This is a genomic window from Nonomuraea sp. 3-1Str, from assembly GCF_031570565.1.
Lineage (GTDB): Bacteria > Actinomycetota > Actinomycetes > Streptosporangiales > Streptosporangiaceae > Nonomuraea.
In genome coordinates this window covers 1-57,274 of sequence record NZ_JALHBK010000005.1, presented here as the reverse complement: position 1 = coordinate 57,274, position 57,274 = coordinate 1, and the positions used below count along the sequence as shown (strand labels likewise).

Sequence of the window (57,274 nt, the reverse complement as noted above, 5' to 3'; positions counted from 1 at the left end):
ACAGGGCAGGTGTCCCGCGCGGGGACCTGCCCCGGGACGGCCCCGCACGACCGTCGCTCAGGACAGCAGCGGGTCGATCGCGACGGCGAGGAAGAGCAGCGCCAGGTAGGCGTTGGACCAGTGGAAGAAGCGCATGGGCCGCAGCGCCACCCCCGTCTTGCCGGCGTTGAGCCGGGCCAGCAGGCGGTGCACCTCCCACAGGCACATGACGCCCAGGACGGCGGCCACGACGGGGTAGAACAGCGTGGTGCCGGCCACCGGCCACAGCGCCAGCGAGCACAGCACGGTCGCCCAGGTGTAGGCGATCGACTCCAGGATCACCCGGCGCTCGGTGGCCACGACGGGCAGCATGGGCACCTCGGCCGCCGCGTAGTCCTCCTTGTAGCGCATGGCCAGCGTCCAGGTGTGCGGCGGCGTCCAGAAGAACACCACGCCGAACAGCACCAGCGGCGCCCAGTCGAGCCGGTCGGTGATGCCGGCCCAGCCGATCAGCACGGGCATGCAGCCGGCGATGCCGCCCCACACGATGTTCTGGGCGGTGCGCCGCTTGAGGATCATCGAGTAGACGAGCACGTAGAACAGGATCGCGCCCGTGTTCAGTGCGGCGGCCAGCACGTTGGTCGACAGCCACAGTCCCAGCGTGGACAGGATGCCGAGCACGATGCCGAAGATCAGGGCGCCCCGTGGGGAGACCTGGTGACGGGCCAGCGGGCGGCGCCGGGTGCGGCGCATCTTCTGGTCGATGTCACGGTCGACGTAGCAGTTCAGGGCGTTGGCGCTGCCCGCCGACAGGGTGCCGAACACCATCACCGCGACCGACGTCCACAGCGGCGGCAGCCCTCCGGCGGCCAGGAACATCACCGGCAGCGTGGTGATGAGCAGCAGCTCGATGATCCGCGGCTTGGTCAAGGCGATGTAGGCCTTGACGATCATGCCGATCGAGCGGCCGCTCGGGCGCGGCGCATCCTCCGCCGGAGCGGGGGCCGTCGCCTGCCTGTTCGTCAGCACCGTCAAGGCGCTTCCAGCACGTGCGGAGTCAACGCGTAACCTCTGATTAGAGCGGATCCGTGGACGGGGCGCCGTGGCGGCCCTGCGGACAACAACCAAAACTGTAGTCGCAGGGTCGGCCGGTCCGGCCAATGGGGGGCTCGGGCCACGCGCCGCCGGCGCACGGATCACTGACGGAACATGTACGGAGCATGCATGGGAGGGAGTGGGGAAGCTTCGCCTTCCCCACTCGGTTAGGGTCCGGTGTGGGCGGGATATGCCAGACCGGCACCATCCACCAATGACAACTAGATTCCGGAGATCGAGCACTTGAGCACCGAACTCGTGCCAGCCCTCGAATGGACCGACCTCGACAAGAAGGCGGTCGACGTCGTTCGAGCCCTGGCCATGGACGCAGTGGAGAAGGCGGGCTCGGGACACCCCGGCACCGCCATGAGCCTGGCACCCGCCGCATACCTGCTTTTCCAGCGTACGATGCGCCACGACCCGACGGACCCGACCTGGATCGGTCGTGACCGATTCGTGCTGTCCTGCGGTCATTCGAGCCTGACGCTGTACATCCAGCTCTACCTGTCGGGTTACGGTCTCTCGCTGGGCGACCTGGAGCGGCTGCGCCAGTGGGACAGCCTCACTCCCGGCCACCCGGAGCACGGCCACACGCTCGGCGTGGAGACCACGACGGGCCCGCTGGGCCAGGGCCTCGGCAACGCCGTGGGCATGGCCATGGCCGCCCGCCGCGAGCGCGGCCTGTTCGACCCGGACGCCGCTCCCGGCGCCTCGCCGTTCGACCACCACATCTGGTGCTTCGTCAGCGACGGCGACATCGAGGAGGGCATCAGCCACGAGGTCAGCGCGCTGGCCGGCCACCAGAAGCTGGGCAACCTGACGGTCGTCTACGACGACAACCACATCTCGATCGAGGACGACACCCTCATCGCCAAGTCCGAGGACGTCGTCAAGCGCTACGAGGCGTACGGCTGGCAGACGCTGAGCGTCGACTGGACCGAGACCGGCGACTACGTCGAGGACGTGCAGGCGCTGCACGCGGCGCTGGAGGAGTCCCGCGCCGAGACGGACCGGCCGACGTTCATCCGGCTGCGCACGATCATCGGCTGGCCCGCGCCCAACAAGCAGAACACCGGCAAGATCCACGGCTCCGCGCTCGGCGCCGAGGAGGTCGCCGCCACCAAGCGGGTGCTCGGCATGGATCCCGACAAGAGCTTCGACGTGCCCGCCGAGGTGCTGGAGCACGCCCGCGAGGTGGCCCGGCGCGGTCACGAGGCGCGCGCCGCCTGGCAGAAGTCCTACGACGCCTGGCGCGAGGCCAACCCGGAGCGCGCGGCCGAGCTCGACCGCATCTCCGCCCGCGAGCTGCCCGCCGGCTGGGCGCAGGCGCTGCCGCAGTTCGAGAAGGGCGCCTCGATGGCGACCCGCAAGGCGTCCGGCGAGGTGCTGAGCTCGCTGGCGCCGGTGCTGCCGGAGCTGTGGGGCGGCTCGGCCGACCTGGCCGAGTCCAACCTCACCACGATGAAGGGCGAGCCGTCGTTCATCCCGGAGGAGTACCAGACCAAGGACTTCCCCGGTAACCGCTACGGCCGCACGCTGCACTTCGGCATCCGCGAGCACGGCATGGGCGCCATCCTCAACGGCATCGCCCTGCACGGCGGCACCCGCCCCTACGGCGGCACGTTCCTCGTCTTCTCCGACTACATGCGCCCGTCGGTGCGGCTCGCCGCGCTGATGAAGCTGCCGGTCACGTACGTGTGGACGCACGACTCGATCGGCCTCGGCGAGGACGGCCCGACGCACCAGCCGATCGAGCACCTGTGGGCGCTGCGCGCGATCCCCGGCCTCGACGTGGTCCGTCCCGGCGACGCCAACGAGACGGCCTACGCCTGGAAGGCGGTGCTGGAGCACACCGACCGGCCGGCCGCGCTGGCGCTGACCCGGCAGAACCTCCCCGTCTTCGAGGGCACCAGCTCCGAGGGCGTCGCCCGCGGCGGCTACGTCCTTCGCGAGGCGTCCGACGGGCAGCCGAGGGTGATCCTCATCGCCACCGGCAGCGAGGTCGAGGTGGCCATGGGCGGCCGCGACCTGCTGGAGTCCCAGGGCATCCCGACGCGGGTCGTGTCGATGCCGTGTGTCGAATGGTTCCACGGGCAGGACTCCGCGTACAGGCAGAGCGTGCTGCCGTCGGACGTCAAGGCCCGGGTCGCGGTCGAGGCGGGGGTCGCCCTGGGCTGGCGCGAGTTCGTCGGCGAGGCGGGGGAAGTGGTGAGCCTCGAACACTTCGGCGCCTCCGCGCCGTACAGGACGCTGTACGAGCAGTTCGGGCTGACGGCCGAGCGTGTGGCGGCGGCGGCCAAGTCCAGCCTGGCCAAGCTGGGCCAGGACAAGGGTGAGACGACGGGAAACTGAAGATGAGCGAGATCCTCAACAAGCTGTCGGGCCAGGGCGTGTCCATCTGGCTCGACGACATCAGCCGCGAGCGGCTGCGCACGGGCAACCTCGAGCAGGTGATCCGCGAGAAGAACGTGGTCGGCGTGACCTCCAACCCCACGATCTTCGCCAGCGCCCTCAGCAAGGGCGACGCCTATGACACGCAGATGCACGACCTGGCCGTGCGCGGCGTCGACGTGGGCGAGGCCGTCCGCGCCATCACCACGTACGACATCCGCTGGGCGGCCGACGTGCTGCGCCCCGTCTACGACGCCACGGGCGGCTCCGACGGGCGCGTCTCGCTGGAGGTGGACCCGCGCCTGGCGCGTGACACCGACAAGACCATCGCCGAGGCGCGCGCGCTGTGGTGGCTGGTGGACCGGCCCAACCTGTTCATCAAGATCCCGGCGACGCTGGAGGGCCTGCCCGCGATCACGCAGGCCATCGGCGAGGGCATCAGCGTCAACGTCACGCTGATCTTCTCGCTGGAGCGCTACCGCGCCGTCATGGATGCCTGGCTGGCCGGCCTGGAGGCCGCGCAGGCCAAGGGCCTCAATCTGGCCACGATCGAGTCGGTGGCCTCGTTCTTCGTCAGCCGCGTCGACACCGAGATCGACAAGCGGCTCGACCAGCTCGGCAAGCCGGAGCTCAAGGGCAAGGCCGGCATCGCCAACGCGCGTCTGGCGTACGCGGCGTTCGAGGACGTCATGGCCTCGGAGCGCTGGCAGCGGCTGCGCGCGGCCGGCGCGCGCCCGCAGCGTCCGCTGTGGGCCTCGACCGGCGTCAAGAACCCCGAGTACTCCGACACCATGTACGTCGACCAGCTCGTCGCGCCGGGCACGGTCAACACGATGCCGGAGAAGACGCTCGACGCGACCGCCGACCACGGCCAGGTCTCCGGCGACACCGTCCGCCCGTACTACGAGCAGTCGTGGAACACCATGGCCGCGCTCAAGGAGGCCGGGGTCGACTACGACGACGTCGTGCGGGTGCTCGAGGAGGAGGGCGTCGAGAAGTTCGAGGCGTCCTGGAACGAGCTGCTCGAGAGCGTCACCAAGAACCTGGTCCCCTGATGCCCGGTCCTTCGATGGACGTCAACGACCGCGAGGAGGCGGCCGCGGTGCGCCGCCTCCTCCGGCGGCGCACCGCCCGCGGTAGCACAGGAGGCTTGAGATGACAGATCCGCAGGCGCCCGCGGAGGAGGCGCAGGCTGTGGAGAGCACGGTCGACGGCGTGATCCAGGGAGCCGCCCGGCCGGCGGCCGGCTCGGTCCGGGCCTCGGCCTCGGCCGCGGCGACCTCGGCCGCGGGCACGTCCACCACGATCGAGGCGGCGGCGGCCAACCCGCTGCGCGACCCGCATGACAAGCGGCTGCCGCGGGTGGCGGGGCCGTGCGTCATGGTGCTGTTCGGCGTGACGGGAGACCTGGCCAAGCGCAAGCTGCTGCCGGCGATCTACGACCTGGGCAACCGGGGGCTGCTGCCGCCCGGCTTCTCCCTGGTCGGCTTCGCCCGGCGCGACTGGAAGAACCAGGACTTCGCCCAGCTCACGCACGACGCCGTCAAGGAGCACGCGCGGACGCCGTTCCGCGAGGAGGTCTGGAAGCAGATCCGCGAGGGCATCCACTTCGTGCCCGGCGACTTCTCCGACGACGGCGCCTTCGACGCGCTGGCCATGGCGCTCAAGGAGATCGACGAGACCCGCGGCACGGGCGGCAACTACGCCTTCTACCTGTCGGTGCCGCCGAAGTTCTTCCCCGTGGTGGTGGAGCAGCTCAAGCGGACCGGCCTGTCGGACGCCCCGCCCGGATCGTGGCGGCGCGTGGTCATCGAGAAGCCCTTCGGGCACGACCTGCAGTCGGCCCACGAGCTGAACGAGATCACCACCTCCGCCTTCCCGGAGAGCTCGATCTTCCGGATCGACCACTACCTGGGCAAGGAGACGGTCCAGAACATCATGGCCCTGAGGTTCGCCAACAACCTCTACGAGCCGATCTGGAACCGCAGCTTCGTCGACCACGTGCAGATCACGATGGCCGAGGACATCGGCATCGGCGGCCGGGCCGGCTACTACGACGGCATCGGCGCGGCCCGCGACGTGATCCAGAACCACCTGCTCCAGCTCCTCGCCCTGGTCGCCATGGAGGACCCCACGTCCTTCGAGGCGCAGTCGCTGCGGCGGGAGAAGGAGAAGGTGTTCAAGGCGGTCCGGCTGCCGGCCGACCTGGCGGCCAACACGGCGCGCGGGCAGTACGCCGCCGGCTGGCAGGGCGGCCAGAAGGTCGTCGGCTACCTGGAGGAGGACGGCATCTCGCCCGAGTCCGTCACCGAGACGTACGCCGCCGTCAAGCTGGAGATCGCCAACCGGCGCTGGGCGGGCGTGCCGTTCTACCTGCGGACCGGCAAGCGGCTCGGCCGGCGGGTGACCGAGGTGGCCGTGGTGTTCCAGCGGGCGCCGCACCTGCCCTTCTCCAAGGACGACACCGAGATCCTCGGCCAGAACGCGCTCGTCATCCGGGTGCAGCCGGACGAGGGCATCACGGTACGGTTCGGCTCGAAGGTGCCGGGCACGGCCATGGAGGTGCGCGACGTGTCCATGGACTTCGCCTACGGCGAGTCGTTCATGGAGTCGTCCCCCGAGGCGTACGAGCGGCTGCTGCTGGACGTGATGATCGGCGACCCGCCGCTCTTCCCGCACCAGCGCGAGGTCGAGCTGTCGTGGAAGATCCTCGACCCGATCGAGGAGTTCTGGGCCACGCAGGGCCAGCCGGAGCCGTACCCGTCGGGCTCGTGGGGTCCGCCGGCGGCCGACGAGATGATGGCGCGTGACGGCCGCGTGTGGAGGAGGCTCTGATGACGACGTTCATGCTGAGCGACACGACGGCCGGGAAGATCTCCAACCAGCTCACCATGCTGCGTCACCAGATGGGCGCGCCGGCCATCGGCATGGTGCTGACGCTGGTGGTGGTCTGCGAGGAGCGTGACCAGTACGACTCGCTGCGGGCGGCCACGGAGGCGGCCCGCGAGCACCCGTCGCGCATCCTCGTGGTGATCAACCGGGAGACCGACGAGGCCACCCGCCTCGACGCGGAGCTGCGCATCGGCGAGTCCACGCCGGGCGAGGTGGTCGTGCTGCGCCTGTACGGCGAGCTGACCGACCACGCCGACTCGGTCGTGAGCCCGCTGCTGCTGCCGGACACGCCGGTGGTGGCGTGGTGGCCCGGGACGGCGCCGGACGTGCCGTCCAAGGACCCGATCGGGATGCTCGCCCAGCGGCGCATCACCGACGCCCGCGCCATCGCCGACGGCGGCGTCAGGACGCTGGCGACGCGGGCCAAGGGCTACGCGCCGGGCGACACCGACCTGGCCTGGGCCCGGCTGACGCAGTGGCGGAGCCTGCTGGCGGCCGCCTTCGACCAGCCGGTCGGCAAGGTCCGCAAGGGCGTGGTGGAGGCGGCCGCGGGCAACCCGAGCGCGCCGCTGCTGGCGGCCTGGCTGTCGGAGCGGCTGGGCGCCACGGTGAAGGTCGCGGAGTCGGCCGGTCCCGGCCTGACCTCCGTACGGCTGTCGACGCCCGAGGGCGACCTGTCGGTGGCCCGCGCCGACGCCCGGCTGGCGACGCTGTCGCGGCCGGGGCAGCCGGACCGGAACGTGGCGCTGTCGCGCCGGCAGACCCCCGAGCTGCTGGCCGAGGAGCTGCGGCGGCTCGACTCCGACGAAATCTACGAGGCGGCCGTCAAACGGCTGGCTCGCTCGTACAAGTCCTGACGCCCCGGCGTCAGGAAGTCGGTGCGACGGCCGGGTGCCCTTCACGGGCGCCCGGCCGTTTCGCGCTCCTGGCTCTCGCGCGCCCAGCCGTCGGCTCTTCGGGCGCCCAGCCGTCGGCTCTCCCGGCGCTGACGCGACTCCCAGCCGCCGCGCGGGGACGGCCGTGGCGTGGTCGTGGTCGCGGGGGTGGAAGACTGGTCCCGTGAGCGTTCCAACCGTAGTCGTCCACCGCGACGCCGACATCCTGGCCAAGGCCGTGGCCGCGCGGATCATCACCCGCCTCGTCGACGCCCAGTCCGCCAAGGGCACCGCGTCGCTCGTGCTGACCGGAGGCACGGTCGGCATCGCCACGCTGGCGGCCATCGCGGGCACGCCCGCGCGCGACGCCGTCGACTGGCGCCGCCTCGACATCTGGTGGGGTGACGAGCGTTTCCTGCCCGACGGCGACCCCGAGCGCAACGAGACGGGCGCCCGGCGGGCCCTGCTCGACCACGTCGACGTCGATCCGGAGCGGGTCCACGTCATGCTCGGCCCCGACTCGGGGCTGACGGCGGAGGAGTCGGCCGACGCCTACGCCACCGAGCTGGCCAAGGCGGCCCGGCCGGAGGACCACGGGCCGTCGCCGTCGTTCGACGTGACGCTGCTCGGCATGGGGCCCGACGCGCACGTGGCCTCGCTGTTCCCCGGCATGCCCGCGCTGTACGACACGCGCCCGGCGGTGGCGGTGCACGGCTCCCCCAAGCCGCCGCCCACCCGGATCTCGCTGACGCTGCCGGCGATCCAGGCCTCGCGCGAGGTGTGGGTGATCGCGGCCGGCGCGGAGAAGTCCGCCGCGGTGCGGCTGGCGCTGTCCGACTCCGGCCCGGTGCAGGTGCCGGCGGCGGGGGCCCGGGGGCGGTCGCGCACGCTGTTCCTGCTGGACCGCACGGCCGCCGGCAAGATCCCGCCCGGTCTCGGCCGGCTCGCCTCCCCCTGAGGCTCCCTGATCTCGTCAGGCGGTCCCGGCCGTGACCGGGCCCGCCTGACCGGCCTCCAGCGCGCCGATCTCGGCCAGGAGCTCCCGCTTGCGCTCGGGGGCGAGGTAGGAGGCGGTCACGCCGTTGCGGGCCAGCTCGGCCAGCTCCCCACGGCCGAGGCCGAAGACCCGCGCCGCGGTCCGGTACTCCCCGGCCAGCGTGGTGGCGAACATCGGCGGGTCGTCGCTGTTGAGGGTCACGAACAGCCCCTCCTCCAGCAGCCGCGGCAGCGGGTGGTCCTCGATGCGGGCCACCTGCCCGGTGCACACGTTCGAGGTGGGGCAGACGTCGAGCGGCAGCCGCGTCTCGCGCAGGTGGGCCACGAGCCGCTCGTCCCCGAGGCAGGAGATGCCGTGGCCGACGCGCTCGGCGCCGAGCCCCTCGATGACCTCCCAGATGGTCTCGGGTCCGGTCATCTCGCCGCCGTGCGGGACGCTGTGCAGGCCGGCGTTGCGGGCGGCGGTGAACGCGTCGCGGATCGCGTCGCGATAACGGGCACGCTCCTGCTCGATGCCGCCCAGCCCGAAACCTACCAAAGCAGCGGGAGGTTCTTCCAGCGCGTGGGCGACGGTGATCTCCGCGGCCTCGACGCCGTACTCGCCGGGGATGTCGAAGATGTACGCCATCTCCACGCCGTACTCCTCCGGGGCGCGGCGGGCGGCCAGGTCGAGGGCCTCGGTGACCTCGCGCCGCGGCATGCCGACCATGTGGTGGGCGTACGGGGTGACCTGGAGCTCGGCGTAGCGGGCGCCCTGCGCGGCGAGGTCGCGGGCCAGCCCGAGCACCAGGGTGGCGACGTCCCCGGGCTCGCGCACGAGCGCGTTGACGGCGCGGTAGACGCGCGCGAAGTGCGGGAAGTCGGTGAAGGTGTAGAAGGCGCGCAGCTCCTCCTCGTCCGTCGGCACACCGCTGCCGGGGTGGCGGCGCGCCAGCTCCAGGACCGTGGGGACGGACGCGGAGCCGATGAGGTGGACGTGCAGCTCGACCTTGGGCAGCGCGTCGATGAACGCGTCGAGCGCGGCGTCGCCGGAGGAGCCGGTGACGGGTGCACCCGTGGTGGGGGCGCCCGTGGTGGAGGCGTCCGTGGTGTCGGTGATGGAGGCGTCGGTGGTCATGGCGCCGACCCTAGGACGATCCTTCGCCCCGGAACAGATGTGGCGCTCAAATCTCACACAAACACGTTAGATTTACTCGGCCGGTGCGGCGGCCCAGGCCCGGACCAGCGGCAACAGCACCTCGCGGACCGACTCCTCCACGAACGCCTCATCCAGCGGCGGCCCGACGAAGATCAGGCGATGCCACACCAGGGCCTCGGCGACGCCGGCGAGCCGGGCGGCCTCCACCGCGCGCGGCGGCCCGTCCGCCGGCCCCTTCATCGGCCCGCCCGCCGGCTGCCCGGCCGGCTCACCGCGCTCCCGGGCCCGCTCCAGCAGGGCCTCCACACCGTGGAAGTCCCTGCTCAGCATGTGCGCGCGCAGCGTTCTCGCCAGCTCCTGGTGCGAGACCAGCGTCGAGGACAGGCCCATGATGAGCGTGTGCTTGCGCTCGGCCGTCTCGCACAGTCCCCGCAGGAGCTCCGCCAGGTCCCCCCGGAGCGAGCCCGTGTCGCAGGGGCGCGGCGCGTCCGTGTCGAAGCGGCGGCAGATGACGTCCACCACCAGCTCGGGCTTGCCCGCCCAGCGCCGGTAGATCGTGGCCTTGCTGGCCCTGGCGCGCCTGGCGATCTGGTCGACCGACATCCGGTCGTAGCCGATCTCCGACAGCAGCTCCAGCGTGGCGTCGAGGATGGCCCTCTCGCGCCCGGGGTCGAGTGGGGCCACGTACACGTCCTCCGGTCCTGCCCGGCCGGGTCCTGCCCGGCGGCGTTCGTCAGGTGCTCACGGCGTCACCGAGCGGCGAGCCGATCGAATCGTACGCCGGTGAGTTCGGTGGACACGTCCCAGAGGCGCGCGGCGAGCTCCTCGGAGCCGGCGTCGGCGGACGGGGTGAGGAGGCGCAGCTTCGGGCCGACGAACTCGCCGCCGCGGATGTCCGGCGAGGTGGCGGCGTACAGGGACGGCAGCGCGCCGGTCTCGGGGCTCAGCAGGAACAGCCCCAGGAGAGGCTTGAGCGGCCCCACCTTGACGATGTTCGTCGCTGTGGCACCCGGATGCGTGGCCACGCTCTTGAGGTCCGCCTGGGCCCGCTCAGCGCGCCGCTGGAGCTCCAGGGCGAACAGGAGGTTGGCCAGCTTGGAACGGCCGTAGGCGCTCATCCGGCCGTAGCCACGCTCCAGGGTGAGATCGTCGAAGTCGAGCCGGCCGCGGGTGTGGGCGTCGCTGGAGACGGTCACCACGCGGGCGCCCGGGCGGGCGAGCAGCTTCGGCAGGAGCAGCCCGGTCAGCGCGAAGTGGCCCAGGTGGTTGGTGCCGAACTGCAGCTCGAACCCGTCCTTCGTCAGGCTGCGGGGCGTCATGCCGACGCCGGCATTGTTGATCAGCAGGTCCACTTCGTCCACGCCCTCGGCGAACGCGCGCACCGAGGCCAGATCGGCGAGGTCGAGCAGGGCCCGCTCGACACGGGCGCCGGGCACGGCGCGCCGGACGGCGGCCACGGCCTCCTCCCCCTTCGCCTCGGACCGCGCGGTGGCGATCACGTGGGCGCCGTGGCGGGCGAGCTCCAGCACGGTGGGCAGGCCGATGCCGCTGTTGGCGCCGGTGACGATCGCCGTCCGGCCGTCCAGGGCGGGCATGTCGGCGGGGGTCCAGGGTGTCATCGCCACTCCAGAGAGGTGTACGGAACCGTTTCGTACACCATAGCCCTCCACGTCTGCGCGCGCGATCTTCGGGGACCCGGCGCGGCGCCGCGGCCTCAGCTCTCCAGGCGGTGGCGGGCATGGCGCTCCTCGCGGCGGGCGACCTCCAGCCGCTGCTCGCTCTCCCGCAGCCGCTTCTGCGCCTTGGCCAGCTTGCGCTCCAGCCGCGCCGCCTTCTCCGCGCGCTTGTCGTGCTCCCGTACGGCCTCGGCCAGCGCGTCGCGCCACTCCAGGTAGGCCGCCTCCGTTTCGACCCGCTCCTGCGCCTTGCGCGCCTCCCGCGCGGCCCGCGCCTCGGCCTGCTGCCTGGCCCGCTCCTCGGCCGCCGCCTTACGCTGCGCCCGACTCTCTTCGGGCGCCCTGCGCTCCGCCCGGCTCTCTTCGGGCGCCTCCCGGTCCGCCCGTTCCCCTTCATGGCTCCTGCGGTCCGCGCGGCCCTCGCCGGACGCCTCCGGCGACCCGGCGCCGGCCGCCGGCGCCGGGCGAGCGGCGGGAGCCGGGGCCGGGGCGAAGCCGCTGTACTCCAGGGGCCGGACCAGGCGCCCCCGCCGCACCTCGTCCGCCGCGCCCTCGTCCACCACGGCGGCGTCCAGCGTCCGGTCCACCTCCGCCGCGGCGGCCGCCGACAGCCCGGCGTCCTCCTTGACCAGCCGGGCGACCCGCTCCGAGACCGCGCCGCGCCGCCGGGTGACCTCGGTGAGCGCGCCCGCGTCGTGCGCCTCCCAGGCCCGCCGCAGCTCCTCCCCCACCGCCAGCAGCTCGCGCAGATCGTCCGCGTGCTCGCGGACGGCCCGGTTCACGGCCCAGGCCGAGACCGTGGGCTTGCGCAGGCGCCCGATCGCGCGCGACAGCCGTACGTCGCCCGCGTCCTTGGCCGCCCGGGCCTCGGCGGCGCGCGCGGCGGTGAACTCGGACGGCGGCAGGCCGTAGAGCCGGTCGGCCACCTCGTCAAGATCCACACCAGTGAGATACCCCACATGACCGGGTTTGTAGCGCATAGTGGAGGCAAGGCCAGCCGAACGGAGTCTCCTCGTGTTCGAGCGTTTCACCGATCGCGCGCGCAAGGTGGTCGTCCTCGCCCAGGAAGAGGCGCGGATGCTGAACCACCACTACATCGGCACCGAGCACATCCTGCTCGGCATCCTGCACGAGGGCGACGACGTCGCGGCGCGGGCGCTCGCGAGCTGCGGGGTGGAGCTGGGGCCGGTGCGCCGGTTCGTGGAGCAGGAGGTGGGGCGCGGCGCCAAGGGGCCCACCGGGCACATCCCGTTCACTCCGCGGGCCAAGAAGGTGCTGGAGCTGTCGTTGCGGGAGGCGCTCCAGCTCCGGCACCACTACATCGGCACGGAGCACATCCTGCTCGGCCTCGTGCGGGAGGGGGAGGGGCTGGCGTCGCAGGCGCTCGTGGCGGCGGGGGCGCCCCTGCAGCAGGTACGGGACCGCGTCATCACGCTGATCACGGCGGGGCCGAGGGACAGGCCGGGCGAGGAGTACTACCCGACGGGCGGCCCGGCGGTGGCCGAGCGGCTGACGCGGATCGAGGAGAGCCTGGAGCGCATCGAGCGCCATCTCGGCATCCCGCGCGCGCCCGGGGACACCGGCGAGCTCCCCGCCGGTGGCCCCACCGAGGTGCCCGGCGTGGATGCCGGCGAGGATGCCGGTGAGGAGCCCCGCGCCGAGGGGTCAGGTTGAGACCATCGCGCCCACGGGCAGCCGCGACTCCAGCACGCCCGGGTCCTCGGTGTAGGTGATCGAGGCGCCGAGCGACAGCATGAGCCGCCGCATGCGGACGTTGTCCGAGAGCATGGTCGCCCGCACCTCGGCGTACCCGAGGTCGCGCGCCGCCCGGATCAGCGCCCTGGCCATCGCCGAGCCCAGACCGCGCCCCTGCCAGCGGTCCTCGACCAGGAAGGCCATCTCGGCGATGCCGGGGTCGGAGGTGAACATCAGGTTGGCCATGGCCACGACCTGCCCGTCGTGGCCGCCCACGAGCGAGTGACCGCGGCTGCGGTCGCACAGCGTGTCGAACATGCGCGGCGGCAGCGCCGGCATCGAGGTGAAGTAGCGGAACCGGCGGGCCTCGGGCGAGCACCTGTCGTGCAGGTCGCGGACGGCCTCACGGTAGATGGAGGTGAGCGGGCGGATGGCGACCTCGACGCCCTCGGCCAGCTTCACGGAGCGGTCGCCGGAGCCCTGCTCCGCCGGCGGCTGGGCCAGCCGGGCGAAGGAGGCGGCGCGGGCGGCCTCGGTGAGCGTGAACGGCAGCTCGGCGCGGCGCAGCCGTACGGCGCGGCGGGGCGCCACGGGCACGACGAGCTGGGTGGGGTCGGGAAGATCACTCACGGCCTCACCATAGATCCACCGGGCGTCGTCCGCGCGCAGCAGCTCGGCCAGCAGCTCGGGCAGGCGCCACGGCATGGAGCGCAGCCGGGAGGCCAGCAGCAGGGCCCGGGTGGGTTCGTCGGTCAGCTCGTGCGCGGTCGCCGGGACGACCTGGACGCGGCGGCCGCCGGCCGCCTCCAGGGCCTCGCGCACGGTCTCGGGGCCGGCGGGGATGTCGGCGACGAACTCGTCCACCGTGCCGTCGGCGTCGGACTGGACGCTCAGGCCCAGGATGTTGCCGCCCCTGTCGGCCAGGGCGGCGGCCAGTGAGGCGAGTCGTCCCGGCCGCTCGTCCACCGTGGTGCGGATGCGCAAGAATCCCATGGGCATCAGCATGACGGGGCCCTGTTACGCAGCCGCTACCGTCGCGTTTCATGTAGCAAGATATGCGCCTATGAACGCACATGTTCTGGTTTCGCCGGTCTTGCCGGTTTTGACGATTGTTGGCGGAGGCCGTCCCGGACGCCTCCGAGGCGGACGGGCCGGGGAGGGCCGATGACGACGCTGTTCCGAGGCGGGCGGGTGTTCACCGCGACCGGCGGGTTCGCTGAGGCCGTGCTGGTGCGTGACGGGCTCGTCGCCGCCGTCGGCGCCGAGCGCGACCTGGCCCGTGAGGCGGGTCCCCACGAGACCGTGGACCTGGAGGGCGGCCTGCTGACGCCCGGGTTCACGGACGCGCACATCCACCCGGTGCAGGCGGGGCTGGAGCGCTCGAAGTGCGACCTGTCCGAGGTGTACGGACTCGACGCGTACCGAGCCAAGATCTCCGACTATGCCGCGAAAAATCAGGACAAGGAGTGGATCGACGGGGGCGGCTGGGACATGTCCGCCTTCCCGGGCGGCCTCCCCCACCGCACCCAGCTCGACTTCGTCGGCCGCCCCGTCTACCTGATCCAGCGCGACCATCACGCGGCCTGGGTCAGCACCCGCGCCCTGGAGCTGGCGGGCGTCACCCGCGACACCCCCGACCCGGCCGACGGCCGCATCGAGCGCGACGCCGACGGCACACCCAGCGGCGTGCTGCACGAGGGGGCGATGGACCTCGTGGGCCTGCTCACCCCCCGCCCGACCGCCGCCGACCTCGACGCGGCGCTGGCCGACGCCCAGCGGCACCTGTTCTCCCTCGGCGTCACCGGCTGGCAGGACGCGATCGTCGGCTCCTACGCGGGCTCGGACGACCAGCTTCCCACGTACCTGTCGGCGGCCCGCTCCGGCACGCTGCGGGCGCGCGTGGTGGGCGCACTGTGGTGGGACCGCACGCGCGGCGCCGACCAGATCGCGGAGCTGGTCGAGCGGCGGGCCTCCGCCGAGGGCCTGGAGCGGTTCGCCGCCACCTCCGTCAAGATCATGCAGGACGGCATCACCGAGAACTTCACCGCCGCCACGCTGGAGCCGTACTGCCTGTGCGGCGGCACGGGCCTGTCGTACGTGGACCCCGGCAAGCTCAAGGAGTACGTCGCCGAGCTGGACCGGCTCGGCTTCCAGGTGCACTTCCACGCCATCGGCGAGCGGGCGGTGCGCGAGGCGCTCGACAGCTTCGAGGGCACCGACCCGGCCAACCGGCACCACATCGCGCACCTGCAGATCATCGAGCCGTCCGACGTGCCGCGCTTCGCCCGGCTCGGCGTCGCGGCCAACCTGCAGCCGCTGTGGGCCACGCACCACGCCCAGATGGACGAGCTGACGCTGCCGTTCCTGGGCGAGCCGCGCTCGTCGTGGCAGTACCCGTTCGCCGACCTGCTGGCGCACGGCACCCGGGTCTGCGCGGGCAGCGACTGGCCCGTGTCGGACGCCGACCCGCTGCAGGGCATGCACGTCGCGGTCAACCGCACGGAGCCGGGCGGCTCGGTGCACGCCGGCTACCCGACCGCGGGGACGCCGTTCCTGCCGGGACAGCGCCTGGACCTGGCCACGGCGATGACCGCGTACACGGCCGGGTCGGCCTGGATCAACCGCTCCCCCGCCGGGGTGATCGAGCCGGGCCGCCCGGCGGACCTCGTCGTGCTCGACCGCGACCCGTTCGCGCTGCCCGCCGAGGAGATCTGGACGACCCGGGTGGCTCGGACGTTCGTGGACGGTGAGCAGGTCTACCGGCGAGCGGGCTCCTGAACCAGAGGGTTCTCACGCCGAAGGGCCCCGGCGTACTGCCGGGGCCCTTCGAGGCACGTCATGCCGCGCGGACGTGATGTCCCGTCCTGCCGGCCCCGCAGGCGGAGCCGAGCGGGACTACCAGGGGGACCTGTTGTTGCGCAGGCGCTCGAGCGCCTCCTCGAGGATGGCCTTGCCGTCCTTGTCGCTCCTGCGCTCCTTCACGTAGGCCAGGTGCGTCTTGTACGGCTCGTTCTTGGGCGGGGCAGGCGGGGCCTGCTCGTCCTGTCCTGCCGGGAGGCCGCAGCGCGGGCAGTCCCAGGTCTCGGGGACCGCCGCGTCACTGGCGAAGCTGGGGCGCGTCTCGTGCATGTTCGCGCACCAGAACGAGACCCGCACTCTCGGAGCTGCCTCACCGCGCTCGGCCTCCCCCATCGGGCCGGCGCCGACACGGCTGCCACGGATCGCGTTGCCACTACCCACGGATGAACTCCTCGCTCGATCGCCCCGCGGGACACGGGGGGAGAATCACTGTCACGCGCCGAATCGCTACGGCTTCAGCAGCAGGCCGAGCGCGATGATGCAGACGAACCAGATCACGCCCGTGATGACCGTCAGCCGGTCAAGGTTGCGCTCCACCACGGACGAGCCGCCGAAACTCGACGAGAAACCTCCGCCGAACATGTCCGACAGACCGCCACCCTTGCCCTTGTGGAGCAGCACGAGCAGGACCATGAGACAGCTCGCCAGGATGAGGGCGATGGAGATTCCGATTTCCACGGTATGCCTGTTCCTTCAGTGCTCTGTGACGCGTGACGATTCAAACTTGCCTCTAGAGGGTACGACTTGCTGTCAAGTCGCGCCCCAGGAACGGCTCAGCTAGCCGGGCATATCGGAAAAACGGCAGATCTTGACGAACTCGCCGGCGTCGATGCTGGCACCGCCCACCAGAGCGCCGTCGACGTCGGACTGCGCCATGATGCCGGCGATGTTGCCCGACTTCACCGATCCTCCGTACAGGATACGGACACCTGAGGCCACTTCGTCGTCGTACAGCTCAGCGAGTCGCCCGCGCAGGGCCGAGCAGACCTCCTGCGCGTCCTCCGGCGTCGCGACCTCGCCGGTGCCGATCGCCCACACCGGCTCGTAGGCCACCACGATCGACTTGACCTGCTCGGCGGTGACCTTGCGCAGCGCGCCCTCCAGCTGAGCCAGGGTGTGCGCCACGTGGCCGCCCTCCCTGCGGACCTCCAGCCCCTCGCCCACGCACAGGATCGGCGTCAGCGAGTGGCGGTAGGCGGCGTGCACCTTGGCGTTGACGAGGTCGTCGTCCTCGCGGTGGTGCTCGCGCCGCTCGGAGTGGCCGATCACCGCGAAGGTGCAGCCGAGCTTGGCCAGCATCGCCCCGGAGATCTCCCCGGTGTAGGCGCCCGCGTCGTGCCGGGACAGGTCCTGCGCGCCGTACACGATGCGCAGCTTGTCGCCGTCCACGAGCGTCTGCACGCTGCGCAGGTCCGTGAACGGCGGCAGGACGGCGACCTCGACCTTGTCGAAGTCCTTGTCGCCGAGCGCGAAGGCGAGCTTCTGCACCAGGGCGATGGCCTCGAGGTGGTTGAGGTTCATCTTCCAGTTGCCCGCGATGAGCGGCTTGCGGCCGGCCCCCGAGGGGCGGTCACCCTGTCGCGTCACTCCGCATCCTCCAGGGCGGCGAGTCCGGGAAGGGTCTTGCCCTCCAGGTATTCGAGGCTGGCCCCGCCACCGGTGGAGATGTGGGAGAAGCCGTCCTCGGGGAGGCCGAGCCGGCGCACGGCCGCGGCCGAGTCACCGCCGCCGACCACGGTGAAGGCGTCGGAGCCGATGAGCGCCTCCGCCACCGCGCGCGTGCCGCCCGAGAACGCGTCGAACTCGAACACGCCCATCGGGCCGTTCCAGAAGACGGTCCGGGCGTCGGCCAGCTTGCCCGCGAACAGCTCGCGGGTCTTCGGGCCGATGTCGAGCCCCTGCCGGTCGGCCGGGATCGCGGTCGCCTCGACGACGTCGTGGGGCGCGTCCTTGCCGAACTCGGTCGCCGCCAGCACGTCCACCGGCAGCACCAGCTCGACGTCGCGCTCGGCCGCCTGGTCCAGGAAGCCGCGCACCTGGTCGAGCTGGTCCTCCTGCAGCAGCGACTGGCCGACCTCGTGGCCCTGGGCCTTGAGGAAGGTGTAGGCCATGCCGCCGCCGATGAGCAGCCGGTCGACCCTGGTGAGCAGGCTGGCGATGACGCCCAGCTTGTCGGACACCTTGGCGCCGCCCAGCACCACCACGTACGGCCGCTCGGCGTGCTCGGTGAGGCGCTTGAGCACCTCGACCTCGGCCACGACGAGCCCGCCCGCCGCGTGCGGCAGCAGCCGGGGCACGTCGTAGACGCTGGCGTGCTTGCGGTGCACCGCGCCGAAGCCGTCACCGACGTACAGCTCCGCCAGGCCGGCCAGCTTCGCGGCGAACTCGCCGCGCGCCTGGTCGTCCTTGGACTCCTCGCCCGGCTCGTACCGGAGGTTCTCCAGCAGGGCCACCTGGCCGTCCTGGAGCCCCGAGACGGTGGCCTGGGCGCTGTCGCCGACCACGTCGGTGGCGAACGCCACGTCCTGGCCGAGCAGCTCGCCCAGCCGCGCGGCGACCGGCTTCAGCGAGTACTTCGGCTCGGCCTTGCCCTTGGGTCGGCCGAGGTGGGCGCAGACGACGACCTTCGCGCCGCGCCCGGCCAGGGCCTGGATCGTCGGAACCGACGCTCTGATGCGGCCGTCGTCGGTGATCGTCTCACCGTCGAGAGGGACGTTGAGGTCGGCGCGCACGAGCACGCGCCGGCCCTTCACGTCGAGATCGTCGATCGTGCGCAACTGTGCTCCTTCCGCCGAGCGCGGCTCGGACGGTCCCGGGTGATGGATGTCTCGCTCAGCGCGGACCCGTCACAGGTCGGCGCCCACCAGCTCGATGAGGTCGGCCAGGCGGTTGGAGTAGCCCCACTCGTTGTCGTACCAGCCGACGACCTTGACCTGGTTGCCGATGACCTTGGTGAGGCCGGCGTCGAAGATGCAGGAGGCCGGGTCGGTCACGATGTCGGAGGAGACGATCTCGTCCTCGGTGTAGGTGAGGATGCCCTTGAGCGGGCCCTCGGCGGCGGCCTTGAGCGCGGCGTTGACCTCCTCGACGGTGACGTCGCGGCTGACGTCCACGGTCAGGTCGGTGGCCGAGCCGGTGGGGATCGGCACGCGCATCGCGAACCCGTCGAGCTTGCCCTTCAGCTCCGGCAGCACCAGGCCGATGGCCTTGGCGGCGCCGGTGGAGGTGGGCACCACGTTGAGCGCGGCGGCGCGGGCGCGGCGCAGGTCCTTGTGCGGGCCGTCCTGCAGGTTCTGGTCCTGCGTGTAGGCGTGGATGGTGGTCATCAGACCCTTCTCGATGGTGAAGGTGTCGTGGAGGACCTTGGCCAGCGGAGCCAGGCAGTTGGTGGTGCAGGACGCGTTGGAGATGATCGTGTGGTTGGCCGGGTCATAGGAGTCGTGGTTGACGCCCATGACGATGGTGACGTCCTCGTTCTTGGCCGGGGCCGAGATGATGACCTTCTTGGCGCCGTTGTCGGCGTGCACCTTGGCCTTGGCGGCGTCGGTGAACAGGCCGGTCGACTCGAGCACGACGTCCACGCCCAGGTCGCCCCAGGGCAGCTTGGCCGGGTCGCGCTCCTCGAAGACCTTGATGGCCTTGCCGTCGACGGTGATCTCGTCGCTGGTCGCCTTCACCTCGTACGGCAGGCGGCCCAGGATGCTGTCGTACTTCAGCAGGTGGGCGAGCGTGGCGTTGTCGGTCAGGTCGTTGACCGCAACGATCTCGATGTCCTTGCCGCCGGCGGCGACCGCACGCCAGAAGTTACGACCGATGCGGCCGAAGCCGTTGACGCCTACGCGGATGCTCACGGGAACCGATCTCCTCGTACGTGATGCGGGCTGAAACCTCAACCCCCAACCCTATCGGACCTAAATTGGTTTAGACCACTGCAACCCCCGGCCTGCGTATCACCATTCCGGAGGCGTGATTTGCAGCGTTCGAGTAAAGTGCCCGACTCGTTGGTGTAAATTCGGGCATTCTCTGGGGGCTGAGATGTCACAACGCAGGTCCGGCCTGCTGTCCGGCCTGATCGTGGGCTTCGTCGCGATGATCATCGGAGCGGCGGGATACGCGGCCATGGCAACGTTCTATTACCGCCTGCCCTACGAGGTGCGCTGGTTCGCAGGGGACCCGACCTTCGCCTTCCCCGTCGCCTGCTGCCTCCTGGCCGGGCTGATCCTCGGTCTCGCCATGTGGACCGTTCGGCCGCGCAGCCTGCTCCTTCCGCTGCTGCTGGTGCTCTACGCCTTCGGGGTCCGCGCGATCGGCGGCGTCGCCGGCTCCATGGGCTTCGTCGTCGAGCGCGGGTTCCCCCTGTCCTCCCTCGACGAGCAGCTCGTCTTCGGCGCGCAGGGCGTGTGGCTGGCCATCCGGTCGTCCTGGCACTTCTGGGCCGCCGTCGCGGCCGCGGCCGTGCCCGCGTTCCTGCTGTCGCTCGTACGGGTCGTGCGGGTGCGCCGGCGGTGGCGGGCCGAGGACGGGGCGGCCTCCCACCGCAGGCGTGGCGGCGGCGAGCCGGTGGCGGACGCGACGGAGCCCGAGCCGGAGTACCGGGCGCCGTTCGAGCCGCTCCAGCCGCCCAAGCCGGCGCCCACCGCCACGACGGCCAACCTCTTCACTCCCCGCGACCCCGTCCAGGACTGACCGCCCCGGCCGCCTCACGTTGACGCGCTCGCCCCGCGAGGCGGGGCCGCGCACACGGCGCCCACACACCCGGCCCGCGCCCCGGCGGACACACTCCCAGGGTGTTCAGTGCCTACGGGTCCCGGACGCGCCTCCAGGGCCTTCAGGCGCGGACCGCGACCGCGCGGGCATGCCTTCAGGGGCCTCCCGGGCGCGGGTCGCGGGTGGCCGCGCCTCAGGGGCCTCCCGGGCGCGGGTCGTGGGTGCCGTGCCTCAGGGGGCGAGCATGTCGACCGTGAGGTTGGCCTCGGTGTTGGGGACGCCGAGGTCGGAGGCGCGCTTGTCGGCCATGGCCAGCAGCCGCCGGATCCGGCCCGCGATCGCGTCCTTGGTCAGCGGCGGGTCGGCGATCTGCCCCAGCTCCTCCAGCGACGCCTGCTTGTGCTCCACCCGCAGCCGCCCGGCCACCACCAGGTGCTCCGGCGCCTCGTCACCCAGGATCTCCAGGGCCCGCTGCACCCGGGCGCCCGCCGCCACGGCGGCGCGGGCCGAGCGCCGGAGGTTGGCGTCGTCGAAGTTGGCCAGCCGGTTGGCGGTGGCGCGCACCTCGCGGCGCATGCGGCGCTCCTCCCAGGCCAGCACACTGTCGTGCGCGCCGAGCCGGGTGAGCAGCGCGCTGATGGCGTCACCGTCGCGCACCACGACCCGGTCCACGCCGCGTACCTCGCGCGCCTTGGCATGGATCTTCAGCCGCCGGGCGGAGCCGACCAGCGCCAGCGCCGCCTCCGGACCCGGGCAGGTGACCTCCAGCGACATCGACCGGCCCGGCTCGGTGAGCGAGCCATGTGCCAGGAAGGCCCCTCGCCAGGCCGCCTCGGCGTCGCAGGCCGCCCCCGCGACGACCTGGCGCGGCAGCCCGCGCACGGGCCGCCCGTGGTTGTCGATCAGCCCCGTCTGCCGGGCGAGCGCCTCACCGTCGCGGTAGACGCGCACGACGTACCGTGATCCCTTGCGCAGGCCGGCCGGCGCCAGCACGAGGACCTCCGCCTTGTGGCCGAACACCTCGCCGATGTCCTTGATCAGCCGCCGCGCGGTGGCGTTGGTGTCGAGCTCCGCCTCGATCACGATGCGCCCGCCCACCAGGTGCAGGCCGCTGGCGAACCGCAGCAGCGTGGACACCTCGGCCTTGCGACAGCAAGGCTTCAGCACCGGCAGTCGGCTCAGCTCGTCCTTGACCACACCCGTCATCGCCATAAGCGTTAGTCCTCCCCCATTCAGACCGGCTCCCAGCAGTCTCTCGCACCTTCGCACCCCGCCGACCAGGATCAACGCTTCTGGAGGAAAATCTCGTCCAGGACGGAGGCAAGACGTCGTGGGTCATGCCGGGGCGAGCCGTCGGCGGCGGCCACGTCGGCCAGCACGAGACGACCGCCGAGCGCGGCGGCCGCCTTCTCCAGCGCGTCGAGGTCGTCGACCATGCCCGTGTCGGCCAGGACGACGTCCACCATGAGCTCGGGCGCGTGCTGCCTGAGCACCTCCAGGTGCTGCTGGGGGGAGAAGTCGTCGGTCTCGCCCGCCTGCGGGGCGAGGTTGAGCGTGACCAGCCGCCTGGCCCGGGTCTCGTGCAGGGCCCTGGCCAGCTCGGGCACCTTCAGGTGCGGCAGCACGCTGGTGAACCACGACCCCGGCCCGAACACCACCCAGTCGGCCTCCAGGACCGCCTCGATGGCCTCCGGCCGGGCGGGAGGATCCTCGGGGACCAGGGAGATCGCCTGCACGCGCCCGGGGGTGAGAGCGCACGCCACCTGGCCGCGCACGGTCGAGGTGACGCCGTCGAGCTCCACCTCGGCGACGATGTCGAGCGGCACCGAGGCCATCGGCAGCACCCGTCCGCTGGCTCCCAGCAGCCGCCCCACCCAGTCGAGGCCGGCCACGGGATCGCCGAGCAGCTCCCAGAGCGCCACGATGAGGAGGTTGCCGACGGCGTGGCCGTGCAGGTCCCCCTCGCTGCGGAAGCGGTGCTGGACCACCTCGCTCCAGGTGATGCCCCACTCGTCGTCGCCGCACAGCGCGGCCAGCGCCATGCGCAGGTCGCCGGGCGGCAGGACGCCGAGCTCGCGCCGCAGGCGGCCGCTGGAGCCGCCGTCGTCGGCCACGGTCACGACGGCCGTGAGCGTGTCGGTCACGGCCCGCAACGCGGACAGGGAGGCGTACAGGCCGTGCCCGCCGCCGAGGGCCACGACACGCGGCCCTCGAGGCCGGTCCTCGCCCGCCGTCACCCCACTCGCGGACGCCCCGCTCCGAGACACCCCACTCACCGGTGCCCCACTCGCCTGTGCCCCACTCGCGGACGCCTCACTCCGAGGCACCGCACTCGCGGACACCCCGTCTGCGGACGCCCCGCTCCGGGACGACTCACCAGCGGTCGACAGGTTCACAGATGACGCCTGGACCGACGAGGCGGCTGCGGAAGATGCGGCTACGGACGACGCGTCCGGGGACGGAACACCCTGGTCCTGGTGGTCATCGGTCACTCCCGCCCCACATCCCGATGGCTCACCTGGACCTCCATCCCGCGGTCGCGCAGGCGGCCCGCGACCTGCTCGGCCATGGCGACGCTGCGGTGCTTGCCGCCCGTGCAGCCCACCGCCAGCGTCGCATAGCTCTTGCCCTCGCGGGCATAGCCGGCCGCGACCACCTTCAGGACCTCCTCGTACGCGTCGAGGAACTCCTTGGCGCCGGGCTGGCCCAGCACGTACTCGCGGACCGGCGCGTCCAGCCCGTTCATCGGCCGCAGCTCGGGCACCCAGTGCGGGTTGGGCAGGAACCGGCAGTCGACCACGAGGTCGGCGTCGACCGGCAGGCCGTACTTGAAGCCGAAGGACACCACGTTGACCCGCAGCCCGGGACGGTCCTCGCCGCCGAAGAAGGCGACGATCTTGTTGCGGAGCTCGTGCACGTTGTGGGAGGAGGTGTCGATCACGAGGTCGGCGTTGGCCCGCACCTCGCGCAGGATGCCGCGCTCCCGGGTGATGCCGTCGACGAGCCTGCCCTCGCCCTGCAACGGGTGCGGGCGGCGGACGTTCTCGAAGCGGCGGACCAGCTCCTCGTCGCTGGCCTCCAGGAACACCACGCGCACGCGTACGCCGCGGCCTTCGAGCTCCTCGATGGCGGCGTTGAGGTCGGTGGTGAAGGCGAGGCTGCGCACGTCGACCACGGCCGCCACCTTGTCGGCGGCGAGCTTGACCTTGCCGGCCTCCTCGGCCATGGCGAACAGCAGGCCCGGCGGCAGGTTGTCGATGACGAACCAGCCGAGGTCCTCCAGCGCCTTGGCCGCGGTGCTGCGTCCCGCCCCGGACATGCCGGTGACGATGACGAACGCGGGCTCCCTGCTCTCGGCCACGCCCCGCTCCACGGCGGCTGCCGCGGCCGCGGCGACCTGGGCCGCCGGGCCCTCCGGAACGCCCTCGGCCGCCCCACCACTCGGGCGTGCCGCGCCCGGCTGCTCGTTGTCTTCGGCGGCGCTCATCGTCTCACTCCGTTCGGCCGCTCGGTCGGTCAGGCCCACCGGCTTCGCCCGGCGCCGTGACGGCTGCCCCGCCCCCGGCGGCGCCGTTCAGGGCGCCGACACCCTCACCGGCACGCGTGCCGGTGACGGCGGCGTCGCCGGCGGCCCGCTGTGCGGGCGCCGCCTCGCTGGTGGTCACGGGTGACTCCCCCTTCAGCGTCGATGCGATCACCTCCGCGGTCGACCGGCCGATGCCGGGGACCTCGCAGATCTCCGCCACGGTGGCCTCGCGCAGCCGTTTGACGGAGCCGAAGTGCTTGAGCAGCGCCTGCCTCCGTGCCGGGCCGAGACCCGGCACGCTGTCGAGCGCGCTCTCCTTCACGGTCCTGGACCTCTTGGACCGATGGTAGGTGATGGCGAACCGGTGCGCCTCGTCACGGACACGTTGCAGCAGGTAGAGCCCCTCGCTGGAGCGCGGCAAGATGACCGGCTGGTCGTCGCCGGGCAGCCACACCTCCTCCAGCCGCTTGGCCAGGCCGCACACGGCGACGTCGTCGATGCCGAGCTCGTCGAGCGCCCGCTGCGCGGCGGCGGCCTGGGGGCCGGCGCCGTCGACGACGACGAGGTTGGGCGGGTAGGCGAACTTGCGCGGCTTGCCGGTCTCGGGGTCGATGAGGCCGTGGGCCTCGTCGTCGGCGGCCAGCTCGCCGGTGGCCGAGCGCTCCTCCAGGTAGCGGCGGAACCTCCGCATGATCACCTCGTGGATCGAGGCGACGTCGCCCTCCTTGGTCTTGACGGCGAAGCGGCGGTACTCGCTCTTGCGGGCCAGGCCGTCCTCGAAGACGACCATCGAGGCCACGACGTTCTCACCCTGGAGGTGGGAGACGTCGTAGCACTCGACGCGCAGGGGCGCCTGGTCGAGGCCGAGCGCGTCGGCGATCTCCTGGAGCGCCTTGCTGCGCGTGGTCAGGTCACTGGCGCGGCGGATCTTGTGCTGGGCGAGCGACTCCATGGCGTTGCGCCCGACGGTCTCCAGCAGCGACTTCTTGTCGCCGCGCTGCGGCACCCGTACCTCGACCCGGGCCTTGCGCTGCTCGGACAGCAGCTCGGCGACCGCTGCCGCGTCGGGCGGCAGCTCGGGCACGAGCACCTCGCGGGGCATCGAGTCCGGGCTCGCCTCGCCGTACATCTGCAGCAGGAACTGCTCGACCAGCTCGCCCGGCGAGGTCTCCTCGACCTTGTCGACGACCCAGCCGCGCTGGCCGCGGATGCGTCCGCCGCGCACGTAGAAGACCTGGACGGCGGCTTCGAGCGGGTCCTCGGCCAGGGCGATGACGTCGGCGTCGGTGCCCTCGCCGAGCACGACCGCCTGCTTCTCCAGGGCGCGCTGGAGCGCCTGGATGTCGTCGCGCAGGCGCGCGGCGCGTTCGTACTCCTGCTCGCCGGCGGCCTCGCGCATCTCCTTCTCCAGCCGCTTGATGAAGCGACCGGTGTTGCCGGCCATGAAGTCGCAGAAGTCCTCGGCGAGCGCGCGGTGCTCCTCGGGGGTGACGCGGCCGACGCACGGCGCGGAGCACTTGTCGATGTAGCCGAGCAGGCAGGGCCGACCGATCTGCCCGGCCCGCTTGAACACCCCGGCGCTGCACGTGCGCACCGGGAAGACGCGCAGCAGCAGGTCGACGGTCTCGCGGATGGCCCAGGCGTGGGAGTAGGGGCCGAAGTAGCGGGTGCCCTTGCGCTTGGCGCCGCGCATCACCTGGACGCGCGGGAAGTCGTCGCCCATGGTGACGGCGAGGTACGGGTAGGACTTGTCGTCGCGGTACTTGACGTTGAAGCGGGGGTCGAACTCCTTGATCCAGGAGTATTCGAGCTGCAGCGCCTCGACCTCGGTGCCGACGACGGTCCAGTCGACGTCGGCCGCCGTGGTCAGCATCGTCTGGGTGCGCGGGTGCAGGGCGGAGAAGTCGGCGAAGTACGAGTTGAGCCGCTGCCGCAGGCTCTTGGCCTTGCCGACGTAGATCACCCGGCCGTGCGCGTCCCTGAACCGGTAGACCCCCGGGGACTCCGGGATGGACCCGGGCCGGGGCCGGAAACTCAAGGAGGTGCCCGCTGATCTCGCCACGTTCAAAGACTAACGGCCCCCACCGACAGACCCCGCCGCCGACCGACCGGTCCCGGGCCGCCGGGGCGAAGGGCATGGGTTTGGCCCCGCACAGGCGCCTCGCGGGTGTGGCGTGGGCCCGGCGAGGGACCTGTGCGGGGCCGTACGGAACGGGTCAGGCCAGGGTGATCTGGTCGCCCTCCACCTTGATCTGCTTCTCGGGAAGCGGCTCCGTGGCCGGCCCGTCGGCGACCGCGCCGTCCTGCACCTTGAACTTGCTGCCGTGGCACGGGCAGTCGATCAGCCCGTCGGCCACCTTGTTCACCGTGCAGCCCTTGTGGGTGCAGATCGCGCTGAACGCCTTGAACTGGCCCGCCGTGGGCTGCGTCACCACGATCTTCTGCTCCTTGAAGACCGTGCCTCCGCCCACCGGGATGTCGGCCGTCTTGGCCAGGGCGCCGCCCGCGGACGAGCCGGTGCTCCCGGCACTCGGCTGCCCGCTTCCGCTCGTGGACGGCGCGCCGGTCTCGGTGCCGGTGGACGTGCCGCTCTCGCCGCCACAGGCGGTCAGCGCCAGCGCGAGGCCACCGACGCCCACTCCCGCGATCACCGCTCTGCGACTCTGAAGGTCTTCTGCCATGGGTCCCACCCAACCGCACTCAGGTGAGAAAAGCATGAAAGTTGAATCAAGCGAGCATGATCTTATCGCCGTCCACCTTGATCTTCTTCTCGGCGAGCGGCCGGCCCGCGGGGCCGTCCGCCACGGATCCGTCCTCGATCTTGAACTTGCTGCCGTGGCAGGGGCAGTTGATCGTGCCGTTCGAGACGCTGGCCACCGTGCACCCGGCATGGGTGCATACCGCTGTGAAGGCCCTGAACTCGCCGTCCTGCGGCTGGGTGACGACGATCTTCTGGCTCTCGAAGACCTTCCCGCCCCCCGAAGGGATGTCGGCGGTGTCGGCGAGCGTCTTGCCGCCGCCCGTCGTCTTCTCCTTCTTCTTCGTCGGCTCCGCGGACGAAGAAGACTCGTCGGCCTGGGGTTCCTCCTCGGCGGGCGGCAGGCTGCCCTGGGTGGCAGGGTCGCCGTAGCTGGCGCAGGCGGTCAGAACCGCGGCCAGTCCGGCGCCGCCGGCTCCCAGTACAACCGCCCGGCGCGTCGTATCGGTCATGGTGCGTTCCTCCAGGTTCGGGTCTCATCCCCAGGTACGGCGTCACCCGCCGACCGGTTCAGCGTCACGTACGCCGATCGGGAGAACCACGCACAATTACCGGTTCGGACGCACCCGCAGGGGTGAACGCTCAGACGACGACGATGCCGTCGCCCTCGACCTTGACCTGGTACGCCGCGAGGGGCGCGGTGGCGGGCCCCTTGAGGCACTTGCCGGTGTCGGCGGCGAACTCGCTGCCGTGGCAGGGGCACGTCATGACGGAGTCCTGCGGCGAGCCGACGGAGCAGCCGCGATGCGGGCAGATCGCGCTGAACGCCTTGAAGACGCCCTCGGCGGGCTGCGTGATCATGATCTTCCACTGCTCCACGAAGGTGCCGCCGCCGACCGGCACGTCGGCCGTCCTGGCGAGGACCTGCCCCTTGATGCTCTGCGCCGGGGCCGTCTCCGCGCCGCCGGCGCCGCAGCCGGCGAGCGCCAGCCCGCACACGGCCGCCCCCGCCACGCCGATCGCCTGACGACGTCCCACCGCGTCCCCGCGCGACTCCTCGATCGCGGGCATGGCGAAGCCCCGCTCCGAACCCCTCATGTGCTGCCGACCCTTCCGCGTCGCCGCCGACCCCCCGCAGGTCAGGTCCCCTGAAGACCGTGCTCCTGCGCGTTCATCACTGTAGGGGCGGTGGGCGTCGGTCCCGTCAGCGGGTGGTGCGCGATCGGTCAGCGGCACCGGCGAACCTACCGCCATGACCGTTCTCAGCGACTCGCCCGAGCCCTCTTCCCCGCCGCCGGGCCACCTCCCCTCCGCCGGGTCCCCGCCGCCGCGGGCCGGCGCGCGTCCTCGCTGGTGGCGGCGGCCGTGGGTGGCGCCGCTGGCCGTGATCGCGCTGGCGTTCGTGGCGTTCTCACTGCCGCCGTACGTCTCGTTCGACCCGTCGCTGTCGCGGGTGCCCGCGCCGGCGTTCTTCCCGCCCCACTACGTGGTGCTGTCGCTGCACGTGGTGTTCGGCTCGGTGGCGATGCTGACGTGCTGCCTGCAGATCTGGCCGTGGTTCAGGGAGCGCCATCCGCGGGCGCACCGGCTGGTCGGCAGGGTGTACGTGTTCGGCGGCTGCCTGCCGGCGGGACTGATGGGCCTGGTGGCGGGCCTGGCCACGCCCTTCGGGCACGTGATCCGGGTCAGCAATGTGCTGCTCGCGCTGCTGTGGCTGGGCTGCACGATCGCCGGATGGCGGATGGCCCGGCGGCGCCGGTTCGTGGAGCACCGCAGGTGGATGGTGCGCAGCTTCGCCCTCACCATGTCGATCATCACGAACCGCATCTACGGCGTGGTGCTGGTCATGCTCCTGCAGCCGGAGCTGGAGACCACCTTCCACGGCGACCAGGCGTTGCTGACTCAGACGGCGGCGGGCCTGGGGGGATGGCTCGGCTGGGTGCTGCCGCTGCTGGTGGCTGAGTGGTGGCTGGAGCGCGGCGACGCCAGGCGCCGCGCCCGCCGCCGCGCCGCCGCGCGCCCGTCCTCCGCGGCCTGACCGGCCAGGGGCCGGTACTGCCTGACCGGCCGGGATCGCCCGCCGCGGGCTAGAGCTGGAGGATCTTGCGGAGGAAGCGGCCCGTGTGACTCTCCTCGACCACGGCGATCTCCTCGGGCGTGCCCGTGGCGACCAGCGTGCCGCCCCGGGAGCCGCCCTCCGGCCCCATGTCGATGATCCAGTCGGCGGTCTTGATGACGTCGAGGTTGTGCTCGATGACGATCACGGTGTTGCCGCCGTCGACCAGCCGGCCGAGGACGCCGAGCAGCCTGCGGATGTCCTCGAAGTGCAGGCCCGTGGTCGGCTCGTCGAGGACGTAGATCGTCCGCCCGGTCTGCCGCCGCTGGAGCTCCGAGGCGAGCTTGACCCGCTGCGCCTCGCCGCCGGACAACGTGGTGGCGGGCTGGCCGAGCCGGACGTAGCCGAGGCCGACGTCGTGCAGCGTCTGCAGGTGCCGCTTGATCGCCGGGATCGCGTCGAAGAAGGCGAGCGCCTCCTCGATCGGCATGTCCAGGACCTCGGAGATGGTCTTGCCCTTGTAGTGGACCTCCAGCGTCTCCCGGTTGTAGCGGGCGCCGTGGCAGACCTCGCAGGGGACGTAGACGTCCGGCAGGAAGTTCATCTCGATCTTGATGGTGCCGTCGCCCGCGCACGCCTCGCACCGGCCGCCCTTGACGTTGAAGCTGAAGCGGCCGGGCTGGTAGCCGCGGACCTTCGCCTCGGTGGTGGCCGCGAACAGCTTGCGTACGTGGTCGAACACGCCGGTGTAGGTGGCGGGGTTGGAGCGCGGGGTGCGCCCGATCGGCGACTGGTCGACGTGGACGACCTTGTCGACGTGGTCCATGCCGTTGATCCGGGAGTGGCGGCCGGGCACCGTGCGGGCGCCGTGCAGCTCCTTGGCCAGGGCGGCGTACAGGATGTCGTTGACCAGCGTCGACTTGCCCGACCCGGACACGCCGGTGACGGCGGTGAACAGGCCCAGCGGGAAGTCGATGTCGACGCCCTTGAGGTTGTGCTCGCGGGCGCCCTTGACCGTGATCTGCCGCTTGCGGTCGCGCTTGCGGCGCTGGTCCGGGATGGCGATGCTGCGGCGGCCGGACAGGTACTGGCCGGTCAGCGACTCCTCGCTGGTCAGCAGGTCCTGGACGGTGCCGGAGACGACGACCTGACCGCCGTGCTCGCCGGCGCCCGGCCCGATGTCGACCACCCAGTCGGCGGCGGCGATGGTGTCCTCGTCGTGCTCGACGACGATCAGGGTGTTGCCCATGTCCCGCAGCCGGACCAGCGTGTCGAGCAGCCGCATGTTGTCGCGCTGGTGCAGGCCGATCGAGGGCTCGTCCAGGACGTACAGGACGCCCACGAGACCGGAGCCGATCTGCGTGGCCAGCCGGATGCGCTGCGCCTCGCCGCCCGCCAGGGTGGCGGCGGCGCGGTCCATGGTGAGGTAGTCGAGGCCGACGTCGAGCAGGAAGCCCAGGCGGGCGTTGATCTCCTTGACGACCCGCTCGGCGATCTGCATGTCACGGTCGGACAGCTTGAGCTCGGACAGGAAGGCCGCGCACTCGCCGATCGACATGGCCGACACCGCGGCGATCGACTGGCCGGAGACGGTCACGGCCATCGAGACCGGCTTGAGCCTGGCCCCCTTGCAGGCGGGGCAGGGGATCTCCCGCATGTAGCCCTCGAACCGCTCGCGGGTCGCGTCGCTCTCGGCCTCGGCGTGCCGGCGCTGCACCCACGGGATGACGCCCTCGTAGGCGGTGTAGTAGGAGCGCTGGCGGCCGTAGCGGTTGCTGTAGCGGACATGGACCTGCTCGTCGTGGCCGAACAACAGCGCCTTCTGGGCCTTCTTCGGCAGCTTCTCCCAGGCGGTGTCGAGCGTGAAGCCCATGGTGTGGCCGAGCGCCTCGACCAGCCGGACGAAGTACTCGCTGGTGTGGCCGCCCGACCAGGGGTGCAGGGCGCCCTCGCGCAGCGTGCGCTCGGGGTCGGGGACGACCAGCTCCGGGTCGACCTCCATCTTGGTGCCGAGGCCGGTGCACTCGGGGCAGGCGCCGAACGGGGAGTTGAACGAGAACGAGCGGGGCTCCAGCTCCTCGAACGACAGGTCGTCGTACGGGCAGTAGAGGTGCTCGGAGTAGAACCGCTCGCGGCCGGGGTCGTCGTCGGGCAGGTCGACGAAGTCGAGGGTGATCGTGCCGCCGGACAGCTGCAGCGCGGTCTCGACCGAGTCGGTGAGCCGCCGCCGCGACGACTCCTTGACCGACAGGCGGTCGACGATCACCTCGATGTCGTGCTTCTCGTACTTCTTCAGCGTCGGCGGCTCCTCCAGGCGCACGACGGTGCCGTCGACCCGCGCCCGGGCGAAGCCCTTGGTCTGCAGCTCGCGGAACAGCTCGGTGTACTCGCCCTTGCGGCCGCGGATGACCGGGGCGAGCACCTGGAAGCGGGTGCCCTCCTCCAGGTCCATCACCCGGTCGACGATCTGCTGCGGCATCTGCCGCGCGATCGGGCGGGAGCAGACCGGGCAGTGCGGCTTGCCGATGCGCGCCCACAGCAGCCGCAGGTAGTCGTAGACCTCCGTGATCGTGCCGACCGTGGAGCGGGGGTTCTTGCTGGTGGCCTTCTGGTCGATCGACACCGCGGGCGACAGGCCCTCGATGAAGTCGACGTCGGGCTTGTCCATCTGGCCGAGGAACTGGCGGGCGTAGGCCGAGAGCGACTCGACGTAGCGTCGCTGGCCCTCAGCGAAGATCGTGTCGAAGGCCAGGCTCGACTTGCCCGAACCGGACAGGCCGGTGAAGACGATCAGAGCGTCTCGCGGCAGGTCAAGCGAGACGTCCTTGAGGTTGTGTTCGCGCGCACCACGCACGATGAGGCGGTCTGCCACGGCGATCCCGATGTCAAGAAGGCGGATAGGTCCACGGGGATGGTAGACGGGGGCACCGACAATTTCGGGCGGCCCGTTTGCCGCCCCCGAAAATCCGTCCCTCTCAGATTACGGCCTGCTCCCACCTCAGCAGGTGGCCTTCCGATGTCAACGTCATGACCTGCCCTTTTATGCCTGCCGCCCGGCCCGCCGCAACAGGTGCTGAAATATGTGGCATGACGGTAGTGGTGACCTTACGGAGTGAGCTGGCCTCGGCGACCTCCGCGCTCCTGAACACCGTGGCGGCGCTCGGCGACCCTGACGTGGCCGCGCCGTCCCGTCTGCCCGGGTGGACGCGCGGCCACGTCCTCGCCCATCTGGCCAGGAACGCCGACGGGCTCGTCAACCTGCTGACCTGGGCCAGGACGGGCGTGCGCGTCCCGCAGTACGGCAGCGCCGCCGCCCGGGACGCCGAGATCGAGGCCGGCGCCGACCGGACGGCCGCCGAGCACCTGGCCGACCTCCAGGAGAGCGCGGCCCGCATGGACGCCGTGATCGAGAACCTGCCGGAGGAGGCGTGGCGGGCCCCGGTGGAGGGGATGCGCCCGCCGCCGCACCCGGCCTGGTACGTGCTGGTCCGGCGGATCCGCGAGCTGGGCATGCACCACGTGGACCTCGGGGCGGGGTACGGCCCCGCGGACTGGAGCGAGCGGTTCGTCCGGCGGGAACTGCGCGACTGCCTGCGGACATGGCCGCACGACAGCAGCACGGTCGGCGGGATCCGCCTGCTGGACGTGCCGGACGGCGGGGCGCGGGACCTCCCGGCAGTCTGGCGCGACCTCGGCGAGGGCCCGGTCGTGGAGGGCCGGCCGGCGGACATGCTGGCCTGGCTGACAGGCAGATCAACGGGCGAGGGGGTTAGGGTGGTGTTGCTGGAGGGGCGGTCGTCCGCGCCCGGCACGGCGGACCCGCAGGTTCCCGCGGCACCGCCGTGGCTGACGATGCCCGCCCCGGCTGACCTGCCCGCGACGCCCCCGGAGGACTACCCATGACGTACACAGGCGACGTCCAGGTCGGCGGTCCGGCCGATGTGCGCGAGCTGCCCAAGCTGACGATCAGCAAGCTCGCCGTCGGACCGTACGACAACAACGCCTACCTGCTGCGCTGCGCCGAGACCGGCGACGGGCTCCTCATCGACGCGGCGGCGGAGGCGGACCGGCTGCTCGCGCTGGTGTCCGACCAGCCGCTGAGCTCCATCGTGACGACGCACCAGCACGGCGACCACTGGCAGGCCCTGGAGCAGATGGTCAAGGTGACGGGCGCCCAGGTGATCGCGCATCCGCTGGACGCGCCGGCCCTGCCGGTGCCGGTGGACCGCGAGGTCGAGCACGGCGACCGGATCACGGTCGGCGTCGTGACGTTGGAGGTGATCCACCTGCGCGGCCACACGCCCGGCTCGATCGCGCTGCTGTACGACGGCGGGGGCACGGAGAAGCACTCGGAGAAGCACCTGTTCACGGGCGACTCGCTGTTCCCCGGCGGCGTGGGCAACACGTGGAAGGACCCCGAGCGCTTCGCGCAGCTCTACGCCGACGTGGTCGAGCGGATCTTCGATCGGCTGCCGGACGAGACGTGGGTCTACCCGGGCCACGGCAAGGACACGACGCTGGGGGCCGAGCGGCCCTCACTGCCGGCGTGGAAGGCCCGCGGCTGGTGAAGCGCGGGCGGGTGGGTGCTCCGGCGTCCGGTCAGCGGCCGGTGAGCACCTGGGCGATGCGGTTCGCCGCCAGCTCCGGGTCGTCGGCCAGCCCGACGATCTCGCCCCACGACCAGCGGTAGAACCATCCGTCCGACAGCGGCACGCAGTCGACGGTCTCGGCCAGCATCGCCGTGTCGGGATCGCTGATCCGCAGCGCCGGCGGGTAGGCGCGCAGCGTGGCGGTCAGGCCGCGCGCCTCCAGCTCCTGTGCCAGCTTGCCCAGGAAGTACGTCCGGGTGTGCTCACGGGGTGTGGCCGACATGGCGGCTCCATCCATCCGGGGCCGGGACGGCGGCCGGCCGCCGTCAGCTGACGCGCTCGGCTTCCTTCCGCTGCTCCCGCTTGTAGAACAGCACCCTCAGCGGGATCGCCGCGACGAGCGCGATCTGCATCGAGGCGCCGATCTTGATGGGCAGGTCGCCGCCTTCCGGCCAGGCCACCCAGAAGGTGAGGAAGGCCACGTTGACCATGATCCAGCCCAGGACGACGGCGGCGAGCTGGCCCTTCGGCTTCGGGTACTCGATGCGGCTGACCATCAGCCAGGCCACGCCGAGCACGGCCAGCAGGGCCAGGATGTTCGGCTCGAACAGCAGCACGATCGAGATCACGGTCATGGCGCCCATGGGGATGGGCAGGCCCATGAAGTCGCCGCTCTTGGTCTTCACGCAGGCGAACCTCGCCAGCCGTACGACGCCCGCGATGAGCACCGCCGCGGCGGCCGCGAGCACGGCGGGGAACGGAACCCTGTCGGTGAAGCCGCCCCAGATCACGATCATGAACGCGGGCGCGAACCCGAAGCTGATCACGTCGGCCAGGTTGTCCAGCTCGGCGCCCATCGCCGAGGCGCGGAAGCGCCGAGCGACCAGGCCGTCGAACAGGTCACAGGTGGCGCCGATGAGGAGCAGCACCACCGCGGTCGCGAAGTAGCTCGGCGCGGGCCGGAACCCGTCGCCCTCCTGCAGCGAGCGGATCGCGGAGGAGGCGAGAACGCAGACCGCGAGGAACCCGCAGAGCGCGTTGCCGAGAGACAGCGAGTCGGCCGCCGAGAGACGGAACGCCTTGCCGACGGGGCCCTGAGGCTCCTCCTCCTCGGCCTGCCAGCTGCCTGCGTCAGCCGTGGTCAATTCTGGTCACCCCCGCAACCGTCTTCTGGCCCACCGAGACGGCGGGCGAGATGCCTTCCGGAAGGTAGATGTCCACCCGGGAGCCGAACCTGATGAGACCGATGCGATCGGTCTGCTCGACCTTGGCGCCCGCGGTCAGGTACGGCACGATCCTGCGCGCCACCGCGCCCGCGATCTGCACCATCTCGATGTCGCCGAGCGCGGTTTCGAAATGCCACACCACGCGTTCGTTCTGGTCGCTGTCCTTGTTGAAAGCCGGCAGGAACCCACCCGCCACATGCTGCACGGAGGTGACATTTCCCGCAAGAGGCGCCCGGTTGACGTGCACGTTCAGCGGGCTCATGAAGATGGCGACCCGGGTGCGGCCGTCGGGCCACGGGTCGATGCTCTGCACGACACCGTCGGCGGGCGACAGGATCCGGCCGAACCCGGGGATGCGGTCGGGGTCGCGGAAGAACCAGAGCATGCCCCCGGTCAGCGCGCTCAACGGCACCGCCGCGAGCGCCCATCGCCGGTCCCGGCGCGCGAGCAGCGCGGTCGCGGCCGCGGTGGCCGCAGTCGGGAGGAGCCACGGGGACACCCCGCGTGCGAGCCGGAACCGGCTCGTCTTAGCAGAATCGTCTGACACGGACAACCTTTGGTGAATGACTGGAGTGGGCGCTTTGCCGTGATGTTACAGAGTCAGCAACTATTACACGGCGCGACTACACAAGCAAAGCGCCTCGAAAGCCATTTAGCTAGCCCTGGTAGGACTGCTTTCCTCGCTCCGGCGCGTGTCGACGCGGGCCTTGATCAGGCTGGCCACGGTCGTGATGACCATGGTGCCGCCGATGACCGTGAGTGAGAGCCAGATGGGGATCTCGGGCGCCCAGGAAGCCCCACTGGCGTGCAAGGCCTCCGATATCAGCTTAACCCCGATGAACCCAAGGATGAACGCCAAACCGTAGCTGATGTAAACAAGCCGCTGCAGCAGGCCACCCAGCAGGAAGTAGAGCTGACGCAGTCCCATCAGGGCGAACGCGTTGGCGGTGAAGACGATGAACGGGTCGGTGGTGAGCCCGAAAATCGCCGGAATCGAGTCGAGCGCGAACAGCAGGTCGGTGGAGCCGATCGCGATCATCACGATGAGCATCGGGGTGACCATGCGGCGGCCGTCGATCTTGGCGGTGATCTTCGAGCCGACGTACCCCTCGGTGGTCGGGAACGCCTTGCGCACCCAGCGGAGCAGGATGTTCTCGTTGAACTCCTCCTCGTCGCCCTTCAGGTGCTGGCGGACGAGGTTGACCGCGGTGTACACGAGGAACGCGCCGAACACGTAGAACAACCAGCTGAACCGCTCCAGGGCGGCGGCGCCCAGCGCGATGAAGATGCCGCGCATCACCAGCGCCAGCACGATGCCGACGAGCAGCACCTTGTGCTGGTAGGCCCTGGGCACGGCGAACCTGCTCATGATGATGAAGAAGATGAACAGGTTGTCGACGCTCAGGCTGTATTCGGTGATGTAGCCGGCGAAGAACTCGCCCGCCTTGTCGGGGCCCGTCGTGGCCCACAGCAGGACGCCGAAGGCGACGGCCAGGGCGACGTAGAACGTGACCCAGAAACCGGCCTGGCGCATGGAGAACTCACGCGCCTCACCACGGTCGACGATCCACAGGTCCACTGCCAGAACCACCAGTAGACCGCCGATGACGGCGAAATAGGCCCAAGCGGGTGCGGTCACGTCACTTCCTCCGGCATGCATGAACTGACTGCCGGAGGTCTCTCCCGCCCGCCATGATCGGCGAACCGGCAGCCCCGGGGGCCCCGTGGAGCGGGGCTGCACCGTGATGACGAGGCTGCCGCGAAGGGATACTCCCCTCCCTAACGAACGCAGTATACGAGAACGCTTTAGGTGCGCCTAATCATCCCCTGCCTTGGCGGTCTCCGTAGACGGACAGCACACTGTCCACCGCGTCCTCGTCGCCGGGCAGCTCGGCGCCGCGCCGGGCGGAGGCCGCCGCCATGCGGGCCGCCGCCGCGGGGTCCGCCACGAGCTCGCGTACGGCCGCGCGCATGGCGCCGGCGTCGCCGTACGGCACCAGCCGCCCCGCCCCGGCGAGCAGCCCGGGGATGCCGCCGACGGCGGTCGCGACGACGGGGCGACCGGCCATGAGCGCCTCGCTGAGGCTCAGCGGCAGGCCCTCCCAGCGGCTCGGCCAGACGACGACGGTGGCGGCGGCCAGCAGGTCGGGCACGTCGTCACGGTTGCCCAGCAGCGTCACGGGCAGCCGCTCGGCGTCGATCCTGTCCTGCAACGCCCCCCTCAACGGCCCCTCCCCCGCCACCACGAACAACGGCCGCGCGTCCTCGCCGGCCTCGGACTCCAGCGATCCCGCCCCCGCCTCCTGCGCCGCCCCGGTCCCCGCGCCCTGCTCGACAGAACCCGAACCTTGGCCCTCCGAACCCCGGCCCTCCGTGGCGTGGCCCTCCGGCTTCGCGCCCTGCCAGGGGCCGCGGGCGACGTCGAGCAGGGTCTCCAGGCCCTTCTGCTGGGCCAGCCGCGCGAGAGTGAGCACGATCGGCCGCCGCCCGGCCCCCAGCTCGGACCGGACCTCCTCGGGTGTCCTCTTCGCGGGCCTGAGCGCCCGGCCGGGCACCACGGCGGCCCGCACGTCACCGGCCCCCAGCGCGACCATCCGCTGCCCCAGGTCCGGGGAGACGACCAGCACGTGGTCGGCGCGCCGGGCCACGACGCGTTCGAGCACCCCGTAGACGACCCCGACGAGCCCCCCGGCGGTGAGCGCGTTGTGCAGCGTCACGACCAGCGCACCACCCGACGAAGGGCCGCCTGCCTTCCGCGACGGCCGACGGGCCAGCAGGGCAGCACGTCCCGGCAGGGCGAGGGCGGCGAGGGCGCCGGCGCGCAGCCCGTGGGCGTGGACCACGTCGGCGTCCCTCGTGAGCCGCCGGAGGGCCAGCACCGAGCGGGCGTCGTCGAGCGGGTGCGGCCGGTCGGAGACCCGGACCGGCACGAACCGGGCGCCCGCCTCCGTGAACGCGAACTGCTCCTCGACGCTCGCGGGCCCCGCCACCAGCACCCGGTGCCCGCGCCGCGCCAGCCCTCCGGCCAGCATGCGCACATGCCGGCCGGTGCCCCCGGACGTGGTCCCCATGACGAATGCCACCCGCACCTGCTCGTTCCTTCCTCTCCCGCCACCGGACAACACCTGTGAACAGCTCAGGACCGTCTGCCGCGGACGAGCGTGCCCGCGAGGGCCCTGGCGTCGTCGCGGTCCACCAGCGCCACCACGAGCCCGCCCGCGGCCAGCGCCGCGACCGCGGCCGCCGGCAGCGCGCCGATCTGCCCCCAGAAGCCCTGCGGATCGAGCGCCGCCACGACGCCGGCCCCCGCGAGGTAACCGGCCACGCCGCCCGCGACGGCGGCAAGCGCGGCACGTCCCAGGCCGGCCGCCGCTTCACGTCCCCGCGCGCGTACGACGGACACCATCAGCAGCGCTCCGCCCACGGTCATGCCCACGCTCATGCCGAGCGCCATCCCGGCGATCCGCCACCCCTCGGGGAAGGTGAGAGCGAACACCGTCTGCGCCACCATCGTCACGACCCATCCGGTCACCGTGCCGGTGGCGGCGGCCCTGCCGTGCCCCGCCGCGTACAGGACGCGGCTCAGGTGCGCGATGAGCCCGTAGCCGAGCAGGCCGGGCGCGAACAGCGCGATCGTCCGCGCCAGGTCGTCCGGCGGCACGTCGCTCTTGGTCCAGAGGAACACCGCCGCGCCCGGCTCCGAGGTGGCGGCGAGCACGCCGGCGGCCAGCCCGGACACGACCACGACCGCCCGGCTCGCCCCGGCCGCCAGGGCGGAGAACGCCGCCGTCTCCCCCGTCTCGGCCTGCGCCGACAGTCTGGGGAAGGCGCTGGTCGCGATGGGCACGGCCAGGACGGCGTACGGGACCAGGTAGATGGCCCAGGCGTAGTTGTAGACCGCGAGCGCCCCGCCGCCCACGGCCTTGTTGGACAGCAGCACGACCACGACCATGGCGGCCTGCTGGGCGAGGAGCGCGGCCACGCCGGCCATGGCCAGCCGCCGCACCTGGACGGCCACGCCGGGCGGGAAGCGGAGCGCGGGCCGCCATCGCAGCCCGAGCCCGGCGACGGGTCCCACCACGGTGAGGACGAGCGCGAGCACGCCGAGGCTGGTGCCCACGGACAGGGCCAGCTCGGCCGGGCGGGGCAGGGCGGCCAGGCCGTCCCGGCTCGCCCAGTCGCCGCTGAGCGGGACGAACAGCAGGTAGCCGACGATGACCACGATGCTGGACACCAGCGGGGCGAGCGCGGGCCCGGCGAACCGCTTGTGCGCCTGCAGGACGCCGTAGAGGACGACCGCGACCCCGTACAGGGGGATCTGGGGGGCGAAGACGACGAGCATGCGCGTGGCGACGGCCTGGACGCCCGCGATGTCGGAGACGTCGCAGCCTTTCACCTCGCCGCCGAGGAACAGCCCGACGATCGGCCCGGCGAGCAGCGCGGTGAGCGCGCCGAGGGGAACGAGCACCACCAGCACCCAGCTCAGCAGGGCGGAGCTGATCGCCTCCACCCGCGCCCGCCCGGCGCCGCCGTCCTGGCCGGTGGCGGCCGCCCCGGCGAGGACCGGGACGACCATCCCGGCCAGCGCCCCGCCCACCACGACCTCGAAGATGATGTTGGGGATCTGGTTGGCGGTGAAGTAGGCGGTGCTCAGGCAGTTGGTGCCGACGGTCCTGGCGAAGGCGTACTGCTTGGCGAAGCCGGCCACGCGGGCGAGGATCGTGATGGCGCCGATGAGCATGGCGCCCCCGGCGACGCCGCGCGCCAGCCGGGCCGTCACGACGTCCTCCCCGCGGCGGGCCGGCCGGCCGGCCGCCGGGCCGCGTGCGCCACCAGTGCCCCGATCACGCTGACATCCTGGCAGGCGGCACCGACAGCCCCGTCACCTGGGACCCCGGCCGCCGTGTGCGCGTCGGTCACACCGGGTCGACGGGGCGGCGGCCCAGCATGTCGAGGCGGTTGAGCACCCGGTTGCCGGCGATCACCTTGGTGAAGCTGACCTTCTCCGAGGCGGCCGTCAGCGCCGCGACCGTGCCGAGCACCGCGAGCCTGCCAGGCCGTCCCAGCGTGGTGACCGCCGCCAGGCCGATGAGCGCGCCCAGCGCGTTGGCGCCCGCGTCACCGAGCATGGCCCGCTCCCCCAGGTCGTCGGGCAGCAGCGCGGCGGCCGCGCCCAGGGGCACGGCGGCCAGCGCGGCGCTCACCGGCCGGTCGCGGAGCAGGGCGGCGGCCAGCAGCGGACCGCCGGTGAGCAGGCCGACCTTGATGGCGCGGCCCGGCCGCAGGTCGAACAGGTTGGCGAGGTTGGCGGCGCCGGCGATGGCCGCGCCGTTGACCAGCGTGTCGGCGGGGCCGCCGGAGACGAGCGCGGCGGCGCCGAGCCCGGTCGCGCCGATGCCGAGGATCTTGACGGCTCCGCTGGTGACCTCTCCGCGCGCGAGCGCGCTCAGGTGACCCTTGAAGCCCTTGGAGGAGGTGGTGCCGTACAGGTCGTCGTAGGCGCCGAGCGCCCCGCTGCCGCCGCCGGCGAGCAGCGCCGCGAGCCGTACGCGCGGCGGCAGACCCGGGACGAGCGCGGCGGCGGCTCCCGCGCCGGCGACGAAGGCGGGGCCTTCCAGCAGGGTGATCGGCTCGCCGCGGTGGTTCTTACGGGTCCAGCGGTCATCCGGGTCCTGGGGCCTGGCCCGGGTCACGAGGGTGTAGGCGGCGCGGGCGGCGACGGCGCCCAGGGCGGCGCCGGCCAGCGCGTGGAGCAGGCCACGGGCCATGTCAGCTCCCAGAGGGGTCAGCCCCCGGAAGAGGGGGTCGCGGTCGGGGTGGCGTTGGGCACGGCGGGCATGGGCGCGGTCACGTTGGCGCCGATGCCGTACTGGCCGGCCCGTCCGTCGAGTTGCTCCCGCAGAGCGTAGACGATCGCGGTGCGGCCCGCGGGCATGTCGACGTTGTCGACGGTGGAGACGCGCTTGAGCAGGTCGCTGTCGTCGCGGGCGGCGGTGATGAGGCCGCCGGCCGAGGCGGCGGTGACGCTGCCGGCGATGACGGTGCCCTTGCCGGCGGCGTCGAGCCCGCGCGCGAGGGACAGCAGGGCGGCGGCCTGCGGCTCGGCCTTGTCCCCCTCGAAGGCCCGCTCCGGCGCGAACATGACGACCAGCGTGGACCGCTTGGCCGGCTCGTCGTCGATGCTCAGCAGGCCGCCCGCCTCGAACCCGCCGAGCACGGCCGCGGTGGCGGGGTTGGCGGTGCCGGCCTGGGCCTGGTCGGTGGTCACGAGCGTGGCCGCCAGCAGAGCCGCGGCCTTGTCGTAGGCGCCGGCGGACGGAGCCAGGGCCATGTCGCGCGGCTTGAGCTGGGTGACGAGCCCGTCGATCACGCCCTGGTTCTTGGCGTCGAGGAACTTGTCGGTCAGCGTGACGCGGCCGGTGATGGCGGCGCCCGCCTGGAGAAGCACCTGCTGCTGCGCCTCGCGGTAGGTGCTGCTGGCGCCGGGCGCCTCCACGAGCAGGACCCGCTCGCCGTTCAGCGCGCCGGCGACGAGCTGCGGGGTGAACGCGGTGACGAACGCGTCGTCGGCCGCCTCCCGGCCGCGCCGGACGTCGAGTTCGGACCTCAGGTCGTTGTTGGTCTTGGCCATCAGGTCGCTGGTTCTCTTGGCGGTCTCGATCGCGGGCGTCTGGAGCAGCGTGGTGCCCATGACGATGCCCACGGCCAGCGCAAGGAAGATCGCGACGATGGAGACGAGGTGGTAGCGAAAATCGATCACGAGAAAAGTCCGACCAGCCAGAAGATGAACGCGTTCCAGGCGTCTTGGAGACCGTTCAGCCAGGTCTGGCCGATCGGCGAGATGACGAGGGCGACCCCCATCGTGATCAGCGCGGTGATCACGAGCAGGAGCAGCTGCGGGGTGGAGATGCGGCTGCGGTAGAGCCTGCTCACGCCCTTGGCGTCGATGAGCTTGCTGCCGATGCGCAGGCGGGTGAGGAAGGTGCTGGCCATGCCGGAGCGCCCCTTGTCGAGGAACTCCTCCAGGGTGCCGTGGGTGCCGACGGCGACGATGAGCTCGGCGCCCTTGTCGTCGGCCAGCAGCATCGCGATGTCCTCGCTGGTGCCGGTGGCGGGGAAGATGACGGCCTCGCGGCCGAGCTGGTGGACGCGTTCGAGGCCGGGGGCCCGGCCGTCGCGGTAGGCGTGCACGACGAGCTCGGCGCCGCAGCTCAGCGCCTTGGTGGAGACCGAGTCGAAGTCGCCGACGATCACGTCGGGCAGGTAGCCGGCCTCCAGCAGCGCGTCGGCCCCGCCGTCCACGCCGATGAGGATGGGGCGGTACTCGCGGATGTACGGGCGAAGGGTGGCGATGTCGTCCTTGTAGTGGTAGCCGCGGACCACGATGAGGACGTGCCGGCCCTCCATCGTGGTGCGGATCTCCGGCACCCCCACGCCGTCGATGAGCAGCTTGCCCTCGCCGCGGACGTACTCCATCGTGTTGACGGCGAACGCCTCGATCTGCACCGCGAGCCCGGCGCGGGCCTCGGCCATGGCGGCCTCGACGGCCTCGGCCGTCTGCTCGTCGCCCTTGCCGACCACCATGTCGTCGAGGTGGACGACGCCCTCGTGCAGTCGTACGACGTCGCCGTCCTTGACCCGCTCGAACAGCTCCGGGGTGGCGTTGTCGACGAAGGGCACTCCCGCTTCCAGCAAAATCTGGGGCCCCAGGTTCGGATAGCGGCCGCTGATGCCGGCCGCGGTGTTCACCACGCCCGCCACACCGCATGCCACGAGCGCCTCCGCGCTGACCCGGTCGACGTCGACGTGATCGATGATCGCGATCTCACCGGGCTGGAGGCGCTTGGTGAGCCTCTTCGTCCGTCGATCGATTCTCGCCACTGCCGTGACACCGGGAAGGTCGTCGACCTTCCTGCCGCGGAGGCCCGGCATCCTGCTTCCCGGAACCTTCATCATGAACATCCTGCCAGAGCGAAACAGCTCAACGGCCCATCATCGCGGCGCGTGTCCAGTTTGTCACAGACAGTCATCGCTCCGCGGCGGCCAGTCCCAGCAGTTCCTCGGCGTGCGCCCGGCCCAGCTCGGAGTCCTCCAGCCCGGCCAGCATGCGCGAGAGCTCCCGCACCCGTCCCTCGTGGTCGAGCGTGACGACGCCGCTGCGCACGACCCTGCCGTCGCCGGCCTTCTCGACCACCAGATGCTGGTCGGCGAAGGCCGCCACCTGCGGCAGGTGAGTGACGACTATCACCTGAGCGGTGCGCGCCAGCCTGGCCAGCCGCCGGCCGATCTCGACCGCGGCCTTGCCGCCCACGCCCGCGTCGACCTCGTCGAACACGAACGTCGGCACCGGGTCGGCGCCCGCGAACACCACCTCGATGGCCAGCATGACGCGACTCAGCTCACCGCCGGAGGCGCCCTTGGTCAGCGGCAGCGGCGGCGCGGCGGGATGGGCGGCCATGCGCAGCTCGACCTCGTCGACACCCTCCGGCCCGAAATCGGCGGCCCGCGAGAGCTGGACCACCACCCGCGCGTGCGGCATCGCGAGCGCGGTCAGCTCCTCGGTGACGGCCTGGCCGAAGCGCTCGGCCGCCGCCTCGCGCACGCGCGTCAGCTCGGCGGCCAGCTCGGTCAGCCGGGCCGTGAGCTCCTCGTGCTCGCGCGCGAGCTCCTCGATGCGCTCGTCGTCGCCCTCCAGCTCCGTGAGCCGGGCGGCCGAGCTCCGCGCCCACTCCAGGACGCTCGCGACGTCCACGCCGTACTTGCGGATCAACCCCGACAGCAGCGACCTGCGCTCCTGTACGACGGCCAGCCGGCCGGGGTCGGCCTCGATCGACTCGGCGTAGGAGGCCAGGTCGGTGGCCACGTCGGAGACGAGGTAGCCGGCCTCGGCCAGCCGATCGGCCATCCCGGCCAGCTCGCTGTCGAAGTCACGGACGGCCTCGATGGCCGCGCGCGCCTCGCCGAGCAGGGAGATCACGTCGTGCGCGCCGTCGACGGCCTCCATCGGGTCGCCGAGCAGCGCCGTGTGAGCGCTGGTGGCGGCGCCGCGCAGCGCGTCGGCGTGCGACAGCCGCTCCTCCTCGCCGCGCAGCTCCACGTCCTCACCGGGCTTCGGGTCGACCTTCTCGATCTCCTCCAGGCCGAACCTCAGCAGGTCGGCCTCCTGCGCCCGCTCGCGGGCACGGGTGGTCAGCTCGTCGAGCAGCGCCGCGACCTGCTTGTGCCGTTTGTACGCCTGGGTGTAGGCCCGTAGCGGCTTGACCAGGTCGTTTCCGGCATAGCGGTCGAGCGCGGCGCGCTGGCGGGCGGGCTGCAGGAGACGCTGCTGGTCCATCTGGCCGTGCACGGCGACGAGGTCGTCGGCCAGGTACGTCAGGGTGCCGACGGGCACGCCGCGCCCGCCCAGCCAGGCACGCGAGCGGCCCTCGGCCGAGACGGTGCGGGAGATGATGAGCTCGCCGTCGTCGACGGTGCCGCCGATGTCCTCCACCTGCTGGCCGACCCGGCCGCCCGCCTCGATGACGAGCGTGCCCTCGACGCTGGCCCGGTCGGCGCCCGGCCGGATGCGCGACGGGTCGGCCCGGCCGCCGAACAGCAGGCCGAGCCCGGTGACGACCATCGTCTTGCCGGCCCCGGTCTCGCCGGTGACCACGTTGAACCCCGGCGAAAGCTCGAGCACGGCCTCATCGATGACGCCGAGTCCCTGGATGCGGACCTCCTCGACCCTAGGTCGCACTGCCCACTCCCGTCGCTCCTGACCCCGAACACCTGTGCGCATGTGATCCTACGCGCCTCACAGTCCATTCACTCAGGGACGCACCCTTCCGCGCCAGCCCTGGACGGGTAGTTCGAACTTGGCGACCAGCCTGTCGGTGAAGGGCGCGCCGCTGCTCTCGACGCCGTGCAGCCGCGCCAGGCGCACCGGGCGGGCGCCCTTGCGTACCTCCACGCGGGTCCCGGAGGGCAGGTCGAACCGGCGCCGCCCGTCGCACCACAGCACGCCCCCCGGCGTGTCGGGCAGGGTCTCGACCGCGAGCGTGGAGCGGGGCGAGACCACGAGCGGCCGGGCGAACAGCGCGTGGGCGCTGATCGGCACCATGAGCAGGGCCTCCACCTCCGGCCACACCACGGGACCGCCCGCGGAGAAGGCGTAGGCGGTCGAGCCGGTGGGGGTGGCGCAGATGACGCCGTCGCAGCCCCAGCGCGACAGGGGGCGGCCGTCGATCTCGGCCACGACCTCCAGCATGCGGTCGCGCTTCTCGACCGACACCTCGTTCAGAGCCCACGTGTCGGCGATGGTCTGGCCGTTCTGGCGGGCGAGGACGTCGATCGTCATGCGCTCCTCGACGTCGTAGCGGCCCGCAACGACGCTGTCGACCGCCGCGGCGAGGTCGGCCACCTCCGCCTCCGCCAGGAACCCGACGTGGCCGAGGTTGACGCCCAGCAGCGGCGTGCCGGTGGGCCGGGCCAGCTCGGCCGAGCGCAGCAGCGAGCCGTCGCCGCCCAGCACGATCATGACCTCGGCGTCCTTGGCGGCACCCGGCTCGCCGGGCACCACCTCCGCCCCGGAGCAGCGGATCTCGTCGGCCTCCGTGTCGAGCACCCGGACTGTCAGCCCGGCGCCGACCAGGCGCTTGATGACGAGGCGTGCGGTGTCGACGGCGGCCTCCCGCCCCGTGTGCACGGTGACCAGCACGGTACGGTTCATCGCGGCCCTTCCTCGACGGCGCGCTCGATCGCGGCCTCCAGGTCCTCCACCGGAGGCTCGCCCTCCCCCTTGCCCATCCAGAGGAGGTACTCCACGTTGCCCGAGGGGCCCGGCAACGGACTGGCCGTCACCCCGCGTACCGACAGGCCGAGCTCCAGCGCGCGGCCCGCCACGTCGCGCACGGCGCGCGCCCGCAGCTCCGGGTCGCGCACCACGCCGCCCGCCCCGACGAGCTCCTTGCCCACCTCGAACTGCGGCTTGACCAGCATCACCAGGTCGGCCGCCGGGGCGGCCACCTCCGCCAGCGCCGGGAGCACCAGCCGCAGCGAGATGAACGACAGGTCGCCCACCACCAGCGTCGGCGGCTCGCCGACCATGTCAGGCGTGAGGTCGCGCACGTTGACGCGCTCCATCACCGTGACCCGCTCGTCGGTGCGCAGCGACCAGGCGAGCTGGCCGTAGCCGACGTCGACGGCGAGCACGCGGGCGGCGCCGTGGCGCAGCAGCACGTCGGTGAAGCCGCCGGTGGACGCGCCGGCGTCGAGGCAGCGCCGCCCCTCGACGGTCAGGGCGCCGAACGCCTTCAGCGCGCCGAGCAGCTTGTGCGCGCCGCGCGAGACGTAGTCGGGCCCGTCGGCCGACTCGGCGACGACGATCGGCGAGGCGGTGTCGACCTGCGTGGCCGGCTTGCCCGCCCGCTGCCCGGAGACCGTGACGCGGCCCGCCTCGATGAGCTGGACGGCCTGCTCCCGCGACCTGGCCAGGCCGCGGCGCACCATCTCGCTGTCCAGGCGTATCCTGCGGCTCACTGGTCGTCCACGGCCGCGAGCGTGGCCTCCAGCCCGGCGAACGCCTCGTCGAACACCGCCACGTGCTCGCTCACCGGCAGGCCGGCCAGGCGGCCGAGCCCCGTGACGACCGCGTCGACCCGTTCGTCTCCGGTCTCCTCCGGCAGCGCACTCATGACACGAAGGTAACGCCTCTCGCGAGCGCGCAGGCACCTTGGCGGGTGTGTCACACGTTGACGGGGCATACGCCACCCCAGCGATGTGGAACGCTACGTCGGTGAAGGTCAGGCGTCCGTAAAGATGAGCGAAAGGGTGGACACCATGGCAAGCGTCGAGGAGTGCCGGGCGGCACTGGCCAAGCTCGTCGCGCAGTTCGACGAGATCGACGCGGCGGACCGCGCGCGGCACGTGGTGGAACGCACGGTGAGCTGCCGCGTCTCCGATCTCGGTCTGATGTTCTACGGCCGTCTGCACCACGACGGGCTCGACCCCTTCGCGGAGGAGCCGCCGGCGGACGGCAGGCCGGCGGACGTGCGGCTGACGATCGGCAGCGACGACCTGGTGGCGCTGGTGGACGGGGAGCTGGACATGGCGCGGGCGCTGCTGGGCGGGCGTGTGAAGGTCGACGCCAGCTTCGGCGACCTGCTGCGCCTGCGCCGCCTGCTCTGACTCCTGCCGCTTCCTGAGCGGCTTCACGAGGTCTCAGCCCACGCGGTCCAGCGCCTGCTTGACCGCGTCCTCCTCGGCACGTCCCTCTCCCACGGCCGCCCAGACGGCGTCACAGGCGGCCCGCAGGCCGTCGATCCGGCTGCCGTCGCCCTCCAGCCACAGCGCGCCGTCCTCCCAGCGGGCCCGCCAGCCTCCGCAGGCGCCCTCCCGGACCTCCGGATACGGCTGCGACAGCGCGCCCAGCCCTTCGGCGACGTACGTCGGCCGGTGCCTCGGTCCGGCCGTGAGCAGGTCCAGCGGGGTCGCCACGCCGGTCAGCACGAGCAGGCTGTCGACCCCGGCGTTGGTGGCGCCCTCGATGTCGGTGTCGAGCCGGTCGCCCACGACCAGGGGCCGCCGGGCCCCGGTGCGGATCATCGACTCGCGGTGCAGCGGCGGGTCCGGCTTGCCCGCGTACACGGGCTCCACTCCGGTGGCGGCAGCGATCACCCGCACCATCGCCCCGTTGCCGGGCAGCTCCCCCCGGCCGGTCGGCATGGTGCTGTCGCCGTTGGACGCCACGAACAGCGCGCCATGCCGCACGGCCAGCGCCCCCTCGGACAGCAGCCCGTACGACAGGCCGGGCGCGATGCCCTGCACCACCGCGGCGGGCGCGTCCATCGCGGTGGTCACCGGCCTGAGCCCCCGGTCCCGTACGGCCAGCCGGAGCCCGGAACCGCCGACGACCAGCACGTTCGAGCCCTCCGGCACCCGCTCGGAGACCAGCCGGGCGGCGGCCTGCGCCGAGGTCACCACGTCGCCGGCGACGGCGGAGACGCCCAGCTCGCGCAGGTGCGCGGCGATGGCGGCGGGGGTGCGGGAGGCGTTGTTGGTCACGTACGCCAGCCGCACGCCCAGTCCCCGCGCCTCCTCCAGCGCCTCGGGGGCGCCGGGGACGGCGTGGCTGCCCAGGTAGACCACGCCGTCGAGGTCGAGCAGCAGGGTGTCGTAACCGTCGATCAGCACGGGTCGCCTTTCGCTTCTCTGGTCATTGATCCGCTCCCCGCCACGGTCCGGGGCCGCGACGGGAAGTGCGCCACGTGACGCTCTGCTTCAGAGGCGGCCGCGTCACCTCGGGTCATGTGCCGATCCCGTCACGACGCGACGTGTACGCGGCACGCCACGAACCGCACGGCCCTTTCCGTGGTGCCATGCGCTCGACGCACGTCGAGGCACGTGCCATCGCCTCGCCACATCGGACACACCTCGCCACGAACCGCACTGCCCTTTCCGTGGTGTGATGCGCTCGACGCACGTCGAGGCACGTGCCGTCGCCGCGCCAGGTCGGACACACCTTGCCACGTCCGGCCCGCGCCACCTCGCCACGTCCGGCCGGCGCCACCTCGCACGGCGGCACCACCACGGAGACTCTAACGCCGCCCGTCCGCACACCACCGACCACCCACCCGGATCCGGAGCTTGCCCGGGCCGCCTGTCACATCTCCCGCCGTGCGCGCAACGTCGCCCGCACGCTCTTCAACGCCGACACATAGTGCCGCTCGTCAGGACGCATCGCCACCGCGATGGCCAGCGGCTCCTGAGCGCCCTCCACGTCCCCGGTGCGCCACAGCGACAACCCGAGACCGAAATGGGCGTAATCCTCAGCCGGGTTGGCGTCCACGATCTGCCGGAAGCTCTCCGCCGCCTCCGCGTACTGCCGCGAATTGAACTGCGCCCGCGCCAGTGCCTCCAGAATGCTGCGCGAATCGGGCTCGGCGAGCGCCGCCCGCTCCAGCAGCGCGGCCGCCGCGGCCGGACTACCCTCCTTGAGGAGCTTCACCCCACGCTGGTACCAGTCGTAAACGTCACCTTCGGGGGCGCCGGGGGAATCATCGTGGACGTTTCTACCTTGGACCATGCGTGAGGCCTCCTTCATCGGCAGACGACGGCTCCGCTCGGCTCGCCACGGAGTCGGGCGCGACGGGGTGCTGGGGCGGCTTCTGGAAGATTCGGACCTTTAAGGGAGCATGCCCGATATGGGGAGTCCTGAACTGCCGGTGCCCGACGGCCTGGTGCTGCGCCCCTTCCGCGGTGTCCGTTTCGCCGTGGACGACCCCGCCAAGGTAACCTCCCCGCCCTATGACCTGATCGCGGACGACGACGTCCGGGCGTTGCTGGACTCCCATCCCAACAACGTGGTCCGCCTCATCCTTCCCCGCCCCACCACGCCGGCCGAGCCGACGAACGCCAGGCGGAAGGCCGACGCCGTACCTCTGGCCGGCGGGGGCGGCCTGGGCAGCCCAGAGAGCGCAGCCCCCACCGACCTGAACGGCGCCGGCGACGGCCAGCCCGCGCCGGCGTCCGACATCGACGAGACCCGCTACGCGGAGGCCCGTGACACCCTGCGCGCGTGGCTGGAGGCGGGCATCCTCACGACGGACGCCCTCCCGGCCCTGTACGTGTACGAGCAGCGCGGCCCCGGGATCCTTCAGCGCGGCCTCATCGGTGACGTGGGCATCGCCGACCCGACACAGGGCATCATCCTCCCCCACGAGCACGTCTTCCCCGGCCCGGTGGCGGACCGGCTCGCGCTCATGAGCACCACCCAGGCCAACCTGGAGCCCATCTTCCTCTTGTACGACGGCGACGACGGCCAGGCGACGCGGCTCGTGGACGAGGTGGCCACCACGCGAGAGCCCTTGGTCGCGGCCCACACCGAGGACGGCCTCACGCACCGCCTGTGGGCGATCACCGACGCGACCGAGATCGCCGCCGTCAACGCCGACCTCCGCCCCCGCCAAGCCCTCATCGCGGACGGCCACCACAGGTACGCCACGTACCGGGTCCTCCAGCGCCAGGAACACACGGCCCGCACCCAGACCCCGCCCGCCCACCCCGCCGACCTCTCAGCCACCGGCACCAGCGCCTCCCCCTTGAACGACACGATCGCCTCCTCTCTCCAGGCGGACACGACCTCCTCCGCCGACCAAGCCGATATGACGTCCCCGCGGACCGACTCGACGTCCTCTCCCCGAACCGACACGACTACCTTCGGCCGAACCGACCCGACTTCCTTCAGCCGAACCGACCCGGCTTCCTTCGGCCGCGGAACCGGCACGAGCAGCGCGACCGCGGACGCCCCTCAGGCACGTGAGACGTCGACGGCCAGGCCGGAGTCGGGCCCATGGGACTTCGGCTTGGCGCTGCTGGTCGACGTCTCCGCCTATCCACCCGACCTCAAGGCCATCCATCGAGTCATCCCAGCCCTGCCCCTCACAGAGGCGGCGGCCAGGGCGAAGGGCGCATGGCGGGTCCACGACTACCCCAGCCTCACCGAAGGGCTGGCGGCACTCGACGCGACCTCGGGGCCGGCCTTTCTGCTCGCCGGTGAAGGGGGCACCCACCTGCTGACCGACCCCGACCCCATGCAACTGGCCCATGCCATGCCCGCCGACCGCTCGGACCGCTGGAACGCCCTGAACACCTCCATCCTCACGGAGTTCCTGATGCCCAAGGTCTGGGACATGCAGGACGACGAGCAGACCGTACGGATCGTCCACCACGATGCCCGCGCCGCGGCGGAGCAGGCCGCCCGCGCGGGAGGAACGGCGGTGATCCTCAAGCCACTCGCGGTCGCCGACGTCCTGGCGGTCGCCGCGGCCGGCGAACGTGTACCCCGCAAATCCACCTCCTTCGGCCCCAAGCCCCGAACCGGCCTGATCCTCCGCACCTTCGCCACCGACTGAGGCCAAGGACGTACGTGGCCTGCCCGCCTTCGCACCGGCCGGGATCTACAAAGGCCTGGTCCCGGCACCACCCTCACAGGACTGAGGCCAACCCAGCGCTGGAGAGCGACCGCACCTCCCGGACCCGGATGCTGGACGTCATCCGCTTGAGCCCGAAGACGACGCCCATGCCCCCTGGCGGCCTGCCGCCGGTGCTTCTCAGCGGTGAGTTCGCGAAAGCACACCTCTGCCGGCGGATCTACACGTGTCGATCATGGTTTGGAGGCGGCTTGGCGCAGGAAGAGCGCCTGGCGGGTCATGGTCCTCCGGCGTCGTGGTCTCCATGGGGCACGGCGTCACCGCCTCCTCCGGACGTGGCGACGCCGTCTCCTCCGGACGTGGAAGTGTCGCCTTCTCCGGACGTGGAAGTGTCGGACGCGATGAGGGCGGTGCGTGCATGCGGGGCTTCGCCACCGTGGGTGTTTCCGCGGATCCGCGCACAGCGCGGCCGGAAGTTTCACCGACCCTAGGAGCTTCTCTTGCCCTAGGTGTTTCACCGGTCGGGGGTGAGCCTACGGTCAGCGGAGGCCGTGCCACCACTGGGTGCTGTGTGGCGGCGAGACGCCGTACGGCCACGGTTGATTTGGCCACGGTGCGAGTCTCGCTGGGCGAGGACCGCTCGCTGACCGCGGAAGGATCCGTGGCGACGGGCGGCTTTGCGACCGGGGTAGGCGAGGTGGCCGCCGCACGGTCTGGCGTTGCGGGGCTTCTATCGGTGGTTCGGGGTTCTGTCGCGGGCCGGGGTGGCCCGACTGCCGGGTCGTGCGCGGGTGCGACGGCTGTCGGCCTGGCGGAGTTGCTCGCGCAGGGCAGTGCGTTCGCGGTCGGTGGAGATGGTGGACGCGCGGGCGAGCCCATGCCTTGTGGGGCGTTCATGCCTTCTGCGGCGAGACTGTCGGTGGACCCTGGGGCGCTGGCGGCCCTCGCCGGAGAAGTGACCGGGGCCGTGGTCTGATTCTTCAGCGCACCGGAACGGGTTGCGGCGGGTGAAGGCATGGATGCGCGCGGTCGCCTGGACGGGTGGCGGCTCTCACCGTCCAGAGACAGATCCACGACCGCCGTGGCCGGCTCCGCGGTGACCGACGCGGTGATGGCCGGCTCCGCGGCGAAGACCTCCACCTCGTAGCGCCAGATCTTGCCGGACGACGGACCGAAGATGCGGCAGCGGAACGCGCCCCGCACCTCCAGCGGATCGTCCGGTTTCAGCTCGCGCACCACGGCTGCGGTCGCGGCGTCGAAGGTGACGCACGGGATGCTGTCCGTCATCACGCCCCCTTTCGGGTGCGGGCGGTCCCTGCGTACGGCCACGCGCCACCTGGTCAAGGTGTCACCGCTGGGCAGCCTCTTGACCTCGGCTGCCGCGGACAGCCTCCCCACCAGCACGACCTCGTTGCGGTCCACTGTCGTCCTCCCATCCGATGCTCCGGTGGGGATCACTCTCTACGATGTGGGCAAGGCCGGAGCGGCTCGAACGTCGTTCTGGGGATAGCGGACCGCTGGCTCGGGAGCTCCTGTGGACAACATCACCGCCCTCGGCGGCGACGTCTATGAGATCGACACGAAAATGGCTGGATACTCGGGCATAACCGCCGGGTACCTGATCCTGTCTGACCGGCCCTGCCTGGTCGAGACCGGGACGTCGACTTCCGCACCGGTGGTGCGCGACGCCATGGCCTCGCTGGGAGTGGGTCCCGACGACCTGTCGACCGTGGTCGTCACCCACATCCATCTGGACCACGCCGGAGGGGTCGGCGACATCGCGAAGTTCTTCCCCTCCGCGCAGATCGTCGTACACGAGAAGGGTGCCCGGCATCTGGCCGACCCGTCACGGCTGATGGCCAGCGCCCGGATGGTCTGGGGCGACCAGCTCGACACGCTGTTCGGCGAGCTCACACCGACCGAGGCCGAACGCATCGTCGCCCTCGGCGACACCGGCGCCATCGACCTCGGCAACGGACGCACGCTCAGCAGCCACTACTCGCCCGGCCACGCCAAGCACCACATCGGCCTCGTCGACTCGGGCACCGGCGACCTCTACGTCGGCGACGCGGCCGGCGTCTACCTCCCCGAGACCGGCGACCTGCGTCCCGCCACGCCGCCGCCGGACTTCGACCTGGACACGGCGCTCGACTCGATCGCCCTGTTCAGAGCGCTCGGCCCGCAACGGCTGCTGTTCAGCCATTACGGGCCGGTGGATGCTGTTCAGGAGACTCTCGAGCGTTCCGCGGAAGAGCTGCGCGTCTGGGTGGATCTGACCCGTCAGGCACACGCGGAAGGCATGGACCTCGACCACGCCGTCGCCATGGTGTGGGACCAGACCAAGGAGCGCTACGCGGCGGTGGACCTGGAGAACGAGGCGGCCGAGCAGCTGGAGCTGTTGAGCGGGGCGCCCTCCAACGTCGCGGGCATCCTCCACTGGCTCAACCGGGTCTCCCCGAGGAAATCGCAGTCCTGAAACGCGCGAACGGTACGGCCTGCACACGGTGGGGTGTGCAGGCCGTACCGTCTGCTTGTCCTCGCGGTACGTCTCACAGACCTTCAGTGAGCGACCACGACGGCGTCAGCTGTCGCGCTTGGGCCTGTCCTCGGAAGGCTCGTCGGGCTGGTCCAGGATGTCGCCGAAGTTCGGCTCGATGAACGCCAGGTTGATGTCCGGGGCGGAGTCGGCCACGGGCTTGGCCTTGGCCGACCGCTTCGAGCCGGCAGCCTTGCCGGGGTCCGACTTGACGTCCTCGGTGGCAGCCGGGCTGTCCCCCGCCTGCTGAACGTCCTCCGCTACCGGGTCGGCCGCCGGGCTGTCGCTCGGCTCGCCGGCCGTGGAGGCGGCGGTCCCGGGCTCGGTCTCGGTGACCGCAGCAGCGGAAGCGTCGTCAGCGGGAGCGTCCTTGGTGGGAGCGTCCTGTGTGGCATCGCCACCTGACACGTCCTCCTCGGAGCCCTCATCGTCGGCGACGTCGTGCTTCAACACGTCCTTGGCGGACACGTCCTGGGCATCGGCGGTCACCGCGGACTCGCTGGACGCCTGCTGCCCGGCCGATCCACCGCCCTCGACACGAACATCTTCGCCGAGGTCGTCCCCGCCGGAGTCCTCCCCATCGGCGTCTTCCTCGTCGGAGTCCTCTTCATCGGAGTCTTCCTCGGAGTCCTCCTCGTCCGAGTCCTCCTCGCCGAGGTCGTTCTCAGCGTCCGCTTCCGAGTGCTGAGGCTGCTCGGATTGCTCGGCGTCCTGAGACGACGTGGCGCCGAAGGCGGCGTCATCGTCCAGGGGTACGTCGAGGTCGTCGTCGTCCTCGTAGTCCTCTTCGAGGTCGTCGATGACGGCACCGGTCAGCGTGGCGTAACGCTCGGCTGCGTCGGTCTCCCCTTCGCCGTCGAAGCCCATCGCCCTGGCGAACCAGTCGATCGCCGCGTCCTGGTGGCCGGCGTCGAGCAGCGCGTCGGCGTACGCGAACGCGAGCCGCGCCGACCACGGCTTCGGCTCCGGGTCACGCAGCTCCGGGAGCCGCTGGAGCGTGATGACCGCGGCGTCGTTCTGACCGAGGTCACGGCGGGCGCCGGATTCGACCATGGCCAGCTCGATGCGCTCGGGCCGGTCGAGGCGCTCGGCCTCCGGAGAGCGGACGAGGTCCAGGGCACGCTCGGGACGACCCAGACCACGCTCGCAGTCGGCCATCACCGGCAGGTAGGCGTCGGAGCCCGTCATCCTCCTGGCCGCGCGCAGGTCGCTCAGCGCCTCGGAGTAGTGCCCCGCGTGGTAGGCGACGATGCCCGCCGCCTCCCGGACGACGCCGATACGGGCAGCGAACCGGCGAGCCACCTTGGTGTGCTCGTGCGCCCGGTCGGGATCGTCCTCCTCCAGGGCCCGCTCGGCGGCGACGAGGTGCCGGCCCACGAGCTCGGCGAGGTCGCCGGGGAGGGAACGCAGCTCCTCGCGCACCTCCTTGTCGAGCTCCTCGGCGGTGATGTCAGGGGCGACCTCGGGGAGCCGCTCGCGCGGCGGAGCGTCGTCCCGGTCCGCCCTGCCGTACCTGGCGCGGGTGCCGCTTGACTGGTGGTCGTCGCGGTCACGGGAGAAGGGACGCGAGCCACCGTCACGGGAGCCACCGTCGCGGTAGCCGCCTTTACGACGCGGACCCCGGTCGTCACCGTAGCCCCCCTCGCGGCGCGGGCCGCGATCGTCGCGGAAACCGCCCTCACGACGGGGACCGCGGTCATCGCGGTCGCGGAACGGGCGACGCTCGTCGTCACGACGCGGACCCCGGTCGCCGAAGCCGCCCTCACGGCGCGGGCCACGGTCACCGTAGCCGCCCTCACGACGGGGACCGCGATCGTCACGGTCGCGGAACGGGGGACGACTGTCGCCCTGCCCACCCTCACGACGCGGGCCACGGTCACCGAAACCGCCCTCACGACGGGGACCGCGGTCACCGTAGCCGCCCTCACGGCGCGGGCCCCGATCGCCGAAGCCGCCCTCACGGCGGGGACCGCGGTCATCGCGCTCGCGGAACGGGGGACGACTGTCGCCCTGCCCACCCTCACGACGCGGACCCCGGTCACCGAAACCGCCCTCACGGCGCGGGCCCCGATCACCAAAGCCACCCTCACGACGCGGACCACGGTCACCGTAGCCGCCCTCACGGCGGGGACCACGGTCATCGCGGTCGCGGAACGGGGGACGACTGTCGCCCTGCCCACCCTCACGACGCGGACCCCGGTCACCGTAGCCACCCTCACGGCGCGGGCCCCGATCGCCGAAACCGCCCTCACGACGTGGACCGCGATCGTCACGGTCGCGGAACGGGGGACGACTGTCGCCCTGCCCACCCTCACGGCGCGGACCCCGGTCACCGAAACCACCCTCACGACGGGGACCGCGGTCACCGTAGCCGCCCTCACGGCGCGGGCCCCGATCGCCGAAGCCGCCCTCACGACGGGGACCGCGATCGTCACGGTCGCGGAACGGGGGACGACTGTCGCCCTGCCCACCCTCACGGCGCGGACCCCGGTCACCGAAACCACCCTCACGGCGCGGGCCCCGGTCACCGAAACCGCCCTCACGACGCGGGCCCCGATCACCGTAGCCGCCCTCACGACGGGGACCGCGATCGTCACGCTCGCGGAACGGGGGACGACTGTCGCCCTGCCCACCCTCACGACGCGGACCCCGATCACCGAAACCACCCTCACGACGCGGACCCCGATCACCGAAACCACCCTCACGACGCGGACCACGATCGTCACGGTCGCGGAACGGGCGGCGCTCATCGTCACGACGCGGACCACGGTCACCGTAGCCCCCCTCACGGCGCGGCCCACTGTCGCTGCGGAAACCACCCTCGCGGCGGGGACCCCGGTCGAAGCCACCTTCACGGCGCGGGCCGCGGTCGTCGCGGAAGCCACCCTCACGGCGCGGGCCGCGGTCGTCGCGGCCGGAACGGTCGGGGCGGTCAGAACGGTCGGGGCGGTCAGAACGGTCGGGGCGGTCGTCCCGGCCGCGGTATCCGGGCCGATCGCCGGAGCCGCGGTCCTGCGAGGATCGGCGGTCGTCGCCCTCGCGGCGCGGCCCCCGGTCGTCGCGGCCGCCGGAGCGCTGGTCAGAACGGAACGGGCGGTCGCCCCGCGACGCCCCCTGGTCACTGCCTCGGGAGCCGTACCCGCCGTCTCTGTTCCCGTACGTACGCCTCTCCCCGTTTTCGCCGCCCTCGCGCTGTCCGCCGTCGGGTCCGTTGTCTCTGTTCACTTCTGGTCCATTTCGTTGGCTCACTCAGCGGACCCGCATCGCATATGACGGCCGCCGTGGCTCGCCGCCGCCCGTCCTCGGGCCTTACGCGACGAAGGCCACCCGTGGGGGTGGCCCGCTCCTTCCAGACTAGCAAGCCTCCGAACGTCCACGTGACTCGCCGACGAGCCAATTCGGTCGCTCCCTTTGCCGTTTTCAGGAAGACTGCCAGCCATGTCTCTTCGCTTCCATGAGATCGCCGAGTCGCGTCACCGCATCCTTAATCCCCTCAGCCACGACAAGCTCAATCTGCTCGGCGAGATATGCCACATACGGTCCGGCACCCGGCAACTGGATCTCGCCTGCGGGAAGGGCGAGATGCTCAGCCGCTGGGCGTCCCGCTACGGGTTGCAGGGTGTGGGGGTGGATCTCAGCTCGACGTTCCTGGACGCAGCCAAGACGCGCGCCACGGACCTCGGGGTCTCCGACCAGGTGAGCTTCGTCGAAGCCGACGCGCGGACGTACGAGACGGAGGCGGACTCGTACGACATCGTGTCCTGCATCGGCGCGACGTGGATAGGCGGCGGCCTGACAGGAACCTTGGACCTCATGCGGCGGCCGCTCCGCCAGGACGGGATCGCGCTGGTCGGCGAGTGCTTCTGGCAGTCTCCGCCGCCCGCGGAGGTGTACGAGACCATGGACATCCCCGAAGGGACGTTCACCTCGCTGGCCGGTACGGCGGAACAACTGGAGAGCGCCGGCTTCGAACTGGTGGAGATGGTGCTGGCCGACCCGGACAGCTGGGATCGGTACGTGGCGAGCCAGTGGTGGACGCTGAGCGATTGGCTACGCGCCAATCCCGACGACTCCGACGCGCCGGCGATCCGCGACTTCCTGGACAAGTCTCGCCGTGCGCACCTGCAGTACGGCCGGCAGTACCTGGGCTGGGGTGTGTTCGTGGCACGACAGTGATGTCCGGCGTGTTCCGGTGACTCTGCGCGCCAGGAGCATGTGCGTCGTGGTCCGACCGGGGCCCGTGTGTCTGCCGGTGTACGTCCGGCCGGCCCATCGGGCCCGATGGTTGCCCGGCGTGGACGCCTCCGGGCATGCGAAAGGGGCCCACACAGGCCCGGCACGAATGCCAGACCCGCATGGACCCCCATCAAAGATTGTCCGGCGGTGACCTACTCTCCCACACCCTCCCGAGTGCAGTACCATCGGCGCTGGG

51 protein-coding genes and 1 pseudogene are annotated in these 57,274 nt (G+C 71.9%); 16 read left to right on the top strand and 36 right to left on the bottom strand.

Features of this window, described 5'->3' with window-relative positions; genetic code table 11:
* Window positions 1-57: 57 nt before the first annotated feature.
* A complete protein-coding gene (locus tag MTP10_RS10785; RefSeq protein WP_310708931.1) occupies window positions 58-1,014 on the bottom strand; it encodes a heme o synthase in 957 nt (318 codons plus the stop codon).
* Window positions 1,015-1,395: 381 nt separating this feature from the next.
* Between MTP10_RS10785 and tkt the strand changes: the two genes are divergently transcribed.
* From tkt to pgl, 5 genes are all read left to right on the top strand, one after another.
* Window positions 1,396-3,426 carry a transketolase gene (tkt, locus tag MTP10_RS10780; RefSeq protein WP_310709218.1) on the top strand — a complete coding sequence of 677 codons (2,031 nt, stop codon included), beginning with the start codon at window positions 1,396-1,398 and terminating at the stop codon, window positions 3,424-3,426.
* A 2-nt stretch (window positions 3,427-3,428) separates the two neighbouring features.
* Window positions 3,429-4,520 carry a transaldolase gene (tal, locus tag MTP10_RS10775; RefSeq protein ID WP_310708930.1) on the top strand — a complete coding sequence of 364 codons (1,092 nt, stop codon included), beginning with the start codon at window positions 3,429-3,431 and terminating at the stop codon, window positions 4,518-4,520.
* A 100-nt stretch (window positions 4,521-4,620) separates the two neighbouring features.
* Window positions 4,621-6,300 (top strand): glucose-6-phosphate dehydrogenase, encoded by a 1,680-nt coding sequence (gene zwf / locus MTP10_RS10770; protein WP_310708929.1) that lies wholly within the window; start codon window positions 4,621-4,623, stop codon window positions 6,298-6,300.
* The gene (locus MTP10_RS10765; protein WP_310708928.1) at window positions 6,300-7,214 is read left to right on the top strand and encodes a glucose-6-phosphate dehydrogenase assembly protein OpcA; all 915 of its coding nucleotides are present in this window, start codon (window positions 6,300-6,302) and stop codon (window positions 7,212-7,214) included. The genes zwf and MTP10_RS10765 overlap by 1 nt, the downstream gene beginning before the upstream one ends.
* A gap of 202 nt (window positions 7,215-7,416) precedes the next feature.
* The gene (gene pgl / locus MTP10_RS10760) at window positions 7,417-8,190 is read left to right on the top strand and encodes a 6-phosphogluconolactonase (protein WP_310708927.1); all 774 of its coding nucleotides are present in this window, start codon (window positions 7,417-7,419) and stop codon (window positions 8,188-8,190) included.
* A gap of 15 nt (window positions 8,191-8,205) precedes the next feature.
* On the opposite strand, the gene add is transcribed toward pgl, so the two are convergent.
* The 4 genes from add to MTP10_RS10740 form a co-directional block, all read right to left on the bottom strand.
* A complete protein-coding gene (add, locus tag MTP10_RS10755; protein ID WP_310708926.1) occupies window positions 8,206-9,345 on the bottom strand; it encodes an adenosine deaminase in 1,140 nt (379 codons plus the stop codon).
* Window positions 9,346-9,417: 72 nt separating this feature from the next.
* Complete coding sequence (locus MTP10_RS10750) at window positions 9,418-10,050, bottom strand: TetR/AcrR family transcriptional regulator (protein ID WP_310708925.1); 633 nt, start codon at window positions 10,048-10,050, stop codon at window positions 9,418-9,420.
* A 65-nt stretch (window positions 10,051-10,115) separates the two neighbouring features.
* Entirely contained in the window at window positions 10,116-10,985 is an 870-nt protein-coding gene (locus tag MTP10_RS10745) for an oxidoreductase (RefSeq protein WP_310708924.1), read from the bottom strand.
* A 95-nt stretch (window positions 10,986-11,080) separates the two neighbouring features.
* Window positions 11,081-11,983 carry a hypothetical protein gene (locus tag MTP10_RS10740; protein WP_310708923.1) on the bottom strand — a complete coding sequence of 301 codons (903 nt, stop codon included), beginning with the start codon at window positions 11,981-11,983 and terminating at the stop codon, window positions 11,081-11,083.
* A 73-nt stretch (window positions 11,984-12,056) separates the two neighbouring features.
* Here MTP10_RS10740 and MTP10_RS10735 point away from each other — a divergent pair.
* Window positions 12,057-12,482 (top strand): annotated as a pseudogene (locus tag MTP10_RS10735) (Clp protease N-terminal domain-containing protein); the annotation flags it as partial.
* 225 nt (window positions 12,483-12,707) lie between these two features.
* On the opposite strand, the gene MTP10_RS10730 reads toward MTP10_RS10735, so the two are convergent.
* Window positions 12,708-13,730 (bottom strand): GNAT family N-acetyltransferase, encoded by a 1,023-nt coding sequence (locus MTP10_RS10730; RefSeq protein ID WP_310708922.1) that lies wholly within the window; start codon window positions 13,728-13,730, stop codon window positions 12,708-12,710.
* 171 nt (window positions 13,731-13,901) lie between these two features.
* Between MTP10_RS10730 and MTP10_RS10725 the strand changes: the two genes are divergently transcribed.
* Window positions 13,902-15,515, top strand: coding sequence for an amidohydrolase (locus MTP10_RS10725; protein WP_310708921.1), 1,614 nt, complete (start codon window positions 13,902-13,904; stop codon window positions 15,513-15,515).
* A gap of 117 nt (window positions 15,516-15,632) precedes the next feature.
* Here MTP10_RS10725 and MTP10_RS10720 read toward each other — a convergent pair whose 3' ends face one another.
* The 5 genes from MTP10_RS10720 to gap all read right to left on the bottom strand — a co-directional run bounded on the left by MTP10_RS10720 (window position 15,633) and on the right by gap (window position 19,447).
* On the bottom strand, window positions 15,633-15,977 hold the full coding sequence (locus tag MTP10_RS10720) for an RNA polymerase-binding protein RbpA (RefSeq protein WP_310708920.1): 345 nt from the start codon (window positions 15,975-15,977) through the stop codon (window positions 15,633-15,635).
* A 66-nt stretch (window positions 15,978-16,043) separates the two neighbouring features.
* Window positions 16,044-16,274, bottom strand: coding sequence for a preprotein translocase subunit SecG (gene secG, locus MTP10_RS10715; protein WP_310708919.1), 231 nt, complete (start codon window positions 16,272-16,274; stop codon window positions 16,044-16,046).
* Window positions 16,275-16,373: 99 nt separating this feature from the next.
* Window positions 16,374-17,183, bottom strand: coding sequence for a triose-phosphate isomerase (gene tpiA, locus MTP10_RS10710; RefSeq protein ID WP_310708918.1), 810 nt, complete (start codon window positions 17,181-17,183; stop codon window positions 16,374-16,376).
* On the bottom strand, window positions 17,180-18,373 hold the full coding sequence (locus tag MTP10_RS10705; protein ID WP_310708917.1) for a phosphoglycerate kinase: 1,194 nt from the start codon (window positions 18,371-18,373) through the stop codon (window positions 17,180-17,182). The genes tpiA and MTP10_RS10705 overlap by 4 nt, the downstream gene beginning before the upstream one ends.
* A gap of 69 nt (window positions 18,374-18,442) precedes the next feature.
* Window positions 18,443-19,447: a type I glyceraldehyde-3-phosphate dehydrogenase gene (gene gap, locus MTP10_RS10700; protein ID WP_310708916.1), complete on the bottom strand. Its 1,005-nt coding sequence runs from the start codon at window positions 19,445-19,447 to the stop codon at window positions 18,443-18,445.
* A gap of 184 nt (window positions 19,448-19,631) precedes the next feature.
* On the opposite strand from gap, the gene MTP10_RS10695 reads away from it, so the two are divergent.
* Window positions 19,632-20,282 carry a hypothetical protein gene (locus MTP10_RS10695; protein WP_310708915.1) on the top strand — a complete coding sequence of 217 codons (651 nt, stop codon included), beginning with the start codon at window positions 19,632-19,634 and terminating at the stop codon, window positions 20,280-20,282.
* 252 nt (window positions 20,283-20,534) lie between these two features.
* On the opposite strand, the gene whiA is transcribed toward MTP10_RS10695, so the two are convergent.
* The 7 genes from whiA to MTP10_RS10660 all read right to left on the bottom strand — a co-directional run bounded on the left by whiA (window position 20,535) and on the right by MTP10_RS10660 (window position 27,625).
* Window positions 20,535-21,515 (bottom strand): DNA-binding protein WhiA, encoded by a 981-nt coding sequence (whiA, locus tag MTP10_RS10690; protein WP_310708914.1) that lies wholly within the window; start codon window positions 21,513-21,515, stop codon window positions 20,535-20,537.
* A gap of 71 nt (window positions 21,516-21,586) precedes the next feature.
* Window positions 21,587-22,540, bottom strand: a complete 954-nt coding sequence (yvcK, locus tag MTP10_RS10685) for a uridine diphosphate-N-acetylglucosamine-binding protein YvcK (RefSeq protein WP_397334444.1) — start codon at window positions 22,538-22,540, stop codon at window positions 21,587-21,589.
* A gap of 251 nt (window positions 22,541-22,791) precedes the next feature.
* Window positions 22,792-23,676, bottom strand: coding sequence for an RNase adapter RapZ (rapZ, locus tag MTP10_RS10680; protein WP_397206278.1), 885 nt, complete (start codon window positions 23,674-23,676; stop codon window positions 22,792-22,794).
* 118 nt (window positions 23,677-23,794) lie between these two features.
* Window positions 23,795-25,867, bottom strand: a complete 2,073-nt coding sequence (uvrC, locus tag MTP10_RS10675) for an excinuclease ABC subunit UvrC (RefSeq protein WP_310709217.1) — start codon at window positions 25,865-25,867, stop codon at window positions 23,795-23,797.
* 178 nt (window positions 25,868-26,045) lie between these two features.
* The gene (locus MTP10_RS10670) at window positions 26,046-26,510 is read right to left on the bottom strand and encodes a Rieske 2Fe-2S domain-containing protein (protein ID WP_310708911.1); all 465 of its coding nucleotides are present in this window, start codon (window positions 26,508-26,510) and stop codon (window positions 26,046-26,048) included.
* A 46-nt stretch (window positions 26,511-26,556) separates the two neighbouring features.
* Window positions 26,557-27,039, bottom strand: a complete 483-nt coding sequence (locus tag MTP10_RS10665; RefSeq protein WP_310708910.1) for a Rieske (2Fe-2S) protein — start codon at window positions 27,037-27,039, stop codon at window positions 26,557-26,559.
* A gap of 130 nt (window positions 27,040-27,169) precedes the next feature.
* Window positions 27,170-27,625 (bottom strand): Rieske (2Fe-2S) protein, encoded by a 456-nt coding sequence (locus tag MTP10_RS10660; protein ID WP_310708909.1) that lies wholly within the window; start codon window positions 27,623-27,625, stop codon window positions 27,170-27,172.
* A 154-nt stretch (window positions 27,626-27,779) separates the two neighbouring features.
* Here MTP10_RS10660 and MTP10_RS10655 point away from each other — a divergent pair, with 154 nt between their 5' ends.
* Complete coding sequence (locus tag MTP10_RS10655; protein WP_310708908.1) at window positions 27,780-28,565, top strand: DUF2306 domain-containing protein; 786 nt, start codon at window positions 27,780-27,782, stop codon at window positions 28,563-28,565.
* Window positions 28,566-28,614: 49 nt separating this feature from the next.
* Here MTP10_RS10655 and uvrA read toward each other — a convergent pair whose 3' ends face one another.
* Complete coding sequence (gene uvrA, locus MTP10_RS10650; RefSeq protein ID WP_310708907.1) at window positions 28,615-31,455, bottom strand: excinuclease ABC subunit UvrA; 2,841 nt, start codon at window positions 31,453-31,455, stop codon at window positions 28,615-28,617.
* 215 nt (window positions 31,456-31,670) lie between these two features.
* On the opposite strand from uvrA, the gene MTP10_RS10645 reads away from it, so the two are divergent.
* Window positions 31,671-32,486 carry a maleylpyruvate isomerase family mycothiol-dependent enzyme gene (locus tag MTP10_RS10645; RefSeq protein ID WP_310708906.1) on the top strand — a complete coding sequence of 272 codons (816 nt, stop codon included), beginning with the start codon at window positions 31,671-31,673 and terminating at the stop codon, window positions 32,484-32,486.
* Window positions 32,483-33,151 (top strand): MBL fold metallo-hydrolase, encoded by a 669-nt coding sequence (locus MTP10_RS10640; protein ID WP_310708905.1) that lies wholly within the window; start codon window positions 32,483-32,485, stop codon window positions 33,149-33,151. Before MTP10_RS10645 ends, MTP10_RS10640 begins: the two co-directional genes overlap by 4 nt.
* Window positions 33,152-33,182: 31 nt before the next feature.
* Here the strand turns inward: MTP10_RS10640 and MTP10_RS10635 are convergent, their stop codons facing one another.
* The 13 genes from MTP10_RS10635 to MTP10_RS10575 all read right to left on the bottom strand — a co-directional run bounded on the left by MTP10_RS10635 (window position 33,183) and on the right by MTP10_RS10575 (window position 46,070).
* Entirely contained in the window at window positions 33,183-33,455 is a 273-nt protein-coding gene (locus tag MTP10_RS10635; protein ID WP_310708904.1) for a hypothetical protein, read from the bottom strand.
* Window positions 33,456-33,498: 43 nt separating this feature from the next.
* Window positions 33,499-34,317: a CDP-diacylglycerol--serine O-phosphatidyltransferase gene (gene pssA / locus MTP10_RS10630; protein ID WP_310708903.1), complete on the bottom strand. Its 819-nt coding sequence runs from the start codon at window positions 34,315-34,317 to the stop codon at window positions 33,499-33,501.
* Window positions 34,304-34,945, bottom strand: coding sequence for a phosphatidylserine decarboxylase (locus MTP10_RS10625; protein ID WP_310708902.1), 642 nt, complete (start codon window positions 34,943-34,945; stop codon window positions 34,304-34,306). Before MTP10_RS10625 ends, pssA begins: the two co-directional genes overlap by 14 nt.
* A 105-nt stretch (window positions 34,946-35,050) precedes the next feature.
* Complete coding sequence (locus MTP10_RS10620; protein ID WP_310709216.1) at window positions 35,051-36,037, bottom strand: TerC family protein; 987 nt, start codon at window positions 36,035-36,037, stop codon at window positions 35,051-35,053.
* Window positions 36,038-36,218: 181 nt separating this feature from the next.
* Window positions 36,219-37,487, bottom strand: a complete 1,269-nt coding sequence (locus tag MTP10_RS10615) for a glycosyltransferase family 4 protein (RefSeq protein ID WP_310708901.1) — start codon at window positions 37,485-37,487, stop codon at window positions 36,219-36,221.
* Between the two features lie 47 nt (window positions 37,488-37,534).
* Window positions 37,535-39,178, bottom strand: coding sequence for a lipid II flippase MurJ (gene murJ / locus MTP10_RS10610; RefSeq protein ID WP_310708900.1), 1,644 nt, complete (start codon window positions 39,176-39,178; stop codon window positions 37,535-37,537).
* A gap of 136 nt (window positions 39,179-39,314) precedes the next feature.
* Window positions 39,315-40,166 carry a hypothetical protein gene (locus tag MTP10_RS10605; RefSeq protein ID WP_310708899.1) on the bottom strand — a complete coding sequence of 284 codons (852 nt, stop codon included), beginning with the start codon at window positions 40,164-40,166 and terminating at the stop codon, window positions 39,315-39,317.
* Between the two features lie 17 nt (window positions 40,167-40,183).
* Complete coding sequence (locus MTP10_RS10600; protein WP_310708898.1) at window positions 40,184-41,158, bottom strand: copper transporter; 975 nt, start codon at window positions 41,156-41,158, stop codon at window positions 40,184-40,186.
* Complete coding sequence (gene steA / locus MTP10_RS10595) at window positions 41,155-42,351, bottom strand: putative cytokinetic ring protein SteA (protein ID WP_310709214.1); 1,197 nt, start codon at window positions 42,349-42,351, stop codon at window positions 41,155-41,157. Before steA ends, MTP10_RS10600 begins: the two co-directional genes overlap by 4 nt.
* A gap of 73 nt (window positions 42,352-42,424) precedes the next feature.
* Window positions 42,425-44,176 (bottom strand): DNA repair protein RecN, encoded by a 1,752-nt coding sequence (recN, locus tag MTP10_RS10590; RefSeq protein ID WP_310708897.1) that lies wholly within the window; start codon window positions 44,174-44,176, stop codon window positions 42,425-42,427.
* A gap of 30 nt (window positions 44,177-44,206) precedes the next feature.
* Window positions 44,207-45,106 carry an NAD kinase gene (locus tag MTP10_RS10585; protein WP_310708896.1) on the bottom strand — a complete coding sequence of 300 codons (900 nt, stop codon included), beginning with the start codon at window positions 45,104-45,106 and terminating at the stop codon, window positions 44,207-44,209.
* The gene (locus MTP10_RS10580; protein ID WP_310708895.1) at window positions 45,103-45,915 is read right to left on the bottom strand and encodes a TlyA family RNA methyltransferase; all 813 of its coding nucleotides are present in this window, start codon (window positions 45,913-45,915) and stop codon (window positions 45,103-45,105) included. Before MTP10_RS10580 ends, MTP10_RS10585 begins: the two co-directional genes overlap by 4 nt.
* A complete protein-coding gene (locus tag MTP10_RS10575) occupies window positions 45,912-46,070 on the bottom strand; it encodes a hypothetical protein (protein ID WP_310708894.1) in 159 nt (52 codons plus the stop codon). Before MTP10_RS10575 ends, MTP10_RS10580 begins: the two co-directional genes overlap by 4 nt.
* Before the next feature lie 145 nt (window positions 46,071-46,215).
* On the opposite strand from MTP10_RS10575, the gene MTP10_RS10570 reads away from it, so the two are divergent.
* Window positions 46,216-46,563, top strand: a complete 348-nt coding sequence (locus MTP10_RS10570; protein ID WP_310708893.1) for an SCP2 sterol-binding domain-containing protein — start codon at window positions 46,216-46,218, stop codon at window positions 46,561-46,563.
* A 33-nt stretch (window positions 46,564-46,596) separates the two neighbouring features.
* On the opposite strand, the gene MTP10_RS10565 is transcribed toward MTP10_RS10570, so the two are convergent.
* The gene (locus tag MTP10_RS10565; protein ID WP_310708892.1) at window positions 46,597-47,568 is read right to left on the bottom strand and encodes an HAD-IIA family hydrolase; all 972 of its coding nucleotides are present in this window, start codon (window positions 47,566-47,568) and stop codon (window positions 46,597-46,599) included.
* A 469-nt stretch (window positions 47,569-48,037) separates the two neighbouring features.
* Window positions 48,038-48,460 (bottom strand): tetratricopeptide repeat protein, encoded by a 423-nt coding sequence (locus MTP10_RS10560; RefSeq protein WP_310708891.1) that lies wholly within the window; start codon window positions 48,458-48,460, stop codon window positions 48,038-48,040.
* A 118-nt stretch (window positions 48,461-48,578) separates the two neighbouring features.
* Here MTP10_RS10560 and MTP10_RS10555 point away from each other — a divergent pair, with 118 nt between their 5' ends.
* Window positions 48,579-50,288 (top strand): DUF1015 domain-containing protein, encoded by a 1,710-nt coding sequence (locus MTP10_RS10555; protein ID WP_310708890.1) that lies wholly within the window; start codon window positions 48,579-48,581, stop codon window positions 50,286-50,288.
* Window positions 50,289-50,486: 198 nt separating this feature from the next.
* Here MTP10_RS10555 and MTP10_RS41925 read toward each other — a convergent pair whose 3' ends face one another.
* The gene (locus MTP10_RS41925) at window positions 50,487-51,710 is read right to left on the bottom strand and encodes a single-stranded DNA-binding protein (RefSeq protein ID WP_397334445.1); all 1,224 of its coding nucleotides are present in this window, start codon (window positions 51,708-51,710) and stop codon (window positions 50,487-50,489) included.
* Window positions 51,711-51,840: 130 nt separating this feature from the next.
* Between MTP10_RS41925 and MTP10_RS10550 the strand changes: the two genes are divergently transcribed.
* Complete coding sequence (locus MTP10_RS10550) at window positions 51,841-52,782, top strand: MBL fold metallo-hydrolase (protein WP_310708889.1); 942 nt, start codon at window positions 51,841-51,843, stop codon at window positions 52,780-52,782.
* Window positions 52,783-52,887: 105 nt separating this feature from the next.
* Here MTP10_RS10550 and MTP10_RS10545 read toward each other — a convergent pair whose 3' ends face one another.
* Window positions 52,888-54,264: a hypothetical protein gene (locus MTP10_RS10545; protein ID WP_310708888.1), complete on the bottom strand. Its 1,377-nt coding sequence runs from the start codon at window positions 54,262-54,264 to the stop codon at window positions 52,888-52,890.
* Window positions 54,265-54,378: 114 nt separating this feature from the next.
* Between MTP10_RS10545 and MTP10_RS10540 the strand changes: the two genes are divergently transcribed.
* On the top strand, window positions 54,379-56,115 hold the full coding sequence (locus tag MTP10_RS10540) for a hypothetical protein (RefSeq protein ID WP_310708887.1): 1,737 nt from the start codon (window positions 54,379-54,381) through the stop codon (window positions 56,113-56,115).
* A gap of 165 nt (window positions 56,116-56,280) precedes the next feature.
* Window positions 56,281-57,018: a class I SAM-dependent methyltransferase gene (locus MTP10_RS10535; RefSeq protein ID WP_310708886.1), complete on the top strand. Its 738-nt coding sequence runs from the start codon at window positions 56,281-56,283 to the stop codon at window positions 57,016-57,018.
* Window positions 57,019-57,274 lie beyond the last annotated feature (256 nt).

Coding starts and splice junctions, on each gene's coding strand:
- add (WP_310708926.1), bottom strand. CDS start 9,345: ATGACCACCGACGCCTCCATCACCGACACCACGGACGCCTCCACCACG.
- MTP10_RS10575 (WP_310708894.1), bottom strand. CDS start 46,070: ATGAGTGCGCTGCCGGAGGAGACCGGAGACGAACGGGTCGACGCGGTC.
- whiA (WP_310708914.1), bottom strand. CDS start 21,515: ATGGCGATGACGGGTGTGGTCAAGGACGAGCTGAGCCGACTGCCGGTG.
- MTP10_RS10645 (WP_310708906.1), top strand. CDS start 31,671: ATGACGGTAGTGGTGACCTTACGGAGTGAGCTGGCCTCGGCGACCTCC.
- MTP10_RS10660 (WP_310708909.1), bottom strand. CDS start 27,625: ATGAGGGGTTCGGAGCGGGGCTTCGCCATGCCCGCGATCGAGGAGTCG.
- MTP10_RS10535 (WP_310708886.1), top strand. CDS start 56,281: ATGTCTCTTCGCTTCCATGAGATCGCCGAGTCGCGTCACCGCATCCTT.
- MTP10_RS10695 (WP_310708915.1), top strand. CDS start 19,632: ATGTCACAACGCAGGTCCGGCCTGCTGTCCGGCCTGATCGTGGGCTTC.
- MTP10_RS10765 (WP_310708928.1), top strand. CDS start 6,300: ATGACGACGTTCATGCTGAGCGACACGACGGCCGGGAAGATCTCCAAC.
- MTP10_RS10605 (WP_310708899.1), bottom strand. CDS start 40,166: ATGGCCCGTGGCCTGCTCCACGCGCTGGCCGGCGCCGCCCTGGGCGCC.
- MTP10_RS10635 (WP_310708904.1), bottom strand. CDS start 33,455: ATGTCGGCCACACCCCGTGAGCACACCCGGACGTACTTCCTGGGCAAG.
- MTP10_RS10555 (WP_310708890.1), top strand. CDS start 48,579: ATGGGGAGTCCTGAACTGCCGGTGCCCGACGGCCTGGTGCTGCGCCCC.
- steA (WP_310709214.1), bottom strand. CDS start 42,351: ATGAAGGTTCCGGGAAGCAGGATGCCGGGCCTCCGCGGCAGGAAGGTC.
- MTP10_RS10670 (WP_310708911.1), bottom strand. CDS start 26,510: ATGGCAGAAGACCTTCAGAGTCGCAGAGCGGTGATCGCGGGAGTGGGC.
- MTP10_RS10585 (WP_310708896.1), bottom strand. CDS start 45,106: ATGAACCGTACCGTGCTGGTCACCGTGCACACGGGGCGGGAGGCCGCC.
- MTP10_RS10730 (WP_310708922.1), bottom strand. CDS start 13,730: ATGGGATTCTTGCGCATCCGCACCACGGTGGACGAGCGGCCGGGACGA.
- MTP10_RS10665 (WP_310708910.1), bottom strand. CDS start 27,039: ATGACCGATACGACGCGCCGGGCGGTTGTACTGGGAGCCGGCGGCGCC.
- MTP10_RS10655 (WP_310708908.1), top strand. CDS start 27,780: ATGACCGTTCTCAGCGACTCGCCCGAGCCCTCTTCCCCGCCGCCGGGC.
- MTP10_RS10640 (WP_310708905.1), top strand. CDS start 32,483: ATGACGTACACAGGCGACGTCCAGGTCGGCGGTCCGGCCGATGTGCGC.
- MTP10_RS10560 (WP_310708891.1), bottom strand. CDS start 48,460: ATGGTCCAAGGTAGAAACGTCCACGATGATTCCCCCGGCGCCCCCGAA.
- MTP10_RS10725 (WP_310708921.1), top strand. CDS start 13,902: ATGACGACGCTGTTCCGAGGCGGGCGGGTGTTCACCGCGACCGGCGGG.
- tal (WP_310708930.1), top strand. CDS start 3,429: ATGAGCGAGATCCTCAACAAGCTGTCGGGCCAGGGCGTGTCCATCTGG.
- zwf (WP_310708929.1), top strand. CDS start 4,621: ATGACAGATCCGCAGGCGCCCGCGGAGGAGGCGCAGGCTGTGGAGAGC.
- MTP10_RS10745 (WP_310708924.1), bottom strand. CDS start 10,985: ATGACACCCTGGACCCCCGCCGACATGCCCGCCCTGGACGGCCGGACG.
- tkt (WP_310709218.1), top strand. CDS start 1,396: ATGGACGCAGTGGAGAAGGCGGGCTCGGGACACCCCGGCACCGCCATG.
- recN (WP_310708897.1), bottom strand. CDS start 44,176: ATGCGCACAGGTGTTCGGGGTCAGGAGCGACGGGAGTGGGCAGTGCGA.
- MTP10_RS10570 (WP_310708893.1), top strand. CDS start 46,216: ATGGCAAGCGTCGAGGAGTGCCGGGCGGCACTGGCCAAGCTCGTCGCG.